We start from the raw sequence: 57,671 nt of genomic DNA, 5'->3' as shown, positions 1-57,671 counted from the left end.
GGGCGGGAATTTTAGTATTCACCGAATTTGTCACAGCTTTTGGATAATCGCTAGCTAATTGAGAAAAATCAGCAACAGTCATAGCAACTAAATATGGTGCTTGAGCAAGCAATAAATCAATTTGGTTTTTATCTAACAAAGCAGTATGATTATCTAAGATATTAGAGCTTAAAATACTGATTTTGATTCTTTGCAATAGATCAGTAAGCTGCTCATTAACATCATAGAAAGTAACTATCGATGTAGGCAAATCATCTTGATCAATTTGCTCAATTCCAAAATGCTCTACGTAATAAGAATCTCGTAAATATTTTCTAAATTTACTTTTAGATAAGTTACAGTTACTATAATCAATAGTAGAAAAAGTCACATCATTAAAATCCTTAGCGGCTAACCTTCCTGTAGGAAAGTTAGCCGTAAACAATTTAATAACAAACGTTAAATCTTCCAGTGTTTGTTTCAACATATCTTGAGAAATATAGTATGTGATAATATGCTTGGTTTGCTCAGGATTAAGTTTAGCACCAACCACTAATTCGTTAGGTTGTTTCCCACCATTACTAAAGAATCCCTGAATTCGGTTGCTTTTTGCAATGATTTGACGATAATAAACGCTAACCAACGCTCCTTCAATCACGTCATTATTAATCCAAAAATCTTGAAGTTGAGTTAAGTCCGTATATAAAGAATTTAACTTATTTAACGTGATAAACGTGCCTGTTGGAATCTTAGGCGCTCCACCACCTGATTTTCGCTTTTTTTGGGTAAAGTGATTCCCCCGTAGTCTTAGCAGATGATTCATAATTCTATCCCCTCAACTCTCGTGCAACACTACTTTTAGAATTTCCTGTTAAAACTCCAATTTCTCGGATCGTAAATCCCAATTTTGATAATTGCGTTACTGTCAAATTTTTACCACTATGCATGTTTTTTAATAAACGCTTAAAATAGTCATTCGGGTCATTCGGGTCACTAAATGCAATTGCCGTCCTAATAATATTTTTTAAATCACCGGGATTGGGAATCTGAGGGCTACTACGAATAATTTTCTTAAATAGTTTTAAGTCATGATTGACATTCTTGAATTGCTTTAAAACCTCATTAAGAAGTACCACTGCAACTTGAACCTTATCTTCGTCAGAGTAACGATTAAAATCGATAGTAGCATCGAAACGCCGTACTAAAGCCTTATCCAATTCAGCGAATAAATTGGTGGTTGCAACTAACATTACCTCTGAATTTAAATTATCCAACTCCTTCAAAAAAGTAGAAGTGACTCGTCCCATTTCTCTAATATCATTACGGTTAATACGGTCTAACGCAATCGCATCGATTTCATCGAACAAAATAATATAATTTTTGACTAACGGTAGAGAATTGATTTCCTTAAATACCTGAGTTAGGTTTTTAGCAGTTTGACCTAATTTACTATCAACTAAACTACTGATATCAACCATTAATAATTGTCGTTGTAATAATTTAGCTAATTGTTTAACACTTGCAGTCTTACCCGTTCCTGGTGCTCCCACAAACAAAAATTTATTAATTCCAATATTATGATTAACTGCATTCATAACTCCTTGAAGATCATTAATAATTGTGGTTGGCAATGGTAATGGTTCTGATGAAATTTCAATAGAAATTAAATTTTCATTTTGCATATTTTGTTGAGGGACAAATTGATCAGCTTGCGACAACAATCCTAAAATATATTGTGCGAGTTGCGCATCTCCATCATGATCAAAATCATGAGCAATAGCAATAGCCTGTTTATGAAACAATAAGTCCTGGTCCTCAACATGATATTTAATTAGATTCAAAATATCTGATTTTTTCATGGTCTCACCTCTTAAATATAATTATACACTATTTGGGACAAAATTAACAATTTTGGGACAAAAATAGACGTAGTCTGACTAACTACGCCCATACTCAAGCATTCAACTGTTAGCTTAAAACTCCCTATCTGTCTCAAACATGGTAATCTTTTTTGCTCGAAATTCTTCCAACGGAATTCCTTCACCAATAGCGCATTTAGCATTATTTAATTCCGTCAATAACTGAATCTCTGACTGAAATTTTTTCCACTCTTTTGAATCAATCAATGTACCAACGTCAGTACCATTCTCAGTAAAGGTAATATGCGTTCCTTCTTTAAGCCTAGCAAAAACACCGGTGTATTGCCGTAAAGCAGGTAACGGTAAATTTTTTCCCATGAATAATTCCCTATTCACGAATACTTCATCTGAATTGAACTATTTACTTATAAATACGTCTAGGAGGTTCAATTTATTCTAACTATGATCACGTCAAAAAACACGTATTAGTCCTAAACTTACCGTAAAATCAAAACAAGCAGTTGCACAACTGAATTTAACAGATATCTATTTTTGATTACTGTGCTTGGTTTGAAATTAGGTATATTTAAAACTAATACGTGCATAGTTACCATTAACCTTTATTGTAAGGAGAAATCACCTCCCTTAGAAAAAATAAATTAATTTCTTTCGTCTATCGACCCATCGGGATAAACTACGATACTTTTAGCAGTTTTAGTCATAGTCTGTGAACTTTTAGAAATTGCTTTAACAAAATAACCGCCACTTTCAGTCATATCCATAAATTCCCAGTCCCAATCACCATTATTATCACCGTAGTGTTGCTTAGCATATGCTACCGCTTGAGCCGGACTATTGATCACGTCTCCATCGGCACTACTTGAGTCGGCCGAAAATAATAATAAAAATTTTTCTTACTTAATCATCCTCATCTGCATCAAGTATTCTAAAATCTCTAGTATTATCAATATCGTTCATATACCACCAAATATTTGATTCAATATCATTACGCCCAGACCCTACTGGATTTTTACCGTCAAGTAATTTTTTATATTTATGCATATTAGTACCAATATATACATAAATTAAACTACTACCTTTATAAACAAGTAGGGCCGGAACATTATCTACATTGTGTTCCTTTAACCAATGTTTACCATAATCAGTGTTTCCATTTTCAAAGTTATTTATATCAATTGTAGTCACTTCAGGCCCCATGCTATTTAACAATTTAGGTAATCCATCTTTAGCCAGACTATTTGCTCTGTCACTATTTGATTTATATAAAAATTCAAAAGACAAGTCATTAGCACCCGAAGCATCACTAATTTCATCCACCTTAGTTGCTTGGTTAATACCAGCAAAACCATTTCTAACTTTTTGAATATGATGATGTACACCATTCACAACTAAAAAACATAAAACTACCACAATTAAAAAATTAAATATTTTTTTCATAATTAATTATCCCCTTAGATTTTTTTGCCTCTCTTTTTAAATCACCGCTTTGCATACTACTTCTCCTTTCCCATTGCACCAAAAATAGACGTAGTTGCACCAACTACGCCTACCTGCAAATATTCAACTATTGAATTAAAAAAACTACCTATCTGTTCTGTTCTGTTCTGTTCTGTTCTGTTCTGTTCTGTTCCATAATAATTGCCCTTCTTACTTTGTCAAGTCCTTTTATACCTTACCTTAAATCACTCATAGTAACATTGTAACCTATTACTTTGTAAATTCATATAGCATGTTTTTGATTGCGCTTTCGTTAGATAAAAATTAAATTTCCGTGGCTTAATATTAGTTTAACATTTATCCCCGCGTTCTTGTGCTAAATTCCCCCACAATAACGAGTTAATTTCCTAATGACTATGTAGTTGATTTCACGACTAATACCTAACTAACTGCCAGTTTAAACCTAGTAAACCGTTAATTTAACAATAACTAGCACATTATATTATTGATTAGCAAATAAATTCAAACTAATAAAACAAGTACCATTAGTACAAAGACCTGCAAGCATCATAGAGCACACTACACAGTAGCCGTGCTAAGCTTACCGTACAAAATATTTTCTTAAGGAGAGATTTTTATGAAAATCAAAGCAGCTGTACTAAACGGTCGCAACCAAGAATTGACAGTCTCAGACGTTGAACTCGACCAACCCAAAAGCAATGAGGTCCTAGTTAAAATGGTGGCCTCTGGCGTGTGCCATACCGACGCAACTGTCATTGATGGCTCAATCGAATTGGAACTACCAGCAGTTTTAGGACACGAAGGCTCCGGAATCGTGGAAGAAGTTGGAGCAGACGTTCAGGGCTTTCAAAAAGGCGACCACGTTGTGATCGGTTTTGCAGCCTGTGGCGAATGCAAGTACTGCAAAGCGGGACACCCGGGTTCTTGCTTACGCTTTAGTGAATTGAACATGGGCGGAGCAATGAAAGATCATACCCACCGTTTGCACACAGAAGATGGCCGTGACGTTTCCGTCTTCTTTGGTCAGTCTTCGCTAGCTACTTACGCCGTAACCGACGCTAATAATTTGGTCAAAGTTCCTGACAGTGCAGACTTGCGTTACCTCGGACCATTGGGCTGTGGTTTCATGACTGGTAGTGGCAGTGTCTTAAACTCATTAGATCCCGAAGCCGGTTCAACTTTGGCAGTTTTTGGTACGGGAGCCGTTGGTTTAGCCGGGATTATGGCCGGTAAGATCGCCAACTGTGCCCACGTTATCGCCGTGGATATCAACGACGAACGTCTCGCATTAGCCAAAACATTAGGGGCAACCGAAACGATCAACAGCATGAAAAATGAAAATGTGATCGAACAGATTCAAGAAATTACTGGTGGCGAAGGCGTCAACTACGCATTTGATACCACTGGTGTTCCGGTAGTCTTGACCAACGCGCTGCGTTCTTTGGCCATTTCCGGTGAATTAGCCACCGTCGCAGTTTCCGTTAAGGACCTAACGATCAACCCAATGAACGACTTAGTAACTCCTTCACGCACCATCAAAGGTGTCATCGAAGGCGATGCCGTTCCGCAAAACTTCATTCCTAAGCTGGTTTCATTCTACGAAAACGGCCAGTTCCCGATCGACAAGTTAACTAAATTTTATTCAATTGACAATATCAACCAAGCTTTCGCAGATTCCAAAAATGGTAAGACCGTTAAACCGATCATCATTTTAGACCCGAGCTACAAAGCTTAAACACCAACCGCATAATACTAAAAACGCGTGGCCTCCCTCACAGGAAGTCACGCGTTTTATGCTTTATTATTTATTATTCCAAAGGCTGGCCATCGACTTGCTGGTCGTCTTTTTTCACTACGAAAAGCGCATAGATTCCCGCAATCACTACGATGCCTGCGATAGCTAAGAAAGTATGGCTGTAACCGATCTTGTCGCGTAGCGCACCCAGTGGCGTGGAAAAGACGATCTGTCCAACTTGCGCCGCGATCTGGAAGCCGACCATGTAGATCGTCGACGAGATCCGGGTGTCAAAATGCAACGTGAAGTAACGAAACATTGCCAAGGTGAAGAAAGCTGTTTCCGGAGCGTGCAATAATTTGACCAGTGAAATGCCAACTGGGTTAGTGACTAACCCACAGCCGCCGATCCGGATGACCATGATGATGATCCCGGCAAACAGGGTATTTCTCACGCCGATCTTCTTCATGACCCACGGCGCACACCCCATCATGATCGATTCCAAGAAGACTTCGATCGAATTTAGGATGCCGTAAGCATGATTACCAGCGGCCGCAGTGGAGAAGAATTGCGTGAAAAACTGCGGGAACATCTGCTGGTCAAACAAGGTGTAAAACGTCCAGCTCAAAACGATGAAAAAGACGATCTTCCACAGATCTGCGATCCCGAAAACGCTGAAGATATCCTTCATCGAAGGCGTTGTTTTCTCCTTGTCTTCTTCGACGCTGTTACCAAATTTAGCGATCTGTTCTTCTTTAGGTTTAACCAATAATAATACCAATAACAAAATTACCCCTAAAGCTGATGCGACCCAAAAGATCAAGTACGGGTTCATCGTAAACAAGTAGCCGGCTAGTAATGCCGCTACCGCGTAGCCAAACGACCCCCACGCGCGGGCTTGCCCGTATTCAAAACTGTAACGCCGACTCATCCGTTCAATAAAAGCTTCGAAGGTCGGAGATGCAGATAGAAACGCAGCCGACAAGTAAATCGAACCCAACAGCGCACCAACGTAAAAATTACTCTTTAACATCGGGGCGTAAACCCACTGGAAGAAAGGCCCTAGTAAAATTTCTAACACTGCGCACAAAACTAATAAGTGCTTTTTGATCCCTAACTTATCTTGCAACGTGCCGTAAACTAACATTAAAATCATCGTCACCGCTGAATCAAACGAATAGATCTTACCGACTTGAACGCCGGAAAATCCCAATTTATTGGTCAGCCAAATTTGGAAAAATGACCACCAAATTCCCCACGCCGTAAAAAACAGCAAGATAACTGCCGAATTTTGCAGGTAAAAGGGATTTTTTAATGAACTTTGTTTTTCTTTAGCCATTATTATCACTTACTCCTCGAGTTAGGACTACCCTAAAGTGTAGCCCACCATTTTAATTTGCACTGCTTGGTCCGCCGTTAATACTAATTCCGGCACCTCTGTCGTATAGTAGCGTTCCGAAAAGACCGTCTCGCCGTCGTTGACGAAAAATTCTACCGAACTGGTATCGATAAAAAGCCGTAATTTTAGCGTAGAACTAGGTGTGACCCGACCAAAACGTTTGGCATCACCTTTGCGATCCGGACGCTCAGCTACCAATTCGCCAGTTTCTTTGGCAAACGACAGCGAAACCAATTTTTGTCCCGCAGCAGTCATACTAAACGTTAGTTCCTTGCCGCTCCAAGCATTAAGGTCAGCCGTTAGCTCCAATTCCAAGTGTTGCGGATCCGGGACTGCGATCTTCTGATTGGTAGTCGTTACCGTTTGGTCGACTACCTTCTCACCTCGCAAACCAGTTAATTCAGCGGCTGGCGTCATGTAGACGTGGTCGTTTTTCAGAGTTAGTTCACGCGGGACTGTCAGTGCACCGGCCCAACCATCTTCTTGTTCCGGCATTTCAGTTTCCCACATGTCTAGCCAACCGAATACCAAACGTCGGCCGTCCGGTGCCAGCAAGGTTTGGGTCGCGTAAAAATCATGACCGTAGTCTAATTCGGTAAAATCACCGTGCGTGAACTGATTGTTGGCGTAGTCCATTTGCCCCACAAAATAACCCGTTTGGTGCAGGTTGAGGTATTTTTTCCCGGCGGGTGCAATTCCTTGCGGCGAGCATAATAAAATATCTTTACCATTTAAGTTAAAGAAATCGGGGCATTCCCACATATAGCCCTCTTTATCCGCTGCCGTAGAATGTGCGATCGGTCCTAAATACTCCCAGTGCAACAGGTCATCTGAACGGTATGTAATGACCCGACCGACCCCTTGCTTGTTTTGGCTTCCCAAGATCACGTAGTACTTACCATCGCGTTCCCAAACCTTAGGGTCACGAAAATGTTGCGTGTTATCTGTGGGCGGCAATTTCAGCACGGGATTTCCTGCGTACTTAGTGAAATTAATGCCGTCATCACTGTAAGCAATATTTTGTGTTTGCCAGAAATGATCAGGATCGTTTTCCCCTTCGTAATAATGGTGTCCCGTGTACATCAAATACAAGCGACCGTCCTTAACGACTGCGCTGCCGGAAAAACACCCGTCCTTATCTTCGTCATCGCCGGGTACTAACGCTACCGGAAGTTGCTCCCAGTGGATCAAATCTCGGCTACGATAGTGACCCCAATGCATCGGTCCCCACTGTGCCGAATACGGGTGATACTGGTAAAAGACATGGAAGTAGCCCTGAAAATAAGAAAAACCGTTAGGATCGTTCATCCAGCCAAAAGGGGTACTAACATGATATTTTAGCCGGTAACGGTCGTTAGTGACTTTAGTCAACCGGCTTTCATCAAGTGCTCTCATTACTATTCTTCTTTCTGCTTTAAAATAATCAAAAACGTTTGCACTAAATAATATAACTTGAATGCGGATACATGTCAACCGGTTGCCATTAATTTAAAGTAAACTCAACGAGAGTTGTTGGCGTGCCATAATTAGTAGGCAAAATAAAAAAACTAGGACAAATTTATCCCAGTTTTTATTTTTTATGGGTGATTAATTACGCTCCAGCTGGCAGCAGTCTGTGCCTAACTACGTCTGGCAACAAGTCTTAACCCGATTTATTACCAGCCTAGATTAGTGCTCACCTGCTAACCACCAGCTTTTGCAGCTTGTTTAATTGCGCTCGGCAAGCCAGCAGTCTAGGTCCTAAGGACACCGAACAACAAATCCAAATGCAGGATTTGCCGTTCAGTGCCACTTAGTCCACGACTGCTGACCGGCTTGCCTCACAACTTGTTTAATAAAACGTATCCCTTACTGCGTTCGTGACCGCGATCTTGACGTGCGCGTACGACAATCCGCCCTGAATGTACAGCGAGTATGGCGGTCGCAGCGGACCATCCGATGATAATTCAACCGTCGAGCCCTCGACAAAACTTCCCGATGCCATGATAATTTCGTCTTCATAGCCGTCTTGATGATACGGGATCGGGTCGACAAACGAATTCAACGGCGAGTAATGCTGAATAGCTGCACAAAACTTCGTCATCGGCTCCGGCTTGCCAAAAGTAACCGTCTGCACGATATCCGTACGCGGGTCATCCCATTTAGGTGCTACTTTCATGCCCATTTTTTCCAGCAATGCCGCCGTAAAGACCGCCCCTTTTTGTGCTTCACCGGTCACGTGGGGAGCCATGAAAAATGCCTGATAAAAATCACGCAGGTAAGCGTAAGTCGCACCCTCGTGTTTTCCCGCACCCGGAACGATCAAGCGCGCGCCAACATTATCGATCAAATCTTGGCGCCCCACAATGTACGCACCGGATTTAGCGATCCCCGCACCCGCATTTTTATACAGCGATCCTGCCATCAAGTCGGCACCAAAAAACGTCGCTTCCTCAGTTTCAGAAAACTCGCCGTAACAGTTATCGATAAAAATAATCGCCTGGGGCGCTAATTTTTTAGCGACTGCGATCATTTTTTTGATCTTCTCGAGGGTAAAACTCGCACGCGTCGCGTAACCAAGCGAACGCTGGATCGCCACGACCTTGATCGTCGGGTCACCAGCTAGGTCACGTTCAACGCCCTCATAGTCGACTTCGCCGTTATCCAACAGCGGGGTCGTTTTAAATTTAATGCCATGTTTGAGCATAGTACCCGGATGATCACCCGCGATCCCGATCACTTCTTGGATCGTGTCGTATGGCTTACCAGTCATGTAATACAACGTGTCTCCGTAATACAACTGAGCAAACAGCGCAGTAGTGATCGCATGAGTGCCAGATACAAGTTGTGGGCGCACGATCGCATCGTCAACGTGAAAATAGTCAGCATAAATTTCTTCTAACTTATCACGCCCCGTGTCGGTGTAGCCGTAGCCAGTCGAGCCGTTGAGGTCCTCTTCGGCTACGTGGTGTTTGGCAAATAAGCGCAGTACTCGTTGTTCGTTATATAACACTTGCTCGTCGATTTCTTTAAGACGCGGTGCGATCTGAGCATCGACTTCTTTGATTTTCGTTTGCAAATCCTGTGGTAATTCTGCTGTCCAATTCATTTGTTAAATTCCTTTTCATTGATTTTCATTTTTATTATATTAGTTTTCAGTTATTCGGGCAAAACAGCCGCGCTAACGTGAAAATGTCCCTGAGGATCTTGCTGGTAATATACCCCTTGGATCTCCGGCACAAATCCCGGAAAACGTTCCATCACCCCGACTAAAACTTGAAAATAACGTTGCGCTTCTTTGGTCCAACGCTCCCCGGGCGAAACGATGAAGACCCCCGGCGGGTACGGCAGCGCGCCTTCCAGCGCCACGCGCCCAACGATGTCATTCAAATCACACAACTCGCTGTGACCGCGTTTGAATTCCTGTTCCGCTGCAAAGGGCATCAACTCGCTAGTCGGTATCGTACTAAATAGCTGCTGTTGCAGACTAAAAGTCCGGTGTTGCCGGTAATAATCGTGCATTTCCTGACAAAGTTGCTTGATCGTATAATTACGGTAACGCTTCTGGTGCTGCGCAAAGATGGTTGGTAAAACCTCAGCCAGTGGTGCATCCGCTCGATAGGCTGCTTCAAAGCCCAGTAAGACTTGCAACAGTTGTTCCAAATCGGCTTCAGTATCCCCCGGCGTCAGTAAAAACAGCAACGAATTCAAGTCATCTTTTCCGCGGATGATATTATGCTCTAATAAATATTCAGCAACGATCGCACCGGGAATTCCCGTTGACGTGTACTCTTGTCGTGCAATATCTATCCCCGGAGTAGTGACAGTTAACTTAAAAGGATCTAGTAACGCCTGACCGCGCGCCATTTTGGTAAAACCATGCCAGTTATCATTGCCGACTAACTGCCAGTATTTAGGCTGCGTCGCCAACTCGGCCGTAGCGATTTCTTGCCAGGGTTTGCCAGCAACTGTAGCTGGCACCAGCGGTTTAAATAATTGCGAACGTTGCAATAACTTTTTACGCCACTCAATGCTTGTCACCAGTAATTCTTGCCACCACTGTTTGACCCCCGAACTTCGGGCTAATGCCGTGTTGGTTACCAACGACGCGTACAGCGGATACGAATAACTAGACGTCACGTATTTTAAGTAGGCGTGGTTAAAATGCTTGTGGTCCACGTAACGATCCTGACCTTTTAAGTGACTGTCTTTTTTCAAGATCTGAGAGGTCTGCCCCATTCCTGCCTGCTGTTTGTGCACCGACTGAGTCACCAAGATCCCCGGATCAGCGGGACCATACTGACCAGCAAGCGGCGACAGGTCGTTTAACAACGGGACAAATTGCTCGTAGCCGCCCCACGCACAGTCAAATAAGATATAATCACACAAATGCCCGATTTTATCCACTAACCAACGTGCATTGTAAAAAACACCATCATAGGTCTCAGACTGTACTACTGCCAATCTAAACGGCCGTTTGGCTTGCACTTTATCCGGTGCAACTTGCGCGATCTGTGCGCGCAACACGTCTTCGTCAAGTGCGTGCGGGTCCATTCCCCCAATCAATCCCAACGCATTCCTATCTGTGGGCACATAGACTGGCAGTGCCCCGTTTAGCAGCAACGCGCTATTATAAAGCGACTTATGATTGTTGCGGTCAAACAATACCAGATCGCCCGCCGTCAGCAACGCACTAGCACAGATCGAATTGGCGCTAGTCGTCCCGTTCGTACAAAAATACACTTTATCGGCATGGTAAACTGCCGCTGCCTGCTGTTGAGCCGTCAACGGTGTTCCTTGGTGTGTCATCGTGTCGCCTAAATACGCTACTGTATCACTGGTATCCGCGTTGAGCAGATTATCACCAAAAAATTGATTAAAAACGTAGCCTGCTGGGTGTTTGGCATAATATTTGCCGTTATGGTGTCCCGGGGTGGTAAAGCTTAAAGGACGGCGCTGCGCAAACTCTATTAAATCCATTAAAAACGGCGGCACTACCCGTTGTTGGTAATCACCAGCAGCCGTTGCGATCTGAGCGCGCAACTGATTTACGTCTCCAGTAGCAGTGCACTCCACTGTGGGAAAATCCAACCCACTGTTTTGCCGTAACTGTTCAACTACCTGTTTTTGCCGTTCATCAGTAGCATCGTAGACAACCGCCGCTAGTTGGGCAGCATCCAGTTTAGCACTTAAAGCCACTTGCGGCCAGCCAGCTGGTAAGTACTTTATCAACTCCGGGGCAACAGCAATTTTTAAATAATTCATCTTTTATTTTCCTTTTTTTCAAATTGACCTGTGCAAATTAACCGATTTGGCTTACAATAATAAATTGGTATCTCAATTATTTATGCTAGTCTCACCTTAAATGATAGTCAACCTCTGCTAGTAAAGATCGTGAGGAACAACATGTCACTTCTATTTTCAACTTTACATAAGCCACCAGAGCATTCCTTGGATAACAAACGCAAAATTTAATATACGAGGAGTGTTATTTGACATGTCGTTAGAACCTGATAAACACTACATGAAATGGCAAGTTATTGCGTTATTGGACTTTGTCACTATCATCAGTTTTGAAAATATCTTTTATCCCTTCCAAAATCAAGGATTATCCGTCGTTATTTCCTGGATATTTTTACTATTTACTTACGTCATTCCTTACGAACTGATCGCCAGCCAGCTGAGTTTGACCTTCGACAATCAAGAAGGCGGGCTGGCTTCGTGGGTCAGACGCTCGAGTAACAACACGTTGGGCTACTGGACTTCTTGGATGTACTGGGTCCAAAGTGTTCCTTACATCGTGGACGTTTCTAATTCGGTGATCGTTTCTTTTAGCTGGATGATCTTAGGCAACAACACCTTAGGAGACAAGATGTCCCCGTTTTGGTTTGGTCTTTTGACTTTCACTTTGATTTTGCTGTTCATCCTATTAGAAAATGTCATTAAAAATTCGCTGGAGTTGCTTTCACTACTCGGCGGCGGTGCGATGTTTATCATGTCGGTCCTGTTTGTTTTACTCGCAGCCGTTTCCGTCATGAGCGGGGCCCATATTGCCACCCAGCCATTTAACTTACACGCATTTTTACCTAATTTTTCGTTGAAATATTTCTCCACCACCGGACTACTGATCTTTGCCATGTCCGGTGCGGAATTAGCCGCCCCTTACGTCGTGCGGATGCGTGATCCTAAGCATGAATTTCCTAAAGCGATGTGGCTATTGGCATTGATGACTGCCTTTTTAACGATTTTTGGCACACTATCGTTAGCTATCTTTTTCAATGCCCACCACATTCCCCACGACTTCAAGATGAACGGCCCTTACTACGCGTTTGCACTGTTAGGACACCAACTCGGCTGTGGTAAATTGTTGATGTACACTTTCGCCGTCGTTCAAGCACTCTTCATGATGGCTCAACTGGCCGTCTTGCTCGACGCCACCAGCCGGGTATTTGCCGGAGATGTTGCCGACCAGTTCATGCCTAAGTGGCTGACCAAGAAAAATAAAAACGGCCGCCCCGTTAATTCGTATCTCTTAACGACCGGTCTCAGTTTATTTTTACTTTTGCTGACGGGTACTTTACCCGACATCAACTCGATCTATAACTGGCTGTTAAATATCAACGGGATCGTTTCCCCGTACAAGACTTGTTGGGTCTTTTTCGCTTTTATCGCCGTGCGCTGGCAGGAAAAGAAATTTTCTTCCGACTACGTCTTTATCAAAAATCAAAAAGGAGCCTTGCTAGTCGGTGGCTGGTGTTTAGCATTTACCTTTGTCTGCGCCACGTTAGGCTTTATTCCCCAAGACGCGGCGGTAGGCACGCACGCGTTTAACCACCAATTGCTGATGAATTTCGTCACGGTCTTTATTTTATTTGGACTAGGATTGTTGATGCCGTGGCTGCGGAAAAGAGAACTGCGCAAGGAAAATTTGAATTAAAATAAGTTGCAAAAAACTGGATCTGGGACAAACAACGTTTTGTCTCAGACCCAGTTTTGTTTTCCGTAAGTAATAGCCTTAATCGCGTTTTTCAAGCCAGCAGTCTAGCTTACAACTTGATTAATCGTGCTCCGTAAGCGAGCTATTCTAATCTAACTACGTTTCAAAATAAAACCCAAGTGCGGGTTTTACTTTGAAACTAGGCTAGTGCTCGACTTAACCTCTTTTTGTCCCAACTCCGTTAGTATAAATTTGAAGAACAAAATGCTATAATTTATGAATGACAAACTGGAAATTCAGCCAGTTTGTATTTTACTTTGACTATAGTTTTTGAGATAGGAGTATCATTAGTGAAATCCATTAAGCCAACAAAAGATGCTAAAAAAGAAAACAAGTCCCGAATTCCGGTGCGGCTTAACATTTTATTTTCCGTTGCTTTTATATTATTTGCGTTGTTGATCGGCCGCCTCGTTCAACTCCAAATCATCAATGGTAAAAAATTTGAGGGTGAGATCAACAGTGGCAATATCAAAACAGAGACCCGTAACGTGCAACGCGGAATGATCTACGACCAGTCCGGTAAGCCGTTGATCGCCAACAACACGGCACGAGCGATCAGTTATTCTAAACCACTAACCGTTTATCCAGCAACGATGTATTCGATCGCTAATGACCTAGTTAAATACATTAATTTTAGTGATGACGAGCTAACCGCAACGATGAAGGCTAATTATTACCTAGCCCTTCCCAGCAACGAAAACAACGTCAAAAAACATATTCCTAACGCCCAAGCAATTACCAGCGAGAAAAGGCTGACCCAACTAGAAGTGGCTTACGTTAAAAAACACCATTTAGTCAGCCACCTAAGTCCTAACCAGCAAAAAGCCGCGCAGGTCTACAATAAGATGAATAACGCCTACTCTTTGTCTACGGTCTATTTAAAAACCAAAGACGTTACCGACTCGGAAATGGCTCGTGTAGGAGAGCACCAGTCCAATTTGCCGGGAATCAAGATCACGACCGACTGGACTCGCAGTTATCCCAACGGTGACTCGATCAAAAGTATCGCCGGTACCGTCACGTCCGAAAAACAGGGGCTGCCTAACGACATGATCAACCAGTTATTGGCCCAGGGTTATTCGCGTGACGATAGCGTTGGCTCGAGTTACATCGAATCCCAATACGAAAACGTGCTGAAGGGGACGAAGGAAGCCATCAACGTCGAAACCCAAAACGGCAAGATCGTTAAGCAGGTCAAACAGTACGGCGGTAAAGCTGGGGATGATGTCCAATTAACGATCAACTCCCAATTTCAAAACGACGTGCAAAACATCATTAAAAGTACGGTCAGTGGTGCCGCTGGTAGTAACCCGCACCTGCGTGGCGGCTACGCGGTCGTTATGAATCCTAATACCGGTGCGATCTATTCGCTCAGCGGCGTTAACCGTTCGGCTGGTGGACATGTTACCGAAAATTCACTAGGGCCACTCAATCAAACCTTAGTCATGGGTTCCGTAGTCAAGGCCGCGCAAGTCATGGGTGGGTTGCGTGCGGGAGTGATCACCCCCGATAACAACACTTTGACCGACCAACCGATCAAGTTAAAAGGGACAGCACCTAAGGCCTCGATTTTTAATAAGACCGGTAATAACAACATGTCCTTGTCGGCTTCGGATGCCCTAGAAGTTTCCTCTAACTCGTACATGATGCAGTTAACCATGAAAGAAGCGGGCTTCACCTATTCACCGGGTTCGGCGTTAGACATGCCGACTTCGATCTTTAGCACCTTGCGTAGTAATTTCAACCAGTACGGCTTAGGCGTCAAGACCGGTATCGATATTCCCGGAGAGTCGCCCGGTTTTACCGGCCCCGCCTCCCAAGCAGATATTGGTAAAGCGCTAGACTTGTCCTTTGGTAACTACGACTCATACACCACGTTGCAGTTGGCTCAATATATCGCCACCGTCGCTACTGACGGTTACCGCGTGCAACCCCACGTGCTACAGGCTATTAGAGCCCCGCGTAAAGACGGCAAAATGGGAGCGGTCCGCACGGAATTTCAACCAAACGTGTTAAATATCGTTCCCGGTACCACCGACCAGTGGGCAGTCGTACACTCCGGGCTATGGAAAGTAGTTCACGGTACCAGTGAATGGCGGACCGGCGCGCGGCTGGAAGACTTAAAGCCTGCGGTAGCGGCGAAAAGTGGGACGGCGCAGACATTTACCGACGGAGCAGAGACTACGACGTTAAGTGCTGTTAGTTACGCGCCGACGACTGACCCGCAAGTAGTAATTGCGGTTGCATTTCCCGGATCGGGCACGAGCGAACAGGGATTTAACATGCAAGCAGTCAAAGAAATATATGAAGCATACTGGAAAGACGTGCAGTCAAGTGATGGATTAGAATAAGCTGTGGAACAGACCGGTTAGTAACCGAGGACTAGCCTAGTCTGGCAATAAGTCGGTCTAGGACTTGTTGTCAGACGTAGCTAGACACAGGTTGCTGGTCTGGGGAGCGCGATTATGAAAGCTGTGGAAGCTGACGCTTAGCCGGTAAGCACTATAATCTAGCTACAGATAAGGGATTGGGGCAAAAATGTGATTTTGTCTCAGCCCCTTTTTTATTTTCCGTAAGTAATAGACTGATCGTGCTCCAAAAAGCAGCAGTCTGCGGCTAACTACGTCGCTGTTAAATTGCCAAGAGCGCAATTTAGCACCGTATAGGCTAATCCTCAACTACTAACCGGCTTTTGTCCCAGCCTCTTCTTTTTTTATGGTATAATTACCCCCAATCAACGCAATGTAGGGTAACTCAGGTTTTAAGAAAGTGGTGAGTTAATGAAAAAAGTTTTAATAGCTAACCGCGGGGAAATCGCCATCCGGATCATCCGTGCGTGTCACGAACTAAATTTGCAAACAGTCGCAATCTATACCAAAGAAGATGAATACGGGGTCCACCGTTTTAAAGCCGACGAGGCCTACCTGATCGGCAAGGGACAAAAACCGATTGCCGCGTACTTAAACGGCGCCGAAATTATTCGCGTCGCCCACATGACCGGCGCCGATGCGATCCACCCCGGTTATGGTTTCCTAGCCGAAAACGCGCAGTTCGCTCAGGATTGTCAGGACGCAGGCATTACTTTTATCGGCCCGACAACTAAGCAACTTGAAATTTTTGGCGACAAGATCACCGCTAAAACCGTTGCTCACGCCGCCGGATTACACACCATTCCCGGCACGAAGCATCCGGTAACTTCACTGACTGAAGTTCAAGAGTTCGGTCACCAGCACGGCTACCCGTTAATGTTAAAGGCAGCGTTGGGCGGCGGCGGGCGTGGTATGCGTATCGTTGAAAAGGAAGCGGACTTACCAGACAATTTTAACCGGGCACAAAGCGAAGCACAGCAATCGTTTGGCAGCAAGGAATTATACGTAGAAAAATACCTAGCTGATCCCAAACACATCGAAGTGCAGATCTTAGGCGACCAGCACGGGCATATCTTGCACCTATTTGAGCGGGACTGTTCGGTCCAACGGCGTCACCAAAAAGTGATCGAATTTGCCCCTAGCTTGACGTTAAGTGCGGCTAAACGCACCGCTATTTGTGATGCGGCGGTCAAATTAATGAGCAGCGTGCACTACCAAAACGCCGGGACCGTTGAATTTTTAGTGACCACCGATGATTTTTACTTTATCGAAGTCAACCCCCGCGTTCAAGTCGAACACACAGTCAGCGAAATGATCACGGACATCGACATCGTGCAGGCTCAATTACAGATTGCGGCCGGTGCCGACCTGTTCACGGACATCCACTTGCCACAACAAGACCAACTACGCCACCACGGTTACGCTATTCAGTGTCGGATCACGACCGAAGACCCGGCGAATAATTTCTCACCCGATACCGGCAAAATAGAAACTTACCGCTCCCCTGGTGGCTTAGGCGTCCGTTTAGACGGCGGCAACACTTACGCCGGTGCGACAGTTACGCCTTTTTTTGACTCGCTGTTAGTTAAAGCCTGCGTTCAAGCCCATACTTTTAATGCTGCCGTGGCCAAAATGATCAGGGTCTTACGGGAATTTCAAATTCGCGGCGTCAAAACGAACATCGCCTTTTTGCTACGTGTTTTGCAGCACCCCGTCTTTAGTTCCGGCAAAGCAACTACTGCTTTTATCGACGAAACCCCAGAACTACTCTCCTTGCCTCCAGAAAACAGCAGTAACTTACTACTCAGATACATCGGTGACGTGACTGTCAACGGTTTTCCCGGCATCAATCACCACACTAAAAATTACTACCCAAAACCACAACTCCAACCCGTTCATCCCGCTACTCACACCCAACCAAACGCCAAACAAATTTTACAAGAACAAGGTGGCCCCGCGCTGTTGGACTGGATCAAGCACCAGCCGCGACTATTATTGACCGACACGACGATGCGTGACGCCCATCAAAGTTTATTTGCGACACGCATGAGGACTAAGGACATGGAGCCCGTGATCAACGTTTACGACCAAGCACTACCCAGCGTTTTTTCCGCCGAAGTCTGGGGAGGTGCGACCTTTGACACTGCCTACCGCTTCTTACACGAAGACCCGTGGCAACGACTCCAATTGATGCACGCCAAAATGCCACACACTTTGTTACAGATGCTTTTTCGCGGTTCTAACGCCGTTGGCTACAAGAATTACCCGGACAATTTATTACGCGAATTTATCAGGGAAAGTGCTGCCCAAGGCGTCGACGTCTTTCGGATCTTCGATAGCTTAAACTGGGTCAAACAAATGGAAAAAAGTATTCAATACGCCAGAGATACCGGCAAAATCGTCGAAGGCACGATGTGTTATACCGGCGACTTGCTCGACCCTAACGAACACCAGTACGATCTAAAATATTTCGTTTCGTTAGCCAAAGACCTCGTATCTGCCGGTGCACAGATCATCGCGATCAAAGATATGGCTGGAGTCTTAAAACCTAACGCCGCTTACGCCCTAGTGTCCGCACTCAAAGACGCCGTGGACGTACCGCTTCATTTGCACACTCACGACACGACCGGCAATGGGATCGCAACGTACTTACAAGCTGCTAAGGCCGGGGTGGACATCGTCGACGTCGCCACCAGTTCGCTAGCCGGGGCAACCAGTCAGCCATCAATGACGGGATTGTATTACGCCATGAGTGCGGATCACAGGCAACCGGATTTAAACGTGCAAAATGCCGAGACTCTCGACCATTACTGGTCCCAGGTCAAACCATTTTACCGCGATTTCATGAAGGGCAATAACAACATCCAAACCGATATTTACCAAACGCAAATGCCCGGGGGACAATATTCCAACCTACAACAGCAGGCTCAAGCCTTGGGGATCAACGATTTCGAACAGGTCAAAGCAATGTATCGCACGGTCAATCACCTGCTCGGCAACATCGTCAAGGTCACCCCGAGTTCTAAAGTCGTCGGGGACCTCGCCTTGTTCATGTTACAAAACAATTTGACCGCTGATAATATCTTAGAACGGGGCAAACAACTCGACTTTCCCCAATCCGTAGTCGACTTTTTCGCCGGTAACTTAGGACAACCCAGCGGCGGTTTTCCCCCGGACCTGCAGTGCGTCGTTTTAAAAGGACAAAAGCCGATCACCGTGCGGCCGGGAAGTTTAGCCCCAGCGGTCGATTTTACCGCAGTTAAAGAAAAATTGGCTCAGCTGATCGAGCGTCAACCAACTACCACAGAAGTTTTAAGCTACATTTTATACCCCGAAGTTTTCGTTAAGTACGACACCGCTGCCAAACAATTCGGTGCGGTCAACTACCTAGATACGGGCACTTACTATCAGGGGATGCGTCCCGGCGAAACCATTACGATCACGTTTAGTCCCGGCAAAAGTATCCTCGTCAGGCTAGAGTCGATCTCCCATGCAAACGAACAGGGCCAGCGCACGTTATTTTTCGCAGTCAACGGTGAAACTTCACGGATCACGATCACCGACCGGGCGCACACCCAAGCTACGACCACAGTACCTAAAGCAGAGCCTACCAACCCCGAGCAGATCGGTGCCACGCTCAGCGGTTCGGTACTCGAAGTCTTAGTACAGCCCGGACAAAAAGTCAGTCAGGGAACAGATCTGCTGGTGACCGAAGCCATGAAAATGGAAACGACGATCAAAGCGCCGTTTGCTGGCACGGTCAAACACATTTACGTGCAAAAAGACGCCGTGGTGACGACCGGTGATCTACTAATAGAACTACAAGCTGGAACGCCAAACGAACAGTAACTATCAGTTTATACAAAAGGAGTTGTGACAAAAAGCGCTTTCGAGCACTAGCCTAGTTTCAAAGTAAAACCCGCACTTGGGTTTTATTTTGAAAAGTAGCTAGGCGCAAACTGCTGTTTTTTGGAGCACGATCAAACAAGTTGTGAGTCAAGCCGGTTAGCGGTCGTGGACTAAGTGGCACTGACAAACAAATCTTGTACTTAGATTTGTTTGTCAGTGTCCTTAGTACCTAGACTGCTGGCTTAAAAAACGCGATTAAGTCTATTACTTACGGAAAACAATCATAACCACCCGTAAAACGGGTGGTTTGCTCTAGGGCTATAAGCCCTATGTACTAGCCAGCGTCTCAAGGCGCTGGCTTTTCCTTTGTCAAAGCCAAAATGCTTTCAATTCTTCGCTGGGGCTGGGACAAAACGTTTCAGTCCAAGAAAAAATAACACGATAATTTTCCATTTTAGGAAAATTATCGTGTTATTTTTTTGTTGTTCTTTTTTATGCAACAGTTGACTGGCTATTGCTTTGCCCATCTTGGTCAAATTCAATGCCATTAATACTAATCCTAGCTCATTAGAAACTGCCTTTTTGCCACGCACATGAACTCGGCGAAACGCAAAATTACCCTTCAAATTACCAAAAACAGATTCGACTTCGATTTTACGTCGGCCATAAATCTCTTGTAATTTTGGATTCGAAAGTTTTTCTCTAGTATAGTTTTTAAAATATTCCCAAGTTGGATTGTAGTAGATCTTCCTTTGCCGTCCCTTTGGGGTTTTAGCTAATTTGTCTAATTCAGCTGTTGGCTGGTGTTTATCTGCTTCATAAATTTTGAACTGACGTTCAAAACCATATTTATCATGACGAGTACTGTAAGACTTGAAACTAAAGTAAATGCCCTGATGGTCGACGTAAAAATCATCCTTTTCATCGTAATCCCAATTAGCTGACTTAGTTAGATCATTTTTAAATTTTCTTTTTTGTTCAGCCAGCATCATCCCATAAGGAATCAACGGCACTTTTTCTAGGTCATCAATAATTGAACTATAATTGCTTTCACTACCATAGCCGGCATCTGCCACAATATATTTAAATTCAGGCAATTTGGTAGTCGAATTTAAAAAGGGCAATAAAGTACGAGTATCTGTTGGATTAGGAAATACTTGGTAGTTTAATACGTACTGATTATTAGTGGCGATCTGTAGGTTATATCCGGGTTTTAACTGCCCGTTTTTCATTGGATCTTCTTTCATCCGCATAAAAGTTGCGTCGTGATCAGTCTTAGAAAAACTATTACGGCCAGCGAAAATCTGGTTATATGCGGTGTATTTAGTTTTACGTGGCAGGTAATCTTTTTCAATGAGATGATGGTATTTTTTTAATAAGCGGCGGCGTCTTTTATTAGGTGAGCCCCCAGGCTGCGGCTGCGTTTCAGCGGCAATCTTTTGTGTAGCTTCTTCAATTTCAGTAGTTAATTGAGAATCAACTTCCTGCAATTGTGCAACCGTTAAACCTTCGTCGGCTTGAATACTCAAATCAACCTTTTGTTGAATCAATTCGTCATACAATTGACTAGTCTTCTGATCTAACTTAGCCTCATTTTTAATAATCGCCTTACGCCAAACAAAAGAGTACTTATTGGCATCAGCACAAATTTTAGTGCCATCAATAAACAAGGCATCATCTGTCAGTAAATGTTGTTGCTTTAGTTGTTGATTAAACGTTAGGTACATTTCTTTGATCAGTTCTTGTGTCATTGGAGCCACACGAAAGCGATTGATCGTGCGATAACTAACCATTGTATTTTGAGTCAGCCATTTCATTGGTAGATTTTCTTCGTTCATTTCCTGAATTTTACGTCCTGAAAACTTACCTTGTGAATATGCATAAAGAGTCATTTTTAGCAACATAGCCGGATTGAACGCTTTGCGTCCAGTAGTTGCCTGATGATTAGTAAATTTTTCAAATGGAATATTATCGACAAATTCGCTAATTAAGCGAGCTAAATGATTTTTACGTAATTTAAAAGTATAAGGAATTTCTATTTCCAGAGTTTGTTGATTCATGTTATAATTTTGGTACACAAGTGCCACGCTCCTTTCCAAGGGTGTCGTTACTTAAAGAATAGCAGAGTTTGGCACTCTGTGCTACATAAAACTAAAAAAGCAACCAAGACCATTGTTCGGTTTTGGCTGCTTTTTTAGTTAGGAGGCTGAGTTTTGTCCCAGCCCCATTCGTATTATCTGCTACCCTTAAAAGGGTCCTGGTATTCTACTTTTGTTAATTTATCTTTTACCATATCATGCTTTTCTTGGTCTCTAATGTATTTTTGAATGGTTGCTTCGTTCAGTCCAACCGTACTCACATAATAACCCTCTGCCCCAAAATGACGATTGCCAAATTTATATTTTAAATTTGCGTGACGCTCAAACATCATTAATGCACTTTTTCCTTTTAAATATCCCATAAATGCCGACACACTTTGCTTGGGCGGAATACTTAACAATAAATGCACATGGTCTGGCATCATATGACCTTCTATTATTTCAACAACCTTATATTTGCATAGTAATTTGATATATTCTTGCAAATCTTTTCGGTATTGATTATAGATTATTTTTCTTCTATACTTTGGTGTAAATACGATATGATACTTACATAACCATTTGGTATGAGCTAAACTATTTAGTTTTTGTGCCATTTTGTTTCCTCTCTCTGTTAGCATATGACCTTGACAATCATATTCTAAAATGAAAGAGGTTTTTTGTGGTAACTTTTTTACTATCCACCCGCATAGCAGGTGGTTTATTGTTTCGCACGCTACGCGAGCTCAACTAGGTCTAAAGACGTAAAAAAAGCTGGGACAAAACCAAGTTTTGTCCCAGCCCCCTTTTTGTATCCTACTTATCTTTCTGTAACTTCAATGCTCTTGCTATCGTCTGATCCACTAACACCGACTGCGCGTCTGTCACCACGTATTTTTCATACGGTTCGCGCTGTTGTGCTAGCGAAAGTTCCGTGCACCCTAACACGACAGTATCGCAGTGGCGGTCCTCAAACATCTGGCGTAAGATCTCGTGATAAAGCCGCCGGTCGACATAATTTTGCTGCTTAATGTCATCGTAGATCAACTGCATCGTTTGTTTTTGCACGTGCTCATCGGGCAATACCAGCTGGTAGCCAGCGTTGGCGATCTCCGTGTCGTAAATGTGATCCGCAACCGTGCCCTGCGTGGCGATAAAGCCAACCCGCTTAGCCTGTGGTAACTTACGCCCGATCCAGGCCACCGCTTCTTTTGGCATGTGCAGGATCGGGATATCCGTGACTGCAGTCAGTTGTTCGTAAAAATAATGCGCGGTATTACACGGCAGCGTAAAAAAGTCAGGATGTAATGCGGCTTGTTGGGCGAAATCTTGGCGTAACGCCACCGCTGGGTCGGGCTGAGTATGATCTAAAATGTAAGCCGTGCGGTCGGGGATCGTCGCGTGATTGACCAAAATGTAATTCAAGTATTCCTGGTCACTTTTAGCCGGCGTCCGCAAGTTTAGTTGGTGAATGTAACTTTCAGTCGCCATCGTGCCCATGCCACCGATGATCGTAAAAAAGTGTTCCATTGCTATCACCCCTTATTTTCTGCAAAAAAGCGCGCGAAATTTTTCGTATAGTTATGATTCATCCACTTGATCAACGCCCAGCGTTTCGGGTTCATATCCTGCGCGTACTCGTAAGTCGTCGCCACCCGTTTTCGTTTGATCAAATCTAACGCCTGTTGCTTTTGGTGGTTGGTCCGGGCGTATTTCTTAAAGACTTTGACCGGCACCCCTAACCATAAGCAGTGTTTGTTGGTATCGGAATTACCGTAAACGCACGGCTGCCCTGCTAATTCGTGTGTCACATAGTCTTTTACAACGTACGAAGCCAAATTATAGCCGTTCAGCGTCACAAAAAAGCTACTGCGTCCTTGACGTAAGTTGATTTCGAACAATTTATAAGTCGAATCACGCTCATCAAATTTCATATCAAAATTAGCGTAGCCGGTAAACTTGATCTCTTCCAAAAAACGCTTGATCGTGTCGTACAATTTTTTATTGTATTCGGGTAAAATCGCCACGTAATTGCCGATCGCGCTGGGAGCCGGGTCCTCTAACAACGGGTGACCCAAACACATCATTTTGACTTGGTGGTGAGAATCGACGTAGGCATTCAATACCCGCATATGGCTGTCATCGCCGGGAATAAAATCTTGTAAAATAAAATCATACTCGTAACCATTTTGGTAGGATAATTTTAACACGCGGTCCAATTCGGCCTGGTCTTTGATCCGAAAGGCCTTCTTGCGCCCCTCGAAATGAACGTCAAGCCACGCCACGCTATTAGCTGCCTTGAGCGCTACCGGATAAGCAAACGGCTGCTCGACTTTTCCTTGCTGCCACTGCTCCTTAGTGATGATCTGCGTTTTAGGATAAGGGAGGTCATATTTCTCACAGATCTGATAGAAACTTTCCTTATTATTTAACTGCTTCAACAAGTCGTAATCAATATATGGGCAGATAAAGGTGTCTTCTAACTGGTCTTTGTGCTTGGCGATCAGCTCGGCGTACCCGTCGCCACACCCAATTAGGATCACGGGCTCTTGGTGATCACGGTACTCCTCTTTTAATTTTAGCATCGTGTTGATCCAGACCGGGTCCTTGTCAAATCCCGCCACTAGTTGTAAGTCAACGATCTTAGTAAAACGGGTTGGTGCTAGTTGGATAGCGGCCAGCGCTTTGACCGGTTGGTGATATAGTTGATAAAATGAGCGCGCCATCCCGTAAACGTTAAAATCACTTCCCAGTAAAATGGGAGTAAATTGCACCTCTGTATTAGTCATCGCTCGTCGCTCTCCTTTAATATTCTCTGTGTGGCCCGAACGTCATCTTCGTAAGGAACGTCTTTACCCGCGATCTTTTGCGTGGCATCACGTCCCTTGCCCGCTAACACGATAATTTCGTCGGAGCGTCCCATGTTGATGGCAGCTTTAATGGCCTGTGTCCTGTCTAAAATCAGCTGGACGTGCACGGTAGCATCCAAGTGGCTCTGGATCTCACGAGCAATTGCTTGCGGGTCTTCGAACCCCGGATCATCACTAGTCAAGATCACTTCACTGACCCCTTCTTCGTTGATTGCCTGGGCCAACCCCTTACGCCGCGAGATCCCCTTATCGCCGGCACTACCGGTCACGACGATCAACCGCTGGTCTTGCGTCTGTTGCCGCAAAAAATGCAATAACGATTTTAAACTAGCGTAATTATGGGCGTAATCAATGTAAATCGTACCGTGTTTTTTAGTAGGGATAACTTCCATGCGTCCCGGAATCTGCACCTGTCGTAACGGCTCGTACATCGTATCACGCTTCGCTCCTACCATCTTAGTTGCCAAAATAGCGGCCACGGCATTTCCCTGGTTGTAATCTCCGGGAATTTGGATCTGATAAGAGCCTGCTGCTCCCAATTTTTCAGCCTTCGCAGAAGTTGGCGTTAATTCAAACGTACTTTGTGTTAGGTCCTGAGAAACCGCCTGATATTCAAAATCGAGTTGCGTTTCAAACTTAATATCCGCGTCTTTTCTGGCGTATAAGTAAATTTGTTCGTCTAACACCGCACCTAAAGCAGCACCATAAATTTCTTTAAAATTGCTACTTTGGGCGTTGATGATCAACTTTTTAGAGTGACGCAACAACTGTTCTTTACAAAATAAGTAGTCGGCAAAAGTCGGATGCTCGTTTCTACCGATATGATCGGGCGAAATATTTAAAAAGACCCCCACGTCGTAGGTGAGACCGTAGACCCGATTTTTCTTGAAGGCCTGCGAGGAAACTTCCATGATCAGGTATTTCATCCCGTTTGTTACGGCCTGCGCCATTTCTGCAAATAAATCTAGTGATTCCGGCGTAGTCAGATCAGATTTGAAGCGTTGGTCGGGGTGCGGGCCTAAGATCCGGTCGATCGTGGAAAATAACGCCGTTTTTTGCTGCGTATATTCTTGTAAAATGCTGTGAGCAAAATAAGCGGTCGTCGTCTTGCCTTTCGTTCCCGTGATCCCGATGATCGTCAGTTTATTTTGCGGATAATCATAAAATGCCGCACTCAGTAACGCCAGCGCTTTTTGAACGTCGCTGACGATGATGCCACATAACCGATCATCTAAAACCTCTTGTGCAACGTAAGTAATCGCCCCGTTTTTTTGAGCGGCGGTTAAGTATGCTGGTAAAAAATTGCCCTTACAAAAAAATAAGGTCTGCTCTTGGACCTTGCGTGAATCGTAGGCGATCTGAGCAAATTCTGTAGTTAGTGATAAAGCATTGTCAATTTTAATTAATAAATGATGTTCAGCTAGTAAAGTTTTGATCTGCAGCATTGATAACGCCATGTATTTTCTCTCCTTTTAAGTGGAACACCCATATTGTACCATTGCAGAAATTGCTTGTCAGCTGCGAGTCAAACGGCATTTAGTGAAACAAAAACGGAGCCGAGACAAAATAATTTTGTCCCAACTCCGTTTTTACTTTTCGTAAGTAATAGACTTAATCGCGTTTTTCAAGTTAACAGTCTAACTTACAACTTGATTAATCGTGCTCCAAAAAGCAGCAGTTTGTGCCTAGCTACGTTTCAAAATAAAACCCAAGTTCAGGTTTTACTTTGAAACTAGGCTAGTGCTCGAAACGCTTTTTGTCACAACTCCATTTAAAACTACCAACTCTTTAAACGTTATATTTCTTGGTACCACTGATTATGGAAAGTTCCTGCTTGGTCTACTCGTTGATAAGTGTGGGCGCCAAAATAATCTCGCTGTGCTTGGATCATGTTAGCTGGTAAATCTTTGCTAGCCAAAGAATCAACAAAACTCAACGTATCCAACATCACCGGTAACGGCAAATGAGCTTTGACTGCGGTAATAACTACATCCCTCAAAGAAGTAATACATTGAGCAACGACATTCTTAAAATCAGGTGCAGTCAGCAGGTTCTCTAATTGGGGCTGTTTTTGGTAGGCTTCTTTGATAGGACGCAAAACCCGCGCTTGAATGATACAACCAGCTTCAAAAATCTGCGCGATCTGCGCTAACTCCAAGTTCCAGTCATACGCATCACTAGCTTTTTTCAACTGCTCGAACCCCTGCGCGTAACTGACTACTTCCGCTAAATACAAACTTTTTTCGATTTTTACCAGTAGTTTATCGTCAGTCTGAACGCCACTAGCCGCCGGTAGTTCTACAGTATCTTTTTTAGCTGAAATGAAACGGGCAAAAACTGCGGCTGTTGTTAATGAGATCGGCGCACCGACGGCCATCGCTTCTGCCACCATCCAATTGCCAGTCCCTTTATAACTCGCCTGGTTTAAAATAATATCGATCATATCTTTACCAGTTTGGGCATCTTTAGCAACTAAAATCTCGCTAGTGATCTCAATTAAATAACTCTTCAGCCTCCCTTGGTTCCAACGAGCAAACGTAGCACTCATTTCTTGATTACTCATCTGCAACACGTTTTTCATCAGGTAATACGCCTCTGAAATTGCCTGCATAATGCCATATTCGATCCCATTATGGATCATTTTGACGTAATGACCCGCACCCGCAGGGCCAATATAAGTTACACACGGCTGCCCATCGTCAGTTTTAGCCGCAATTTTTTGTAAAATAGGCGCTACTTGTTGATAGGCCTTTTTATCACCACCTGGCATCAGCGAAGGACCATTCAAGGCACCCAGTTCACCGCCAGAAACCCCCATACCAATGTAATTAATTCCTAAAGAAGCTAAATACTGATGACGGCGTTTGGTATCATGGAAATTAGAATTACCACCATCAATTAAAATATCGCCTTGTTCCAAATAGCCTTTGAGTTGTTCTATTACTTGATCGACTGGCTCTCCCGCCTTGATCATCATAATGATCCTTCGCGGCTTTGCTATGGCAGCCACAAAGTCACTTAAATTATAAGTACCAAGGATCTGGTCGCTACTAAATTGCGCAACTAAATCGTCAGTTTCTTCTCTCGTAATGTTATACACTGCCACCGTATAACCATTTCTATTAATATTAACGGCCAAATTTCTGCCCATCACGGCCATCCCGATCACGCCAACATTTTGCATCATAGATCCTCCCTCAAATTAAAACAGTTTTACAACATACCAGCAAAAGTGCAAGCTCTTCCCATCATCAGGATTGCTTACACTTTTACCTTATTATCAATTACATAAAGAAATTCAGTACCAATACTTCTACCGCACCGATCGCCCAACAAGCGGTAGTTGGAACCGACCAGTTCCAGATCTGTTCTTTGGTAGTTTTAGCGCCGATCGCATCGTTGATCGCCCAGAAATAGCTATCATTAAAATAAGAAAAGACCATCGAACCCACACAAGCAGCAATATTAGCTAGTACCGGACTGATTCCTAAAGTAGCAACCATCGGCGCGGTGATCGATGCCGTAGTAAAGATAGAAACTGCACCCGATCCCTGAATGACTCGTAATAAACTAGCGATGATCAGTGGTACCAAAATTGCAGGCAAACCTGTATGTGCAATTCCTTTAGCGATCACTTCACCAGCGCCACTTTCGTTAACAACATTTCCTAAAGCACCACCGGCGGCGATCAGGACTAACGTTTTACCGCCACCCACGATCCCATCATCTAATGCAGCAGAAACTTTCTTCCTGTCCACTCCGCGCAACAAAGTTAGAACTCCCAGTAATAAACCTAAGCCCAAGGCAACTACCGGCGCACCGATAAATTGGATCGTCGCACTCAATAGTTTACCCATTGCAACGTTTTTCAGGGCGCCGGCCAGTAAAATCAATACCACTGGTAATAAAATTGGCATTACGGATAAGATAAAGGAAGGTTCCTTTTCGTCGCTTTCTTGGGTAAGTGCCCCTTCCTCTTCTTCACGAGCAACTTTATGGTATTTTTTACCCAGCCACTTAGCGTAAAAATTCAAGAAGATCGCCATCGGTATCCCTACGACAAATCCTAAAACCATATTGGCAGCAATGTTGGCGTTGAATAACGCAGCTCCCCCTAACGGCCCGGAAGCTGGCGGCACTAAAGTATGACTCCACAACAAGCCACCGGCTAACGCCACACCAAGAGCGGAAATACTAGTACCCGTTCTTTTAGAAATGTCTTTAGCTAAGGGAAAAAGCATCAGGAACGCTGGCACGCAAAAGATCGCTAACGACGTGACAAACCCCGTAATGATCATCGCTAAAATTTCGTGTCCCTTTCCTAAAACTGCGACAAATTTTTTGCCCATCGCGGCAGTCGCACCAGAAACTTCTAAGACTTTGCCGATCATCACCCCAAAAGCAATTAAGATCCCGAGGTTACCCATCGTGTTACCAAAACCATTTTTTAACGCGTCGACCGTTTTTAACGGACTCATACCGCCTAAGATCCCGGCTAGTAGTCCACCGATAATCAGTGACGTAAAAGCATTCAACTTTGATTTACCAGTAATAGTACTAAAACAACGATGGAAATTACCAGTGCTATTACCATTTGGGTAGTATTGCTCATACTGGTTCCTCCTCAAAAAAAGAATTTGAGATCTTAGTCGACAGGTAATTAGCACACGTTACTAGCGTTGTTTTATCACCGATCAATCCGCCTTTAGTGACGATCGGCATTTCATTTAACGCTCCTCCGATCACCCGCCCGTAAACGGCTAACGGCACGATCTCATCTTTGATCTCGATGCCCTGCGCATTATTTTCCTGCAAAAATGCCTTAGTAATGTCACCGCCGGAAGTATATACGCCACCGATTTGCTTTTCACTTTGCTGAATGATCCTAAAGCCAATCTCTGCCATAGAATTGCAAATTTCCTGTGAAGCCGCAGCAACCGTCAAATTGGCTTTTTGTGCTTCCAACTTCAGGTCCATTTTGTCTTTCATTTCTACCATCGTGGTCACCAAAAAGCGGGAATTTTCGTCCAGATTTTCCACTACAGTAGTGACCGTTTTTTGGATCTCTGCTTCTTGGCGGTCGGGATACAAAAAATTGCGCGCATTAGCTTTAGCGATAAAAGGATTTAGTTCCGCCCGAAACTGTGCGATCTGATCTTCAACTATTCCACTAACACTGCCAATCACATAAAGTGATTTTTTCTTGCTCTTATAGTCATTTTTAGGTGCCAGTTCTTGCAGCAGTGAACTCGTCAACGGCCCGGGATCGACCGCAATAAATTTCTGTCGTGACTGAATGATTGCCTTAGCGATGCTTTCAATATCATGATCAGTACACGAATCGAACATGATGATCCGCGCACCGTTTGCTACTAAATCAGTGATAGTTGTTGCGATCGCGTCAACTCCTTCGAGAATGCTTTCCATTGAAATCACTCCAATGGCTTTATCGGTTTGTTCTTGAATAATAGCGGCTATCCTAGAACTAGTCACTGGGCTCGTCGGATCATTACGCACGTCTGTGTCCTCCAACATTACCCCATTGACCAACATATAATTACCGATCACGATCTTACCCGAGCTGGGAAATGCTGGGACGACCATAGCGGTTATGTCTTCTCCGAGTGCATCTAGCATGCCATCGATCTCGGCTCCGATATTCCCCCTCAAGGTAGAGTCGATTCTCTTGCTATAAAAATCAACCTGATCATTTTTTAAACTTTTTGTATACTTATAAACCTGTTCGTACGCTTCTTCAGGCTGATCTCCCCGGCTATCCGTATGAAAGCCTAATGCGTCATACTTACCAAAATTAGCTAACCCTTCGAGATTATCAATAGTTCCTACCTTCAAACCATTTTTAGCCAACAGTGAATTAGAAACATTCGAGCCTGTTAAATCATCAGCAATTATGATCGATTTCATTAAATTTCCTCCTAATATGAGCTTGTGATTATTTATGCAAACGATTTCATTGGTCGCTAAATAATTAGACATCAAACCCTAGATTGATGTCCAACTATTATTTTCAGTTGATTTCCGACTCAGTTATGCGCACTTTCCCGTGCTTTTCTAAAGTTTCCGGCATAAACTGTCGCTAATCTCAACGCTTCATCTAAACTCTTTTCCCGTGCGATTCCTTTGCCCGCAATATCAAAAGCCGTTCCGTGATCAACAGACGTCCGCAAATAAGGTAAGTTGTGAGTAAATGAAACCGTTAGATCCGGATCTAAAGTCTTCGTCGCAATGTGTCCTTGATCGTGATACAACGAAAGGACAGCATCGTATTTGCCCCGGTTAGCTTGGTAAAAGACAGAATCGGCACCGATCGGACCGGCAACATTAACGCCTTTTTCCTGTAATTCTTGAATAGCTGGAATAATTGAATCGGCTTCTTCGGTACCAAACAACCCGCCATCACTGCAATGAGGATTTAAGCCAGCAACGGCGACGTGCGGATCCTTGATTCCCATCGTTGCTAAAGCATTGATCATCAAATGAACGTATTTAATGATCCCCTCTTTAGTGATCAAGTCACACGCCTTTTTTAACGGCACGTGTTTGGAATAGAAAAATACCCGTAAATTTTGAACTTGGAACATAGTTAATGGATCCGTAATTCCCGTTAACTTGGCTAAAATATCCGTGTGTCCCAGGGTCGTGATCCCAGCTTCTTGTAAAGCTTCTTTATTCAAAGTAGTCGTCACCATTGCGGATACGCCAGCATTCATACACAAATCATTAGCTTTTTCGATGTAATCATAAGCCGCTTGCCCACACTGAGCCTGAACTTTGCCATACTCAAACGTGTTCATATCAACATTATCCAGATCGATCAAGTTGATTATCCCGTCTTGATAATCTCCATCAGCCAATTTTTGAATGGGATTGATCTTCACATCAGACTTAACGATCTTTTTAATATCCGCGAGAACTTTACCATCCCCAACTACTATGATCTTAGCTTTTTCATTTATTCCCGGTTTACTCAGGGTCTTAACTACCTCTTCGGGCCCAATTCCCGCGGGATCTCCCATAGTAATAACTACATACTCTCTACTCATTACGATTTCCCCAATCCTATTTTGCTAATAAAAATTTATTCAGCGTGTTTTGAGGTACCTCACCGGTATAACGAGCAAAATTACTATCAGTTACTACGTAATCAACATCTGCTAACGAAGCAAATTTGAGAAAACTAGTCTTTTTGAACTTAGAACTATCGGTCAGTAACAAACTGAGTGACGCGTTTTTCAGCGCATTTTTTTTGATTTGTGCCTTTTCTTCCGAAGCCGTTTGAAATCCTGCCGCGGAGAAAGCATCGCAACCAATAAACGATAAGTCAAAATTAAATTTGCTAATTTCCATCACAGTATCAACACTACTAGTCGAATACGTCTTGGGTGACAGTTTTCCTCCCACAAAATAGACATTACCAACTCCGATATCTAATAGTTGAACGGCGATGTTTAAATCAACGGTTACTACGAATAACCTTTCGATTGGTTTCAAATAAGGCACTAAACCACTAACGGTAGTACCAGCGTCTAAAAATACGGTCATGTCTGCCGCTAAAAACTGTGCTGCGCGCTGGGAGATCTTTTCCTTTTGCGCGGTTGATTCGCTTTTTTTAACGCTGTATGGCTTATCATTGATGGAGAGAGCCAAGTCGATCGCCCCACCGAAAGTCCTCTTCAATAGACCCTTGTCTTCCATTTCGGAAAGGTCCTTTCTAATAGTAACTTCCGACACATTAAACCTCTGTGCTAAGTCTAAAACTTTGACCTTCTTTTCCTTTTTTATCAGTTCGTTGATCAGGTGTCTGCGTTCTTCACTGTACATAATTTTGCTCACTTTCATCCATGGACGAGTTTAATATAGCATAAGTTTCGAATAGTTTCAATATATTTTTTTTACTTTCGATTAAAACTTAGCATTGACTTCTATCTAATATTGCTTAATTTGCTTATTCCATTCAATTGTAACATTAAAATAAACTACAGCAGCTGGCTCTCAATTAATGATCAAACTTCTTTTCTAAGAAGACAAAAAAGAGGAGTTGGGACAAAAAGCGTTTAGCGGTCGTGGACTAAGTGGCACTGACAAGCAAATCCTGTACTTAGATTTGCTTGTCAGTGTCCTTAGGACCTAGACTGCTGGTTTGACAAACGCGATTAAGTCTATTATTTACGGAAACCAAAAAAGAGACTGGAACAAAACAGAGTTTTGTCCCAGCCTCTTCCTTTTTGTATTTTTAACTCACAATTTATTGACTTACAGCCTTTTTGAGCATTTGTTGTTGAAATTCTTGTCCGTACTGCTTAGTTAATGCAGCTTGTTTAGCCTGATCAGTAGCCAAACTAGGATCTTTTTGCAGCGCAGTCATCATCTTTTGGCGCACAAAATCTTGTGCTTGCGTCTTTAGTTGAGCCTGTGCAGCCGGTGTCTTTAGCGCCGCCATTTTCTTTTGCAGCGTTTTGACTTGTGTCATTGAAAGGTGCAACCAATTTTGCGGCAGGTAAAATGTATTAGCCCGTTTCACTAATTTATTTTGCATACCAGATACTCCAAACCACACTTTGGCCGCATTTGACTTAAAGCGCCAGCGTGTTGTCGTCGTCTTCAACTGTGCCGTCTTATTTGCGGTGCGCTTGATCTTGTTGTGCGCAACCGTCTTATCGTCAACTTGTGTGTGACTAGACTTTTTTTGGTTCGCCGTCTTCTTGTAAATTTGGACCGTTTCACTACCATCAGTACCAATATTTTTATATAACATCAGGTTCATGCCATTGACCGATTTAACCGGAGAAATCTGCATAGTCTTGGTAGTAGCTACTTGCTTCATACCATAATGATGGTAGTCATTTAACACTAAGAAAACTAGCGAAGCGATAAAAATCACCAGCGCAATCGCTGTCGTCCCAAAGCGCACTACGGGCCGGCGTAAATAAACAAAACCGATAAACGTTCCTAACGCCCCGATCACTAATGTTGCTAAGATCACTGCGCATCACCACCCTTTAAGTGTTTAACGTCATTGTCATCACGCATTTTTTCTTTTAAGAAGAACGCCAAAATAATTCCCAGTACCGAAAAGACTAGTGAAAAAATAAAGGATGCATGGTAACCAGAAAGTGTTGCATTTAAAAAGTCATGCTTATAACTAAACGGTGCTGCGTGCAACAGGTGTTTAGCCGGTTGATGATTAGTCGTAATATTGGTCAACAAAGTCATCATGATCGCAGAACCGATCGAAGAAGCGATCTGACGCGCCGTATTATTAGCCGCCGTCCCGTTAGCAATCATATCGTCAGGCAAGGCATTCATTCCCGAAGTCGTTACCGGCATTAATACCATTGAAATTCCTAACGTCCGTACCGCCTGCAAGAAAACAATATAAATCGTTGGGGTATCAACGGTCAGCCATAGGAACGGTGCGGTTGCCAAAGTTAAAATCGTCAAGCCGATCACTGCTAATCTTTTACCACCAAAGGCATCGAATGTCCGTCCAGTCACAGGACTCATCGCCGCCATAATCAAGGCTGCTGGTAACAAGACCAAGCCCGATTTAAGAGCACTCATACCGTGAACGATCTGTAAATACAGCGGTAAAACGGTCGAAACTCCCATCATCGCGATCATTACGATCGAAGATAAGAACGCAGCTAACGTAAAATCGCGGGTCTTAAATACCCGTAATTCCAAAAATGGCTTAGGGATCACGAGTTGCCGCCAAACAAAGAGCGCTACGCCGATCACACCGATGATCAAAGTACTAATAACATTGGTAGAAGTCCAACCGTCGTTACCGGCAGCGGAAAAACCGTATAGTAAAGAACCGAAGCCAACAGTTGATAGTACTAGGGATAACCAATCCAATTTTTGTTTCGTAGTTTTCAAAACTGGTTTCATGAAAATCAGTGCTAAGATAACCACCACAATCATGATAGGGATCATCATGCCAAATAAATCACGCCACGAAAAATTATCGATGATCCAACCGGATAGAGTCGGCCCGATCGCCGGTGCAAAGCCAACCACGATCCCGACCAATCCCAACGCTGTTCCCCGTGATTCAACGGGAAAAAGTGATAGCATGATAGTTTGTAATAGCGGCATCGAAATTCCCACTCCGGCGGCTTGAATCAAGCGGGCTGCCAGTAAAACACCGAAACTAGGAGCAACAAAAGCCAAAACCGTTCCTGCTAAAAAGACGATCATAGCCGAAACATACAGCCATTTAGTATTAATCGTTGTTGCTAAATAAGCGGAAAAGGGAATCATAATTCCATTTACCATTAAAAATCCCGTCGTTAGCCACTGAACCGTAGCCGTTGAAACGTCAAAAGTCGACATTAACTTCGGGAGAGCCGTTGCCAGCAAAGTTTGGTTTAAAACCGTACAAAACGTGCCAACTAGCAAAACGATCACTAACATCATTTTGCCAAAAGAACCATTGTCTTTAACACTCTTTGACAAAGTAAATTCCTTCTTTCATTCATTTTGTCAATTTTTTCAATTGATTTTCATTAAAATTGACAATAATGAATATAAAACATTTCAAACTAAATGTCAATTAATTGACATTGATGTCTAAAAACAAATAAGTTTGCAATTTATTTTTAAAAAAGTATACTATAAATAATAGTTCTTAAACTTAGTCAACACTCAATTAAGCAGGTGAAACACTATGCCAGAAACTCGTAGCTATGCCTCATGGCTGCATAATATTCTGAAAACAGATAATCTCTGTCTCAGTATTCGCGACACCGCCCGTGCGTGTGAATTAACTCCCACCCAGATTCGCTACTGGATCAAAAACGGCTACTTAAAAACCGCACAGGCAGAAAATGGCGCGGTCAAATTACCCTATACCCAAATCACGAAGGCCCGCATGATCAAAACTTTCTTAGACGACGGCTATACCCTGCATACTGCAGTCCAAAAATCTCAGGCTAATTTCGATTTTGCTAGTTCCTTACACCACCTCCTTGATGGCATTCAAAACATTAAAATTCATGAAAATCAAACCGTGTTTGACTTCGGAACATTAACCGAAGATCCCCACGAGCACGTTTACTGCATTGAAGACAAAGACGGACTACAGTTTACGTTAAAGGATCCATGCAAAAATCAAGCTGCAAAGCCAAGCGATTGACAGTCGTGGACTAAGGAGCACCGAACGGCAAAGCCAAGCGACTAGCAGCGCCCAAACCATACCATTTACACAAACACAAATAGGACCGAAACGAATTTAGTGCTCGTTTCGGTCCTATTAAAATATTCATAAACTTAGACTTGTGTGTCACAAAAATAGCAATCTAAATTTAATTCCAATTGGAATTAAAACCAAATTCAGGTAAACCTGTATAAAACTATTAATTGACTACAACTTTATCTTTATTAGTCGTTTAATTACAGTTCTGGTGAGATCATGACTTTCATTTGTGATTTATCCGTCGCTAATGATTTAATGCCATCCTCAGCCTCAGCCAATGGGATCCGTTTTGTCACCAATTTCTGGAAAACGTCCCGGTGTTCGTTAACGATCCCGATCGTTTGTGGGAAGCCGTTAGCGTAGCCCATTACCGTGTGCATGTCAGCACCCTTATTTTGCAGAGTAGTCAAATCTACCGTGTGTTTACCGTTGAACAAAGCAACGATTTCTACCACACCAGCGGGTGCTACTAATTGAACGGCTTGATTAAGTGTCGGCTGGGCGCCAGCACATTCAAAGACTACGTCTACTCCTTGGGGAAAGTCTTTATGCACATATTCGATAAAGTCCACTTCACCGGAATTAACAACGTCTTTTAAGCCAAGTTCTTTAGCCTTGTCCAAACGATTTTGGGCTAGATCAGCAACGTAAACTTTTACGGCTCCAGCATATTTAGCCATTAAAGCCGTCATCAAACCGATCGGGCCGGCACCAAATACTACAACGGACTGACCGGCGATCAAACCGCTATCCCGCACTGCTTGGTACGTTACAGTAGCTGGTTCTACCAAAGCACCGACTTCGTAGTTCATTCCTTCCGGCAATTTAAAAGTATAAATGTCTTTAACGTTGACGTAATCAGCCATCGCACCGTCAGCAGAAAAGCCTAAGAATTGTAGACTGCCATCGGGACCAACGCCTTTAGTACAATAATTGTAGAGTCCCTTGCGGCAAAATTCACACCGACCACAGGAAAGGACCGGTTCAACGCAGACCGGATCACCGACAGCAACATTGGTAACATCCTTACCCACTTTGACAACTTGACCAGAAAATTCGTGACCTTCGGTGATCGGCACGGTTTTGCCAGTCAACGGATGCTTCTTGTAAGGGATCCCCGTTCCTTCTTGGTACATATGAATATCGCTGCCGCAAATTCCGATATCCTTAACTTTGATTTGTACCTCATCATCTTTAGGATCTGGAAGTTCAACGTCTTCGATCCGTAGATCCTGTTTGCCATAAATTCTTGCTGCTTTCATCATAAAAATCCCCTTTAAATTAATATAGTATTACTTAATCGGTCAAAATCACTCAGATAAATAATGTTACGCTCATCTAATAACTAGCAAAAAATATTTGCATTTCAGTATGAAGCGTTTTTATTATTCGGTATGACAAGACCTCTCCATCTATTTTTGATTATAAACCTTGTTAAAATATTTCGAAAGTAATTTTTAGTGTATTTTATCACGAATTAGTTAATTTTAACTACGGTATAATTATTTTATCATTTTTCCAATATGCTAGTATTTGCTGTTGACAGCTTTTCCAACTCGGAATATACTAACGATAAATTCAAACGGAAAGGATGAAAAGTATGTGCCAATCAATGAACATTAACTTGAACACCACTTGGCAAAGCCAGCACAGTTGATCGTACCCACATGACACACTAGCGGATACGATTGGGCAAAGTATCCGTGCTGACTACTTTTCATCTGCCAAAGTCTGCATGGTCACAACAGCAGGCTTTGGTTTAAGGGCAAACCGGAGTATGCTGGTTTGCCCTTTTTGTTATCCTAATTTTTAACGAGGTGAATCAATATGAAAAGAATGATTGCTTTTATCAGTGCCATTATTGTTTTTTTAGGTTTTGCTTTCTTCATGTCACCGTCTGCTAACCAACAACAGGCTAAAAAAGAAAAGGTCGTCCACGTCGGCATCTTGCAAATGATCACCCACCCGGCACTCGATCAGATCCATTACGGGATCGTCGACGGGCTAAAGGAAAAAGGTTATCTCGCCGGTAAAAACGTTAAGATCGATTACTTAAACGCGCAAGGTGATCAGAGTAACTTAAAAACGATGGCCCAACAATTAGCCAACAAAGACGATATTTTATTTGGGATCGCTACTCCGGCAGCACAAGCTCTCGCTAACAGCGCTAAGGGCAAAACGCCGGTGATCTTAGCCGGGATTTCTAGTCCCGCTACCAGCGGCTTAGTTAATTCCGAAAAACGCCCGGGCAAAAACGTCACCGGTTCTTCCGGGATCAATCCGGTCAAGCAACAGTTCAAACTGATCCACGAAGTCATGCCTCAAGCTAAAAACATCGGGATCATCTATACTTCTTCGGATCACGGCGGTCAAACTAACGCCCGGGCTTTCGAACAAGTCGTCAAAAAAGCGGGACTGACTCCTAAGATGTACACGATCGCCAATACCAATGACTTACAACAAGTCGCAAATACCATGGCTAGTCAGGTCGACGTAGTTTATGCCCCTCAAGATAACGGGATCGCTTCGGCCATGAAAACTCTGGTCAACGTCACCAATAACGCAGGAATTCCCGTCTTTCCTTGTGCCGAAACGATGGTGCCAGACGGTGGCGTCGCCTCCTATGCCATCAAACAACGCGACATGGGTAAGTTAGCCGGGCAAATGGCAGCCAAGGTCTTACGTGGTAAAGATCCAGCTACTTATCCCGTCCAAGCCGTTACCAAAGGACGTTACATCATCAACCAAAAAGAAGTTGCTAAACTGCATATCAAGATCCCAGCACATATCATGCAGCAGGCACAAAAAACCGGGGAGGTCATCAAATGAGTTTAATCACATCTAGTATCGGCCAAGGATTATTATGGGCTATCTTAGGAGTTGCTTTATTTTTAACGTTTCGGATCCTCAATTTTCCTGATATGACGGTCGAAGGAACTTTTCCACTAGGAGCCGCCGTCACAGTAGCCGCGATCACTAAAGGGGCATCTCCTCTAGGGGCCACGTGTCTCGGGTTTCTCGCGGGTGCAGCTGGCGGGCTTGTCACTGGTTTACTTTACACTAAAGGTAAAATTCCGATCCTGTTAGCCGGGATCTTGGTAATGACCGGCTGTTTGTCAGTCAACTTACACGTTATGGGCGGTTCTAACATTTCGCTGTTGGGCCAGAAGACCTTTTTTTCCGCTCACTTCTTGCAAACCCTCCCGCGTTACTTTGACAGCGTACTGATCGGTGGCGTGACTATCATCTTTATCACGATCTTAGTGGTCTTATTTTTAGCGACTGACCTCGGACAAGCCTTCATCGTGACCGGTGACAATCCGATCATGGCCCGTTCTTTAGGGATCAGCACGGACAACATGACGATCTTAGGCCTGACGATCTCAAACGGACTCGTTGGCCTAGGTGGCGCGCTGATCGCCCAAAACAACGGTTACGCCGACGCTAACATGGGCATCGGCATCATCGTCATCGCGCTAGCTTCGATCATCATCGGCGAAGTCGTCTTCGGTGAGCTGACCTTAAACCAACGCTTAGTCGCCGTGACTTTGGGGAGTATCATTTACCGTTTCATCTTGTTGATCGTGTTACAACTCGGTTTTTCGACCAACGACTTGAACCTGATCTCAGCCATCGTCTTAGCACTGTGTTTGATGTTGCCCAACCTGCGCCATTTGCTAAAACTCGATCGTATTGTTAGTAAAGGAGTGACTAGCCATGAATAATCCCGTCTTAGAATTATCTAATATCACTACCCTCGTCAACGCCCACACGCCAAACGAGACCCAGATCTTAAGTAAGCTAAACTTAACTATTAACGCCGGTGATTTTATCACCGTCATTGGAACCAACGGTGCGGGCAAATCGACGCTTTTTAACACGATCGCGGGCACGATTCGCCCGAATAGTGGTCAGATCTTACACCACGGTAAAGACATTACCAATACCTCTATCGCTAAACGAACGCGCTTTTTAAGCCGGGTATTTCAGGACCCTAAAAGCGGTACCTCCCCGCGAATGACGGTAGCTGAAAACATTTTACTAGCACAAAAAAGAGGACAGCAACGGGGCTTGCGTTTTCGCCACCTCAAGGCTGCTAAAAAAGACCTCGCGCAACTGGCGCAAAAGGTCGGTAATCACCTAGCGGAAAAACTCGACACCCCGACAGAACACTTGTCAGGTGGACAGCGCCAAACCCTCAGTTTTTTAATGGCAACACTCAACCAACCGGAAATTTTGCTATTAGACGAACACACAGCCGCGCTCGATCCCAAAAGTAGTGTATCGCTGATGGAGCTCACCAATCAGATCGTCACGGCCCAACAATTGACCTGCTTGATGATCACGCACCATATCCAAGATGCGCTCAAATACGGCAACCGTTTGTTAGTATTACAAGACGGCCAGGTCAAAGCGGACCTAGATACCCAACAAAAACAGCAATTAACGGAAGAAGAACTAACGAAACTATACCTGACAACGGAAGTCACAGAATAAAAATTCTAATATCAAAAAACAAAGGAGTTGGGACAAAAAACGATTAGCAGTCGAGCACTAGCCTAGTTTCAAAGTAAAACCCGCACTTGGGTTTTATTTTGAAACGTAGCTAGGCGCAAACTGCTGCTTTTTGGAGCACGATCAAACAAGCTGTGAGTCAAGCAGGTTAAGTCGCGGACTAAGTGGAACTGACTGCTGGCTTGAAAAACGCGATTAAGTCTATTGCTTACGGAAAATAAAAATAGGGCACTGGGACAAAACAATGAGTTTTGCCTCAGCGCCTTATTTGAATATCCATGAGTGATAGTTTGATCGTGCCCCAAAAAGCAGCTTATTTTGCTTACAGCTCACCTAATAATAACGCACAAAAAATCGTTAAGATCAGCAAGTCGGCACAGCCCCCTAAACTCAAATTGCGCTCCAGCAATTCTTCGTTAAGTTGCCCCAGTAATTTTTGCCCAGCCGCAGTCTTGCTGCCACCTAGCTGCAAATATTTTCGTGCCTGTGCTTGCATCCAGTCAACCGCCGTCATATCACCCGCGCGTTTTAACAAATTACTGTCGGTCGTGCACGCGGCGATCTTCATCAGCGTGTCTAACAAGCGCTGGTTGATCGTTCCCGTCGTTCGGCGTAAAAACGGCAGTGCTTGTTTGAAAACCACCGGGTAGCCCGCCTGTGCCTGTCCGCGGATCCCCGTCTCACCGTATTTTAAATACTGCTGCTCGCCCGCCGTCAGCTTAGTTTTTTGTCGCACTCCCGCAAAATCTCGTTTTACCAAACCAACTAACATCTTCTTCACCAGTTGGGGCAATCGTTCCACGTGTAACTCCTGTTTGCTAGTTTGCACTCCCACAGCGGCCACCAAAATCCCCAACGAAAAAATCGCGCCCTTATGAGTATTGACTCCACCGGTTGCTTGTAACATCGCCCGTTCGGCCTGAATTCCCGCCGGACGCAAACTCGCAAATAGTGCGACAAGCTCTTCATGTTCAACTTCCCAGCCGCTGGTAAAACACGTTTGCAGGTATGGTCGTAAACTCAGTGAGCTGCGCACAAAAGTAAAAACATCCATATCGGTATGTGGGCCCGAACTAACAGGGTCGACTAAGCCGGGTTTAGGATTAACACTTACTTCGTATAATAAAGCCGTGAGCGCCGTATCGACGACTCGCTGGCACCACTGTTGTTCGTTCATATCACGTCACCATTTACTTATATGTAACAAAGGAGACCAAGACAAGTGATCCATCCTGATCCCCAGTGTAGAGTTAGTTATTTATTCCGTCTTTCATTGTTGCTACAACTTGAATTTGTTCTTGTAACTGTGCCACTGAATGTCTCCGTGAACGCGCGCATTCCTTAGCCGGACGCTCACATAACAAGCATTTTCTGACGGGCAGACCCAAGCTAGTCCGTGTCACCGGCTTAAAATTGGTCGCAGTGCTCAACACGTCGGCATCAAACAACCGCCCCACGGCAAACTGGTCTTCAAACGCGACCGTTAACTTTTTAACGTCCAGCGGAAAAGCGGCATAAACGCCAAACCATTCGCTGCCCGTGTCCGCATTATAGGCGACTTGTTTTTGTACCAGCACACCGGTTTTTTCCAGTTGTGCAGCCAATTTTCTTTGCCCTTGCCAAAATAATTCTTGCAACGCCGCGTTATTTTTGATGGGGCCCGGAACGTTGAGCTTCAACGCAATGACCGTGTCCCCACGAAATTGCGAGCACAGATCACGCTGCAATAAAGCTCGGTGTTCCTTATTTTGCAATACCGCATCGATTCCTTGAGGGATCCCCGTCGCAAACAGTGCTAAACTCATTCAACTGCTTTAATGGTATCGATCAAAGTACCATCACGATACTCGATCAACGCCACGGTCTTGTCCGTAAATTCGATTGGATCCGGCACACCAACGATCTTTTGTGCCATTTGCTGCAACTCTGCAATCGAATAGACCGGAACACCCGGTAAGTTCTTAAATGCTGCTTGTAAGTCCTTGCGGGCCGGATTAATAGCGATCCCTACTTCGGTGACCAACACGTCGATCGATTCGCCCGGAGTAACGACCGTCGTTACGTCCGGCACTACGGTAGCTAAGCGACCACGAGTCAGCGGCGCACTGATGATCGTTAATTTAGCCTTAGCTGCGTCTTGGTGACCACCGATTGCACCCCGGATCACGCCATCGGACCCAGACATGACGTTGACGTTAAACTTGGTATCGATCTCTAAGGCACTTAAGATTGCAACGTCTAATTGATCGACCATCGCACCCTTATTGTCGGGATCGGCGTACCAAGAAGCATCGATCTCTTGTTGCAGCTGATTTTCGTGCATCGAATTAGCAGCGTTTTTATCGAAATCTTGGACGTCCATGATCTTATTAACTAAGCCTTCGTTCAATAAATCGACCGTCGGCTTGGTGATCCCACCCAACGCAAACGAAGCCTTGATCTGATTATCAAGCATCGCCTGGCGTAAGTAACGAGTCACGGCTAAAGCAGCGCCACCCGAACCAGTTTGGAAGGAAAAGCCATCTTTAAAGTACGGAGAATTAACGATCACTTGGTTGACCATTTGGGCGATCTTCAATTCCTTAGGGTCCTTGGTGAAACGAGTTGCCCCGGAACCGATCTTGTCGGGATCGCCCACTTGAGGTACCTTGACCACGTAGTCGACTTGCGTTTGTTTGATCGAAGCCGGCGTGTTCGGGTAATCTACCACGTTATCGGTCAGCAAGACGACTTGTTTGGCGTACTGAGCGTCCATCAAAGCGTATCCCAGCGAACCAAAGACCGCCTTGCCGTTCATACCGTTAGCGTTACCGAGTTTATCGGCATTCGGCACTCCCAAAAAGGCCACGTCAATCTTGATCTTGCCTTCCTCGATCGCACGTGCCCGGTCGCCGTGAGACCTGAAGATCACCGGATTTTTTAAGTTGCCGTGAGAAACAAATTCGCCCAACGAACCACGCATCCCGGAGCTGGTAATATTAGTAACCGTTCCTTTTTGAATGGCTTCGATAATGATATCGTTCATCGCACCGGTCAAAGAAGAAGGTGCTAAAGTCAGGTCCTTGACACCATTATCGATCAAAATACGCATGACTTGGCTAACGACGAAGTCCCCGTTTCTGAAATGATGGTGAAACGAGATCGTCATTCCGTCTGTGACCGTCTTTTTGACCACGTCTGTCAACGATTCACTGTACTTATCGTCACCCGTTGAAACGTGAACTGCTGGCGCCGTCCGTTGTACGACTGGCGAACCGATCTCGCTTGTTTCGTAAGGCTGGTAATCATATTTTTGCATTAAATCCTGTGGTAATTCGCGCTCAACCTTATTTTTCAATGTATTCACCCTCCTCGTTGACCAAATGTGCTGCCTGTGCTAATTTCATTACTCGTTGGGCCCGCATTACGACCGGCCGATCGACCATCTGACCGTCCATCGAAATGACACCCGAACCCTTCTTTTTAGCCTCAGCGATCGCATGGATCACGTTCAACGCGTTTTCGATCTCCGCTTTAGTCGGTTCGTAAACCTTATTGACCATTTCGATCTGGCGCGGGTTGACTAACGATTTGCCGTCAAAGCCCAGCTGGTGAATGTAACGAGTTTCACGGTAAAATCCTTCGGTATCGTCCATGTTACTAAAGACCGTATCAAACGCAGCGATCCCGGCAGCACGTGCAGCATGTAAGACCATGTTACGGGCAAACTGCAATTCTGCGCCATCAGGGTAGCGGTGCGTCTTCATGTCCGTCGTATAATCTTCGGCGGATAATGCGATCCCGATCATCCGGTCGGAAGCAGCGGCGATCTGCGGTGCGTTTAACACACCCTTGGCACTTTCGATCGCACCCATCAGACGAATAGAGCCGGCTGGCACGTTAAATTCTTTTTCGGCAGCAGCCACTTTTTGCTCCAGGTCCTTGATCATGTCTGCCGATTCGGTCTTAGGCAAACGGATCACGTCGACTTGGGCTTTGACCATCGCCTTAACGTCGTTTTCGTAATACGGCGTGTCGATCCCATTGACCCGGACAACTAATTCGGCATCACCATAATCAACGGTCTTTAACGCCTGGTAAACTAAGGCCCGAGCGGCATCCTTTTCGTTCATCGAAACGGCATCTTCTAAGTCAAACATGATCGAGTCGGCACCGTAGATCCCGGCGTCTTTGACCATTGCGGGGTTATTGCCCGGCACAAACATCATCGTCCGGCGTAAACGTTCTGTTGTTTCTTCACTCACTTTAATACACCTCCCAAGCTGGTTTGTCTGCAGTTCCTAATGCGCGCTGTGCTGCGGCGATCGTGCGGGCCTTGATGACACAATCTAAGGCACCCTGATCGACTGCTTTGACCTTCACGTTATCTAAGTCAAATTGTTTTAATGTTGCGGTAATCACTTTTTTGATCTGCTTGCCAAATTTAGCTGCCACTTCCGACTCCAATTCGATCTCAATGCCGTGGTCACCCTGGCTTAACATGATCTGAATATCGGAAGATTCAAGTGTTCCTGCTAAAGCCGTTTGTTTAATCTCCACTATTTTTCATTCCTTTCTGTTGTCAAACTAAATAAGTACATCTCATTTTTACTGTTTAATTAGCGCAAACGTCGTTTCTGGTACCAAATCACGCACCTGCTGCCACTGTTTTTTCGCCAGTTTTTGCCGTACCACAGACGCACTCAGTGGCTGACCAGCCACCTCTTTACGCTTAACGATCACCGGCTCAACTACGGGCGGTAATTCTCGTTGCAGCGTTTCGTTATAGATCCGCGTCTTAGTAGAAAATGGCTCGGTACCCAAATATCGTTTAGTGATGAACAACGGCGGTGCGATCCGAGTGCGAAAAAGGCGGGCGTCTAAAGTCGTTTGGTAGCGGGTGATCTCTTCTTTGGTCGGAATAAAGTACGCCGGAAAAGTGGCGTAACTCACTAAATAATCACCGCCAGAAACGACCACCACGTTTGCCCACTGGCGCGTACCGGCTTTGACCATTTCCAGACGTTGCGCGGTACTGAACCGTGCCCGCTCATCTGCCACCACAAAAACGTACACCAAATCATTTTCACTAGCCGCACGCTGGACTAAAAACTGGTGGCCCTTGGTAAAAGGATTGGCGTGCATCACGATCGCCGCCACTTTTTGGTGTGCCTGCGTAGGACTTTGCACGAGTGCTCGGGTATAATCCGCCACCGTTTGGTCGCCTTTTTCCAACAGAGCACCCCAATGACTGGCTGCCAACAGCGAAAAGCCAACGTGAGTAAAACTCTCAACGTACTGTGGTTTAGTAAAAACCAACCAGTGAAAGAGCCCTTGTTGAGCCAACACGTCAGTCAGCTGCGTGACCACTTGATTGAACAAAGCACCACCTGAATCGGGTTGGACCGCAATGTACTTGAGCACTTTTCCCGCCACAGAGCCAGTCGCGATCATTTGCTGGTGTTCGTCAAATGCCGCAAGCGTGGTGTCTAACTGGTCAACTTCACCGGCCGTAAAATTGGTAATGCCCCGCGACCGTAAAAAGTCCTGCCAAGTGGTCAAAACGGACTGGCGGTTTAAGTCGAGCGCTGTAAATTTAATCATTTATTTCGTACTTTGACCGTAGTCAATGACGGCGGCAGCTACTTTTTCGACGACTCCTTGATCAAAGACGCTCGGAATAATTTTGGCGGCCGTCGGTTCCGTGACCATCGCAGCCAGTGCTTTAGCCACCTTAGCCTGTAAGTCATAACCGACATGGTTAATTTTAGCCTGCAACAAGCCCCTAAATAATCCCGGAAAGACCAAGATATTATTGACCTGGTTTTCAAATTCGCTAGACCCGGTAGCGATCACGGCAGCGCCCGCTTCCTTAGCAGCCGCCGGGGCAATTTCGGGATTCGGGTTAGCCAGTGCTAAGATCAAGGGGTGGTCGTTCATCTGTGAAACGTCCTCCTTAGTCAAAACGTCTCCTTGCGATAAGCCAACAAATGCGTCTTGCCCGGCGATCACGGCGGATAACGGTTGTTCTTTCAAACTTGCCGGCGTGCCCACTTCCTGAGCCAACTGCCGCTGATAAGAATTGTAGCGTCGGTTATCGGCAGTCACTACTCCGTACTGATCAACTAATGTCAAGTTTTTAACACCTGCTTTTAACAGTAACCGAGCCGTAGCGTAACCAGCAGCACCAACACCGTTGATCACAACTTTCAGTGATCCTAACTGCTTGCCCACGACCTTACTACCGTTGATCAGCGCGGCTAAAACTACGATCGCAGTTCCTTCCTGGTCGTCGTGATAGACCGGGATGTCCAAGTCAGCGGCTAACTTTTCTTCGATCTCAAAGCACCGCGGAGCTGCAATGTCTTCTAAATGGATTCCCGCAAATGAAGGCGCAATGTTTTCGACCGTTTTGACAAATTCAGCCACATCGACTTGGTTGATCGCCAACGGTAACACGTTATTGCCTGCCAGATCTTTGTGCAATAACGCCTTACCTTCGACTACCGGTAACCCGGCTGCCGGACCGATATTTCCCAGCCCCAAAACAGCCGAACCGTCGGTGATCAACGCCACTAACTTACCGCTCATCGTGTAGCGCTTTTTCAGCTCAGGGTTTTTAGCAATCATTTTAGATAAGATCGCCACTCCCGGCGTATAAGCCTTAGCCAAACTCTGACGGTTAGTCACGTCTAGGTCGGATTTAATATCCAACACTCCGGTGTGCAGTGCGTGTAATCTTAAAATGTCATCTTGATCAATCATTGTGATCAGCTCCTTAGTTTTTCGTTACCCCTAGTGTACTGTTATTTTTTAATTTTATCAAATTAAATAATATTTTTTTATTTTTTAAAAAACATTGGCGGTGAAATTAGCATTTTGACAAATATTTAAGCATTTATCAATTCGTATGCTATAATTAACTATTACCGTTAGGAGGGCTTTCATGAAGCTGGAAAAACAAGAATTATTAACCAATTTGGCGCGGGACTATTACCTTTCCCAGATGACCATCTCTGATCTATCCGTTAAGTATAATTTAAGCCGCTACCTGATCACCAAATCACTGACAGAAGCCCGGGAAACCGGACTGGTCAAAATCAACATCGCCGCACCACTGACACGTAACTTAGAATTAGAAACTACCTTTAAGAAAAAGTTCAACATTAAGGACGCTTTTATCATCAAAGATTCCGACACCCCTAACGAAGATAACGAAAATATCGTTCGTTATGCCGCCGAGATCATTCAGTCACTGATCCGTTCCAGCCGTTATGTCGGCATGACTTGGGGCGATACCGTTTTGAGCGTGATCGCTCATTTTCAAACCGACCTGCAAGACGACTTGACGTTCACTCAATTTTTAGGCAATAACTTAAAATACAATTCACTTTCCGGCGCAACCCCGATCGTCAACAAGGCCGCCACTAAATTTGGCGCTTCTTACGTCACTTTACCGGGACCGTTGTACATCCTAGACGATGATGCCCGCGAAAAATTGAAACGAGAGCCAGCTATTTTCCCGGCACTTAATACCGCCGCTAAAATGGACCTCTTGTTTACTGGCGTCGGCACGCTTTCTTCGATCGACACCATTCCGATTTGGAAACAGCACCGCACGGAAATTTTTGCCGGCGTCGATTTAAATCAAGTCGCAGGCATGATCTACGGTCGCCCTTACGACGTCTTTGGTCACATCCTGAACAGTAGCAGCGATAAGACGTTCGGAATTTCTTTAGATACTATCCTGACTACGCCCCACCGGATCGGGATCGTCAAGAGTAAATTCAAGGCTCGCTCACTGCTAGGCGCTTTACGTGGTAATTTATTAACGGAATTCATTACTAACGAAGCCGTCGCTAACCGCGTTTTACTGGAAATGACTAATTCGCCGCAAACAAGTGAGAAGTAGTAATGATGGTTTAGTTTTAATTGCGCTCCAAGCAGCAACAGTCTGTGTCTAGCTACGGTCAACAATAAGTCCTGAATCGACTTATTGCTAACCTAGGCTAGTCCTCGACTGATAAGCGCTGCTTTCCGCAGCTTGTTTTAATTGCGCTCCAGTTGGCAGCCCCCTTACGTTTAACTACGCTAGAAAGCAAAGCCTAAATTCAGACTTTTCTTTCTAGCTAGGTTAATCCTCAGTGGCTAATCGCCAACTTCCGCAGCTTACCAAATTCCAATTACCTTCATCCACAACAGGCCAATGCCTACCCAGACTACTAAGTAAAATAGTCCTAATACTACGTTCATCTTCCACCAGTCCGATTGCTTCACGTAACCCGAACCAAAAAGGACTGACGCCGGACCGTTGGCATAGTGTGTCGTTGAACCAAAGATCGCACTGACAAAGCCTAAGATGATCGCTGCTAATTTGGCAGGCGCACCTGCAGCAATAGCAACACCTAGCAAAGCCGCATACATTGCGGAAACGTGCGCGGTCCCACTAGCAAACAAATAATGCGAATAGAAATAAACTAACGATAAGACTAGCAAAACTAACATCCAGCTAACTCCGTGTAAGGCACCGGCAACTGTCTTAGAGAACCACGAAATCACGCCTAACTTGTTCAGTTCGTTAGCCATGAAGATCAAAATTGAAAACCAAAGTAATGTATTCCAAGCGCCCTTTTCCTTCAAAACGTCGTCGATCGTCAAAACGCCCGATAACAACAATAATGAAACCGACAGGAAAGCAACCGTAGTAGCGTCCAGTCCGATAAAGCTAGATAACATCCACAAAACTAGCGAAAGGATAAAGACGATACACATGATCGTTTCAGGCTTAGAAATTTTACCCATCTTGGATAATTCTTCGTCGGCCCATTCCTTGGCGTTAGGGGTTTCCTTAATTTCCGGCGGGTACATTTTATAAATCAGCCACGGAACGACTAACAAGGAAATCACGCCGGGAACTACCGCTGCCAAAAACCAGGTGAACCACGGGATCGTGACGTTCAAACTCTTAGCTAACGAAGCCGTTAACAAGTTAGGCGCCATCGCGGTCAAAAACATCCCACTGGTGATAATATCGCCGTGATATTCAGCAAAAACTAAAAACGACCCGATTTTTCTGCTGGACTTATCGTTGGGCTTCGAATTATACGTCTGTGCCAAAGAGTCGATGATCGGATAAACGATCCCACCGGCACGAGCCGTATTACTTGGCGTTGCTGGCGAAGTTACCAGGTCGACGCCAATCAACGAGTAAGCTAACCCCAGTGTTTTTTTACCGAACAAACGAATGAACATCATCGCTACCCTGCGGCCAAAACCGGTCTTAATGAACCCACGCGATAAGAAATAAGCCATCGCGATCATCCAGACCGTTTTATTACCAAAACCAACGGCTGCGTCATCGATCGACACCACTCCCAGCAAAATACTGATCGTGACCCCAATGATCGCCACGGCACCGATCGGTAGCGGCTGCGTGATACAGCCAATGATCGTACCGACAAAGATCGCTAAAATATGCCACCCAGCCAGTGGGATCCCCGCTGGTTTAAGCGGCGAGCAAAACCAAATCATCGCCGCTACTACCACGGGCCAAAAGAATTTTTTATAATTGACCTTACTGAGCTCCATTTGATTATCTCCTTTAGAAAAGGGAACAAAACTAAGTACAAGCCGACTAGCCTAGTACTCAAGATCGTATTGTTCCAAACTCTACTATCTAGTTATTTTTAATGTATTTGAACGCTTGTTTCCCTGCTTGACGCCCAAAGATCACGGTTTCGGCGATCGAATTACCGCCGATCCGGTTATTGCCGTGTAGCCCGCCGACGATCTCGCCGCCAGCAAATAAACCCTTGATAAAGTGATCATTTTGATCTAAAACCTGCGTTTGCGTGTTGATCTTAATACCGCCCATCGTGTAGTGAACGGCCGGAGCAATATGGATCGCTTCGTACGGTTCGGCGGCTAAAGCGCGTTCCATCCCGGACGAACGGCCAAATTTAGCGTCCTTCCCACTGGCAACTGCCTGATTCCACTCCGCAATCGTGTCCTTGAGGTTGGCCTCATCGACGTGCATGTTAGCGGCCAATTCACTGACCGTCCCGCCATGGATCACTAAGCCGACGTGATCGTAAAAATCAATGGCCTTAAAATTCTGGCGCACGTTAGCGTCAATGATCAAATACGCACTCTTTTCGGGTAACGCGTCGATCGCAGCCGTCACGTTTTTACGGGTATCTAACTCGTTGACGAACCGTTGTCCTTGAGCATTGACCAAAATCGCGCCTTCGCCCCGGGTTCCTTCACCGATCAAATAAACGTGTGGGGTATCCTGTTGCACCGTCGGGTGGACTTGGATCTGGTCCATATCGACCAGTACGGCACCTGCTTCTTGGGCCAATTTGATCCCATCGCCGGTCGCACCGGGTTGGTTAGTCGTCTTATAACCAGCTAGGTCCGGCCGGTACTTTGCGATGATCTCTTGACTAGCGCCAAAACCACCGGTGGCCAAAATTACGGCCTTACCCTTGATGTGGCGTTTGGTCTGGTCGGGCAACTGGACCGTGACACCGACGACCGTTTCGCCTTGCTTATCCAACTGCGTTACTTTGATGTTATTAAACAGCGGAATGTTTTGTTTTTCGACTCTTTTAAGCAGTTCGGTAACTAGAAATTGCCCGATCGCAGCCTTACTAGCCGGCCGGTGGGTCCGTTTGGTATGCATCCCGCCGGTGATCGTGATGTCTGACAGTTCAATGCCTTGATCTGCCAGCCAGTCGATTGCTAGTGCACTGTGCGACACAAAATAATTCAGTAATTCCTTGTCGTTTTGCTTGCCGCCGCCTACGTAAGTATCGTCATAAAAATCTTCATAGCTATCGACGATCTGGTGATCCAACTGAAAATTAGTTTCCGCAGCGTTCATGCCCGAAGAAGCACGGTTCGTGTTTCCTCCCAAACTCTTCATTTTTTCTAAAATCACGGGCTTTAACCCCAGCTGATGTGCTTGCAGTGCAGCCACCATCCCGGTAGCGCCCGAACCAACGATCACTAAATCATAAGCATCCTGTAATTCATTTAAATTATTAGGCTTAAAAACGTATTTTTGTGCCATTTAAACTCACCTTTCGTTAGCAAGAACTACTTATCAATATTGGTCATCTTTAACGGATCGACCCACTCGTCAAACTCGGCTTCAGTAACTTTACCCGAGGCAAGTGCAGCTTCTTTCAAAGTTGTGCCGTTCTTATCGGCAGTCTGGGCGATCTTAGCACTATCATGATAACCAATATGTGGTGATAACGCAGTCACGGTCATCAAAGAATTATCGACTAATTCCTTCATCCGGGTACTATTGACCGTTAAACCGTGGATCATCTTATCGGCAAATCCTTGAATCGTTCCCCGCAATAATTCAGCAGATTCCAAGAAGGCTTCGATCAAAACTGGTTTATAGACGTTCATTTCAAAATTACCCTGAGAAGCTGCTAGATCGACTACCACGTCGTTACCCATGACCCGAACTGCAGCCATCGTAATAGCTTCTGCTTGTGTTGGGTTGACCTTGCCGGGCATGATCGAAGAGCCGGGTTCGTTAGCCGGAATATTTAATTCTGCATAGCCGGCACGCGGACCGCTAGCCAAGAAACGAACATCGTTTGCGATCTTCATCAGATCCGCAGCCAGCGTCTTCATTGCACCGTGAACAACGTTTAGTCCCGAATGAGCGGCCAAGCCATCGAATTTATTGGTGTCGGCATCGAATTGTAAGTGATATTCGGTACTGATCTTGCTGGCGATCTCTTCGGCAAAATGAGGTGCTGCGTTCAAGCCGGTCCCCACGGCAGTTCCGCCCATTGGAAATTCTAAGATCGTTTTGCTCAATTCTTGTAAGTAAGATAGGTCGTGACGTAACATGCTGACCCAGCCACTGACTTCTTGGCCAAATGTCAAAGGAGTAGCATCTTGCAAATGAGTCCGGCCAACTTTAACTGTCCGCCAGTACTTGTCTTGTTTGACTTCTAACTCGGAGATCAAATGTTTAACGGCATCCATCAATTTTTTAACGGCTACACTAGCGGTAATGTTCATCGCCGTCGGGAAAATGTCGTTAGAACTTTGGCCGTGGTTAACGTCATCGTTAGGTAAAACTTCCACGCCGTTACCCAACTGAGTTGCTAAACGTGCAACTACTTCGTTGACGTTCATGTTAGTTTGAGTCCCCGAGCCAGTTTGATAAACTCGCAGCGGAAAGTCTGCCCGTAATTTTTCGTCGCTCAAATCCAATAACTGGTCGATTGCTTTGACGATCAAGTCGGCCTTTTCACTCGTCACTACTCCGGCATCATTATTAGCTTGAGCAGCAGCCTTTTTGATCTGCAGTAACGCCCTGATAATTTCTAGTGGCATGTAGCTGCCGGTAGGAAAATTATTACGGCTGCGTTCCGTTTGTGGACCCCATAAGGCGTCTGCGGGAATCTTAACTGGACCTAATGTATCTTCTTCTGTTCTATATTCTGTCATGCTGATTGTCCTTTCTGTTTAAAACTAATTGTCATACTTATTATTACTTAGCAACTAAAGTGTGATTTGGTCCAATACTGATTGCATCTTGTGCGCCGAATCTTGCAGTGCCGCTAATTCGGTAGCCGTCAGTGATTTTTCAACTACCTGACTGATGCCGCTCGCATTGATCACTGCTGGCGTTCCCAGATACAAACCGGAAACCCCGTATTGCCCAGTCAACGGTGCACTGACCGGAACTGTCAGGTCCTCGTTGTTTAAAATCGCCTTAGTCAAACGCATCAAACTAACGGCCACGCCATAAAAAGTGGCTCCCTTGCCCTCGATGATCCGTTTGCCTTTACTATGGACCGCAGCGACGATCTCGTCTAGGTCATGGTCCGTGAGTTGCTTTTGTTTAGCAACCTGTTTAAGCGGCTGCCCGGCGATCTGCGCTTCGTCATACGGTGCAAACGAACTATCGCCGTGCTCGCCTAAGATCATGGCGTCAACTTGCTGGGTGCTGACCGCTAAACGTTGGGCCAATGCCACCTGCAAGCGAGCAGAATCCAACATCGTGCCGGTCCCGATCACTTTTTGCTGCGGGTAATCAGCGATTTTTTGGGTCAAAGTAGTCAAAATGTCAACCGGATTGCTGGAAACCAAAAAGACTCCCTTGAACCCGCTTTCAATAATTGGCCCTACGATCCCTTTTAAAATTTGCACATTCTTACCCACCAGGTCCAAACGCGATTCGCCCCCTTTTCGCGGTACGCCCGCGGTGATCACGACGACGTCTGCATCGTGGGCATCTTGATACGAACCCGCATGCAAGTTTATCGGACTGGTCAGCGGCAATAAGTCTTCCAGATCCAAAACATCGCCATTTGTATGCTGCTCTTTAGCCGGGATATCGACGAGCACCAACTCATCTGCAACTCGATTTTGTACCAACGAAAACGCGTAGGAAGAACCAACTGCTCCATCTCCGACTAAAACGACCTTCTTATGCCTCCTATTCACCAACACAACACCCCTTTCGTTTTCCCACAGTCTAAACAGATTGTGAATTCATGCTCATTGTATAACATTAATGTCAAAAATTCAAATTTATTCTTAATATTTGATTAATTTAAAAAATATCATCTTAATTTTACTGCTAACAGAACTTTATTTTTCAAATATTAAAAAATATTAATTCGAATCAACTGTAAATCATGCTAAGTATTTAAAAATCATGGTCTTTATCGCCGCCAAATTACATTTATCACAACTTGCTATTTTACCCGAATCCTCCTATATTTTAGAAAGCAGGAAAAATTAGGAGGAATAACTATGATACCATGGGATTTGCGCCGGGTCCTAGCCGAAATCAAAGACGACCCAGCTAACTATCACGAAACCGACGTCGCAGTCGACCCCGCCGCACAATTAGCAGGTGCCTACCGCTACATCGGTGCGGGTGGGACTGTTAAACGACCGACACAAAAAGGACCGGCAATGATGTTCAACAACGTTACCGGCTTTCCTGACACCCGGGTACTGATCGGGTTGATGGCCAGCCGCGAGCGGGTCGGTAAGATGTTACACCACGATCCCCACACGTTAGGTCAATTTTTTAACGAAGCCGTCGCCCAACCGCTAGCACCAGTCACGGTTGCAGAAGATCAGGCCCCGGTCCACGAAGTGATCCATCAAGATAGCGACCCGGATTTTGACATTCGCAAATTAGTAGCCGCGCCCACCAACACCCCTAACGATGCCGGACCTTATATCACAGTCGGTGTCGTTTTAGGTTCTAATTTAGCGCACACTAAAAGCGACGTCACGATCCACCGCATGGTCATAGAAGACAAAAACACCTTAGGAATTTACATTATGCCCGGCGGCCGCCACATCGGCGCGTTTGCCGCAGAATACGAAAAAGAAAACAAGCCGATGCCCGTGACCATCAGCATCGGTTTAGATCCGGCGATCACGATCGGCACCACGTTTGAACCGCCTACCACTCCGCTAGGCTATAACGAATTAGGCGTTGCCGGCAGCATTCGCCAACAACCGGTCGAATTAGTACAAGCGGCCACCGTCGACGAAAAAGCGATCGCTCGCGCCGAATACACGCTAGAAGGCTACATCATGCCTAACCAGCGGATCCAAGAAGACATCAACACTCACACCGGCAAAGCAATGCCCGAATTTCCCGGTTACGACGGCGACGCTAACCCGGCGGTCCAAGTTATTAAAGTCACTGCTGTCACCCACCGCAGGCAACGTCCCATCATGCAAAGCGTGATCGGTCCCAGCGAAGAACACGTCAGCATGGCGGGCATCCCGACGGAAGCTAGCATTTTACAACTGACGCAAAAAGCACTGCCGGGCAAGGTATTAAACGTTTATAATCCCCCGGCTGGTGGCGGCAAACTGATGACTATCATGCAGATCCATAAGGAAAACGAGGCAGACGAAGGGATCCAACGTCAAGCCGCTTTACTAGCATTTGCTTCCTTTAAAGAACTCAAAACCGTGATTTTAGTCGACGAAGACGTTGATATTTTTGACATGAACGACGTCATCTGGACGATCAACACCCGTTTTCAAGCGGACCAAGACATCATCGTTTTGCCGGGAATGCGCAATCACCCCCTCGATCCTTCGGAACGCCCGCAATACGACCCGCGTTCGATCAGATTTCAGGGAATGAGTTCCAAGCTGATTTTAGATGGCACCGTTCCGTTTGACATGAAAAAACAGTTTCGGCGCGCTCAGTTCATGGAAGTGCCGGACTGGCAAAAATACCTGCAATGACTGAGGAGAAATTAAGATGAAAAAAGTGATCGTTGCTGTTAGCGGCGCTTCAGGTACGATCTACGCCGTCGACCTATTACAGCAGTTAGCCAAGCTACCGGTAGAAACCCACCTGGTATTATCACAGTGGGCCAAACAAAATTTAGCACTAGAAACCGACTACTCGTTGGCACAAGTTAAGCAACTAGCTACTTACACTTACGATAACCGTGATCTCGGGGCTCGGATCGCCAGCGGCTCATTTCAAACCGATAGCATGGTCGTCGTTCCCGCTAGTATGAAAACCATCGCGGGGATCACTTACGGTTTCGCGGAAAACTTGATCGGTAGAGCGGCTGACGTCAGCATCAAAGAACACCGCCAACTGATAGTCGTACCGCGCGAAACACCCTTAAGCGTGATCCACCTCGAAAATTTAACCAAACTGGCTAAAATGGGGGTGCAGATCATCCCGCCGATCCCGGCCTTTTATAATCATCCCCAAACGATCGCCGACCTGATCACGCACCAAACGATGAAAACGTTGGATGCCTTGGGAATAAAAAACGAGATTGGCAAAAGATGGCAAGCTGAGGATTAACCTAGCTAGAAAATAAAGCCTGAACTTGAGGCTTTGCTTTCTAGCGTAGTTAAACGTAAGCTGCTGCCAGCTGGAGCGCAATTATGGCAAGCTGCGGAGCAAAGCGATTAACAGGCGAGGACTAGCCTAGACTGGCAAAAAGTCGAGTTAAGACTTGTTGTTAGTCGTAGCTAGACACAGACTGTTGCTTTGCGCAGCGCAATTATGGCAAGCTGAGGAAGCTGACGATTAGGCCTATTGCCTTACGAAAACCAAAAAGAGGAGCTGGAACAAAACACAAAATTTTGTTCCAGCTCCTCTATTGTGCACCCGCAAATGATAGTCTAAGCGTGCTATTCAATTATTCAGGTCGTTCATCCTTGCTGTAATACACGGGCTGGCTGGTCTGAAGGTCCGCCGTTGCTAGCCACGCAACTAATTTGGCCGTCACTTGCGCGGTTAACGGTCCGGTTTGTGCCAGTTGCTTTTTAGTGATGTGATCGACGTGCACCCCGGAGGTGATCACCGTCGTTCCTGCAACTACTGGCAATAACGCCTGCGCCACCTGCTGTCCTAAAACTCCGTCTTTATGTAAACGACCATCGTGGCTAGGAAAAGCAACGGTCTGCACTTGACCGTGACTCACAGTCGTGACCGCCCCGATATGAGGATGATCGCCACCGCACAAAGTCACCAGCAAGTCGTTGCCAATAACCTCAGCCGTTAATTCTAAAGTCACACCCAGTTGTGTCACTTGTGTACTAAATTTCTGTCCCATTATTCCTCACAGCACCCATTAACGTTGTATTTCATCTAGTAAATGTTCTTCGATATATAATTTGACCGCACGGGCTTTTTTAGGTGCACTATTCTGATACAACTTGACCTGCGCCAGTAACTGCGTCATTTCTTGGTCGCTAAACGAAAAGGGCAAGTCAAATTCAGTCCAATCATTGGCGATTCCTTCATTAAAGCGTTGAATGACTTGATTGTGCTCGTTGGCATACAAATCATAATCTGAAAATTCGGCTAACAGGTGATACCCCTGTAGATCGTCATAATCTTGTTTCATTGGTTGGTTTTCCTTCCTGCACCTCTTAAAATCACTACCAGTTTACCAGATTACTCCTCATAATACATCTTTATTTTACCACAAACACTGCTCGTTAATTGCAACTCGGTGACTTGCGAGAGTCGCGGTAAACTCTTAGCGGTTACTGTCCCCCATTTCAGCGCAGTCTGTCCCGGTACCAGTTCGGTCACACTCAACCACAACAGCGACTGAACTATCGTTGCCACGAAAGCCTCGACCTGCGAGCCAACCTGCTGATCAGAAACGTGGTACTCAGCGATCACGTAACGGTAAATCGCGGGATACACGTGATAGTTGCAGATCAAATCACCTTCGCTAGGAGTTAATACCAAGTCATCCACGTGCAATAGCTGCTGGTATAAGGCCATCAGTTCCAACTCAAATGTTTTTTGCGCTAACTTATCAGTCGCCAGTTTTCTCAAACGTAACAATTGCCGTTTGGTTAGT

At 45.0% G+C, this 57,671-nt stretch carries 47 protein-coding genes (2 of these 47 running past the window's edge); 11 read left to right on the top strand and 36 right to left on the bottom strand.

Translation table 11 applies throughout. The annotated features are described in order from the left end of the window. The 5 genes from ACSYSK_RS01385 to ACSYSK_RS01365 all read right to left on the bottom strand — a co-directional run. Window positions 1-802 carry the 5' end (the start) of a S8 family peptidase gene (locus ACSYSK_RS01385; protein WP_491715183.1) on the bottom strand. 1,442 nt of this gene lie to the left of the window's left edge, so 802 of the gene's 2,244 nt are visible here — the first part of the coding sequence; the start codon lies at window positions 800-802; its stop codon lies beyond the left edge, outside the window. 4 nt (window positions 803-806) lie between these two features. Then, entirely contained in the window at window positions 807-1,838 is a 1,032-nt protein-coding gene (locus ACSYSK_RS01380; RefSeq protein WP_491715182.1) for an ATP-binding protein, read from the bottom strand. A 114-nt stretch (window positions 1,839-1,952) separates the two neighbouring features. Then, window positions 1,953-2,216, bottom strand: a complete 264-nt coding sequence (locus ACSYSK_RS01375; RefSeq protein WP_491715181.1) for a type II toxin-antitoxin system Phd/YefM family antitoxin — start codon at window positions 2,214-2,216, stop codon at window positions 1,953-1,955. Window positions 2,217-2,497: 281 nt separating this feature from the next. Next, window positions 2,498-2,701, bottom strand: a complete 204-nt coding sequence (locus ACSYSK_RS01370; protein WP_491715180.1) for a hypothetical protein — start codon at window positions 2,699-2,701, stop codon at window positions 2,498-2,500. A gap of 55 nt (window positions 2,702-2,756) precedes the next feature. Further along, window positions 2,757-3,296: a hypothetical protein gene (locus tag ACSYSK_RS01365; protein WP_491715179.1), complete on the bottom strand. Its 540-nt coding sequence runs from the start codon at window positions 3,294-3,296 to the stop codon at window positions 2,757-2,759. A gap of 637 nt (window positions 3,297-3,933) precedes the next feature. Here ACSYSK_RS01365 and ACSYSK_RS01360 point away from each other — a divergent pair. Next, window positions 3,934-5,052: an NAD(P)-dependent alcohol dehydrogenase gene (locus ACSYSK_RS01360; protein WP_491715178.1), complete on the top strand. Its 1,119-nt coding sequence runs from the start codon at window positions 3,934-3,936 to the stop codon at window positions 5,050-5,052. A 73-nt stretch (window positions 5,053-5,125) separates the two neighbouring features. On the opposite strand, the gene ACSYSK_RS01355 is transcribed toward ACSYSK_RS01360, so the two are convergent. The 4 genes from ACSYSK_RS01355 to ACSYSK_RS01340 all read right to left on the bottom strand — a co-directional run bounded on the left by ACSYSK_RS01355 (window position 5,126) and on the right by ACSYSK_RS01340 (window position 11,695). Further along, window positions 5,126-6,391 carry an MFS transporter gene (locus tag ACSYSK_RS01355; protein ID WP_491715177.1) on the bottom strand — a complete coding sequence of 422 codons (1,266 nt, stop codon included), beginning with the start codon at window positions 6,389-6,391 and terminating at the stop codon, window positions 5,126-5,128. Window positions 6,392-6,418: 27 nt separating this feature from the next. Beyond that, on the bottom strand, window positions 6,419-7,846 hold the full coding sequence (locus tag ACSYSK_RS01350; protein WP_491715176.1) for a glycoside hydrolase family 32 protein: 1,428 nt from the start codon (window positions 7,844-7,846) through the stop codon (window positions 6,419-6,421). Window positions 7,847-8,282: 436 nt separating this feature from the next. Further along, on the bottom strand, window positions 8,283-9,539 hold the full coding sequence (locus tag ACSYSK_RS01345; protein ID WP_491715175.1) for a methionine gamma-lyase family protein: 1,257 nt from the start codon (window positions 9,537-9,539) through the stop codon (window positions 8,283-8,285). 50 nt (window positions 9,540-9,589) lie between these two features. Further along, a complete protein-coding gene (locus ACSYSK_RS01340; RefSeq protein WP_491715174.1) occupies window positions 9,590-11,695 on the bottom strand; it encodes a putative ornithine decarboxylase in 2,106 nt (701 codons plus the stop codon). Between the two features lie 232 nt (window positions 11,696-11,927). On the opposite strand from ACSYSK_RS01340, the gene ACSYSK_RS01335 reads away from it, so the two are divergent. The 3 genes from ACSYSK_RS01335 to ACSYSK_RS01325 all read left to right on the top strand — a co-directional run bounded on the left by ACSYSK_RS01335 (window position 11,928) and on the right by ACSYSK_RS01325 (window position 19,645). Beyond that, window positions 11,928-13,367 (top strand): APC family permease, encoded by a 1,440-nt coding sequence (locus tag ACSYSK_RS01335; RefSeq protein ID WP_491715173.1) that lies wholly within the window; start codon window positions 11,928-11,930, stop codon window positions 13,365-13,367. 350 nt (window positions 13,368-13,717) lie between these two features. After that, window positions 13,718-15,778 (top strand): peptidoglycan D,D-transpeptidase FtsI family protein, encoded by a 2,061-nt coding sequence (locus ACSYSK_RS01330; protein WP_491715172.1) that lies wholly within the window; start codon window positions 13,718-13,720, stop codon window positions 15,776-15,778. Window positions 15,779-16,207: 429 nt separating this feature from the next. Continuing rightward, window positions 16,208-19,645, top strand: a complete 3,438-nt coding sequence (locus ACSYSK_RS01325; protein ID WP_491715171.1) for a pyruvate carboxylase — start codon at window positions 16,208-16,210, stop codon at window positions 19,643-19,645. A 386-nt stretch (window positions 19,646-20,031) separates the two neighbouring features. Here ACSYSK_RS01325 and ACSYSK_RS01320 read toward each other — a convergent pair whose 3' ends face one another. The 12 genes from ACSYSK_RS01320 to ACSYSK_RS01265 all read right to left on the bottom strand — a co-directional run bounded on the left by ACSYSK_RS01320 (window position 20,032) and on the right by ACSYSK_RS01265 (window position 35,072). Beyond that, window positions 20,032-21,723, bottom strand: coding sequence for an IS1182 family transposase (locus ACSYSK_RS01320; RefSeq protein ID WP_491715170.1), 1,692 nt, complete (start codon window positions 21,721-21,723; stop codon window positions 20,032-20,034). A gap of 155 nt (window positions 21,724-21,878) precedes the next feature. Then, the gene (gene tnpA, locus ACSYSK_RS01315; RefSeq protein WP_491715169.1) at window positions 21,879-22,340 is read right to left on the bottom strand and encodes an IS200/IS605 family transposase; all 462 of its coding nucleotides are present in this window, start codon (window positions 22,338-22,340) and stop codon (window positions 21,879-21,881) included. Window positions 22,341-22,539: 199 nt separating this feature from the next. Beyond that, window positions 22,540-23,253, bottom strand: a complete 714-nt coding sequence (locus ACSYSK_RS01310) for an aspartate/glutamate racemase family protein (RefSeq protein ID WP_491715168.1) — start codon at window positions 23,251-23,253, stop codon at window positions 22,540-22,542. A 5-nt stretch (window positions 23,254-23,258) separates the two neighbouring features. Next, entirely contained in the window at window positions 23,259-24,512 is a 1,254-nt protein-coding gene (locus tag ACSYSK_RS01305) for a carboxylate--amine ligase (protein ID WP_491715167.1), read from the bottom strand. Then, entirely contained in the window at window positions 24,509-26,050 is a 1,542-nt protein-coding gene (locus ACSYSK_RS01300) for a UDP-N-acetylmuramoyl-L-alanyl-D-glutamate--2,6-diaminopimelate ligase (protein WP_491715166.1), read from the bottom strand. Before ACSYSK_RS01300 ends, ACSYSK_RS01305 begins: the two co-directional genes overlap by 4 nt. 338 nt (window positions 26,051-26,388) lie before the next feature. Continuing rightward, window positions 26,389-27,780 (bottom strand): NADP-dependent phosphogluconate dehydrogenase, encoded by a 1,392-nt coding sequence (gene gnd / locus ACSYSK_RS01295; RefSeq protein WP_491715165.1) that lies wholly within the window; start codon window positions 27,778-27,780, stop codon window positions 26,389-26,391. A 97-nt stretch (window positions 27,781-27,877) separates the two neighbouring features. Beyond that, the gene (locus ACSYSK_RS01290) at window positions 27,878-29,128 is read right to left on the bottom strand and encodes a GntP family permease (RefSeq protein ID WP_491715164.1); all 1,251 of its coding nucleotides are present in this window, start codon (window positions 29,126-29,128) and stop codon (window positions 27,878-27,880) included. A gap of 73 nt (window positions 29,129-29,201) precedes the next feature. Next, window positions 29,202-30,518: a four-carbon acid sugar kinase family protein gene (locus tag ACSYSK_RS01285; RefSeq protein WP_491715163.1), complete on the bottom strand. Its 1,317-nt coding sequence runs from the start codon at window positions 30,516-30,518 to the stop codon at window positions 29,202-29,204. 119 nt (window positions 30,519-30,637) lie between these two features. Then, window positions 30,638-31,657, bottom strand: coding sequence for a 4-hydroxythreonine-4-phosphate dehydrogenase PdxA (gene pdxA, locus ACSYSK_RS01280; protein WP_491715162.1), 1,020 nt, complete (start codon window positions 31,655-31,657; stop codon window positions 30,638-30,640). Between the two features lie 16 nt (window positions 31,658-31,673). After that, a complete protein-coding gene (locus tag ACSYSK_RS01275) occupies window positions 31,674-32,435 on the bottom strand; it encodes a DeoR/GlpR family DNA-binding transcription regulator (protein ID WP_491715161.1) in 762 nt (253 codons plus the stop codon). A gap of 424 nt (window positions 32,436-32,859) precedes the next feature. Then, on the bottom strand, window positions 32,860-33,597 hold the full coding sequence (locus tag ACSYSK_RS01270; protein WP_491715160.1) for a DUF4811 domain-containing protein: 738 nt from the start codon (window positions 33,595-33,597) through the stop codon (window positions 32,860-32,862). Beyond that, window positions 33,594-35,072, bottom strand: coding sequence for a DHA2 family efflux MFS transporter permease subunit (locus ACSYSK_RS01265; RefSeq protein ID WP_491715159.1), 1,479 nt, complete (start codon window positions 35,070-35,072; stop codon window positions 33,594-33,596). Before ACSYSK_RS01265 ends, ACSYSK_RS01270 begins: the two co-directional genes overlap by 4 nt. Window positions 35,073-35,283: 211 nt before the next feature. Here ACSYSK_RS01265 and ACSYSK_RS01260 point away from each other — a divergent pair, with 211 nt between their 5' ends. Next, complete coding sequence (locus ACSYSK_RS01260) at window positions 35,284-35,751, top strand: MerR family transcriptional regulator (RefSeq protein WP_491715158.1); 468 nt, start codon at window positions 35,284-35,286, stop codon at window positions 35,749-35,751. 257 nt (window positions 35,752-36,008) lie between these two features. On the opposite strand, the gene ACSYSK_RS01255 is transcribed toward ACSYSK_RS01260, so the two are convergent. Beyond that, window positions 36,009-37,076: an alcohol dehydrogenase catalytic domain-containing protein gene (locus ACSYSK_RS01255; protein WP_491715157.1), complete on the bottom strand. Its 1,068-nt coding sequence runs from the start codon at window positions 37,074-37,076 to the stop codon at window positions 36,009-36,011. 562 nt (window positions 37,077-37,638) lie between these two features. Between ACSYSK_RS01255 and trpX the strand changes: the two genes are divergently transcribed. The 3 genes from trpX to ACSYSK_RS01240 are packed head-to-tail and all read left to right on the top strand — an operon-like array spanning window position 37,639 to window position 40,308. Next, a complete protein-coding gene (gene trpX / locus ACSYSK_RS01250; protein WP_491715156.1) occupies window positions 37,639-38,640 on the top strand; it encodes a tryptophan ABC transporter substrate-binding protein in 1,002 nt (333 codons plus the stop codon). Continuing rightward, window positions 38,637-39,536 carry an ABC transporter permease gene (locus ACSYSK_RS01245; protein ID WP_491715155.1) on the top strand — a complete coding sequence of 300 codons (900 nt, stop codon included), beginning with the start codon at window positions 38,637-38,639 and terminating at the stop codon, window positions 39,534-39,536. Before trpX ends, ACSYSK_RS01245 begins: the two co-directional genes overlap by 4 nt. Then, window positions 39,529-40,308: an ABC transporter ATP-binding protein gene (locus ACSYSK_RS01240; protein ID WP_491715154.1), complete on the top strand. Its 780-nt coding sequence runs from the start codon at window positions 39,529-39,531 to the stop codon at window positions 40,306-40,308. Before ACSYSK_RS01245 ends, ACSYSK_RS01240 begins: the two co-directional genes overlap by 8 nt. 340 nt (window positions 40,309-40,648) lie before the next feature. Here the strand turns inward: ACSYSK_RS01240 and citG are convergent, their stop codons facing one another. The 7 genes from citG to ACSYSK_RS01205 all read right to left on the bottom strand — a co-directional run bounded on the left by citG (window position 40,649) and on the right by ACSYSK_RS01205 (window position 47,070). Further along, window positions 40,649-41,503, bottom strand: coding sequence for a triphosphoribosyl-dephospho-CoA synthase CitG (citG, locus tag ACSYSK_RS01235; protein WP_491715153.1), 855 nt, complete (start codon window positions 41,501-41,503; stop codon window positions 40,649-40,651). 73 nt (window positions 41,504-41,576) lie between these two features. Then, window positions 41,577-42,131: a citrate lyase holo-[acyl-carrier protein] synthase gene (gene citX / locus ACSYSK_RS01230; protein WP_491715152.1), complete on the bottom strand. Its 555-nt coding sequence runs from the start codon at window positions 42,129-42,131 to the stop codon at window positions 41,577-41,579. Continuing rightward, window positions 42,128-43,663 carry a citrate lyase subunit alpha gene (citF, locus tag ACSYSK_RS01225; RefSeq protein ID WP_491715151.1) on the bottom strand — a complete coding sequence of 512 codons (1,536 nt, stop codon included), beginning with the start codon at window positions 43,661-43,663 and terminating at the stop codon, window positions 42,128-42,130. The genes citX and citF overlap by 4 nt, the downstream gene beginning before the upstream one ends. After that, window positions 43,653-44,534 (bottom strand): citrate (pro-3S)-lyase subunit beta, encoded by an 882-nt coding sequence (citE, locus tag ACSYSK_RS01220; RefSeq protein ID WP_491715831.1) that lies wholly within the window; start codon window positions 44,532-44,534, stop codon window positions 43,653-43,655. Before citE ends, citF begins: the two co-directional genes overlap by 11 nt. 37 nt (window positions 44,535-44,571) lie before the next feature. Beyond that, window positions 44,572-44,865, bottom strand: coding sequence for a citrate lyase acyl carrier protein (gene citD, locus ACSYSK_RS01215; protein WP_491715150.1), 294 nt, complete (start codon window positions 44,863-44,865; stop codon window positions 44,572-44,574). Window positions 44,866-44,913: 48 nt separating this feature from the next. Continuing rightward, a complete protein-coding gene (gene citC / locus ACSYSK_RS01210; protein ID WP_491715149.1) occupies window positions 44,914-45,909 on the bottom strand; it encodes a [citrate (pro-3S)-lyase] ligase in 996 nt (331 codons plus the stop codon). Then, window positions 45,910-47,070, bottom strand: a complete 1,161-nt coding sequence (locus ACSYSK_RS01205) for an NAD(P)-dependent malic enzyme (protein WP_491715148.1) — start codon at window positions 47,068-47,070, stop codon at window positions 45,910-45,912. Window positions 47,071-47,251: 181 nt separating this feature from the next. Here ACSYSK_RS01205 and ACSYSK_RS01200 point away from each other — a divergent pair, with 181 nt between their 5' ends. Continuing rightward, a complete protein-coding gene (locus ACSYSK_RS01200) occupies window positions 47,252-48,217 on the top strand; it encodes a sugar-binding transcriptional regulator (protein WP_491715147.1) in 966 nt (321 codons plus the stop codon). A 257-nt stretch (window positions 48,218-48,474) separates the two neighbouring features. On the opposite strand, the gene ACSYSK_RS01195 is transcribed toward ACSYSK_RS01200, so the two are convergent. The 4 genes from ACSYSK_RS01195 to ACSYSK_RS01180 all read right to left on the bottom strand — a co-directional run bounded on the left by ACSYSK_RS01195 (window position 48,475) and on the right by ACSYSK_RS01180 (window position 53,793). Then, window positions 48,475-49,893, bottom strand: coding sequence for an anion permease (locus tag ACSYSK_RS01195; RefSeq protein ID WP_491715146.1), 1,419 nt, complete (start codon window positions 49,891-49,893; stop codon window positions 48,475-48,477). 88 nt (window positions 49,894-49,981) lie between these two features. Beyond that, window positions 49,982-51,379 carry a flavocytochrome c gene (locus tag ACSYSK_RS01190; protein WP_491715145.1) on the bottom strand — a complete coding sequence of 466 codons (1,398 nt, stop codon included), beginning with the start codon at window positions 51,377-51,379 and terminating at the stop codon, window positions 49,982-49,984. A gap of 26 nt (window positions 51,380-51,405) precedes the next feature. Further along, entirely contained in the window at window positions 51,406-52,788 is a 1,383-nt protein-coding gene (locus tag ACSYSK_RS01185; RefSeq protein ID WP_491715144.1) for a class II fumarate hydratase, read from the bottom strand. A gap of 54 nt (window positions 52,789-52,842) precedes the next feature. Beyond that, window positions 52,843-53,793 carry an L-lactate dehydrogenase gene (locus ACSYSK_RS01180; protein WP_491715143.1) on the bottom strand — a complete coding sequence of 317 codons (951 nt, stop codon included), beginning with the start codon at window positions 53,791-53,793 and terminating at the stop codon, window positions 52,843-52,845. Window positions 53,794-54,096: 303 nt separating this feature from the next. On the opposite strand from ACSYSK_RS01180, the gene ACSYSK_RS01175 reads away from it, so the two are divergent. After that, the gene (locus ACSYSK_RS01175; RefSeq protein WP_491715830.1) at window positions 54,097-55,572 is read left to right on the top strand and encodes a UbiD family decarboxylase; all 1,476 of its coding nucleotides are present in this window, start codon (window positions 54,097-54,099) and stop codon (window positions 55,570-55,572) included. Window positions 55,573-55,588: 16 nt separating this feature from the next. Then, entirely contained in the window at window positions 55,589-56,152 is a 564-nt protein-coding gene (locus tag ACSYSK_RS01170) for a UbiX family flavin prenyltransferase (protein ID WP_491715142.1), read from the top strand. Window positions 56,153-56,492: 340 nt separating this feature from the next. On the opposite strand, the gene lpdD is transcribed toward ACSYSK_RS01170, so the two are convergent. The 3 genes in view from lpdD to ACSYSK_RS01155 are tightly spaced (at most 50 nt apart) and all read right to left on the bottom strand, a layout consistent with a single transcriptional unit that may run on beyond the window. Continuing rightward, window positions 56,493-56,909 (bottom strand): prenylated flavin chaperone LpdD, encoded by a 417-nt coding sequence (lpdD, locus tag ACSYSK_RS01165; RefSeq protein ID WP_491715141.1) that lies wholly within the window; start codon window positions 56,907-56,909, stop codon window positions 56,493-56,495. 18 nt (window positions 56,910-56,927) lie between these two features. Continuing rightward, window positions 56,928-57,203 carry a hypothetical protein gene (locus ACSYSK_RS01160; protein WP_491715140.1) on the bottom strand — a complete coding sequence of 92 codons (276 nt, stop codon included), beginning with the start codon at window positions 57,201-57,203 and terminating at the stop codon, window positions 56,928-56,930. Between the two features lie 50 nt (window positions 57,204-57,253). After that, window positions 57,254-57,671, bottom strand: the 3' portion of a protein-coding gene (locus ACSYSK_RS01155; protein ID WP_491715139.1) for a hypothetical protein. 296 nt of this gene lie beyond the right edge of the window; the window shows 418 of its 714 coding nt (coding positions 297-714); the start codon falls outside the window, past its right edge; the stop codon is at window positions 57,254-57,256.

The organism is Ligilactobacillus sp. ESL1201 (genome assembly GCF_058503265.1).
Note: the sequence above shows the minus strand (reverse complement) of the source record. Positions and strands in the feature narration are given on the sequence as shown.

Excerpts from the sequence above, each read along its gene's own strand:
- ACSYSK_RS01380 (WP_491715182.1), bottom strand. The coding sequence starts at position 1,838 with ATGAAAAAATCAGATATTTTGAATCTAATTAAATATCATGTTGAGGAC.
- ACSYSK_RS01375 (WP_491715181.1), bottom strand. The coding sequence starts at position 2,216 with ATGGGAAAAAATTTACCGTTACCTGCTTTACGGCAATACACCGGTGTT.
- ACSYSK_RS01365 (WP_491715179.1), bottom strand. The coding sequence starts at position 3,296 with ATGAAAAAAATATTTAATTTTTTAATTGTGGTAGTTTTATGTTTTTTA.
- ACSYSK_RS01360 (WP_491715178.1), top strand. The coding sequence starts at position 3,934 with ATGAAAATCAAAGCAGCTGTACTAAACGGTCGCAACCAAGAATTGACA.
- ACSYSK_RS01355 (WP_491715177.1), bottom strand. The coding sequence starts at position 6,391 with ATGGCTAAAGAAAAACAAAGTTCATTAAAAAATCCCTTTTACCTGCAA.
- ACSYSK_RS01350 (WP_491715176.1), bottom strand. The coding sequence starts at position 7,846 with ATGAGAGCACTTGATGAAAGCCGGTTGACTAAAGTCACTAACGACCGT.
- ACSYSK_RS01345 (WP_491715175.1), bottom strand. The coding sequence starts at position 9,539 with ATGAATTGGACAGCAGAATTACCACAGGATTTGCAAACGAAAATCAAA.
- ACSYSK_RS01340 (WP_491715174.1), bottom strand. The coding sequence starts at position 11,695 with ATGAATTATTTAAAAATTGCTGTTGCCCCGGAGTTGATAAAGTACTTA.
- ACSYSK_RS01335 (WP_491715173.1), top strand. The coding sequence starts at position 11,928 with ATGTCGTTAGAACCTGATAAACACTACATGAAATGGCAAGTTATTGCG.
- ACSYSK_RS01325 (WP_491715171.1), top strand. The coding sequence starts at position 16,208 with ATGAAAAAAGTTTTAATAGCTAACCGCGGGGAAATCGCCATCCGGATC.
- tnpA (WP_491715169.1), bottom strand. The coding sequence starts at position 22,340 with ATGGCACAAAAACTAAATAGTTTAGCTCATACCAAATGGTTATGTAAG.
- ACSYSK_RS01310 (WP_491715168.1), bottom strand. The coding sequence starts at position 23,253 with ATGGAACACTTTTTTACGATCATCGGTGGCATGGGCACGATGGCGACT.
- ACSYSK_RS01305 (WP_491715167.1), bottom strand. The coding sequence starts at position 24,512 with ATGACTAATACAGAGGTGCAATTTACTCCCATTTTACTGGGAAGTGAT.
- ACSYSK_RS01300 (WP_491715166.1), bottom strand. The coding sequence starts at position 26,050 with ATGGCGTTATCAATGCTGCAGATCAAAACTTTACTAGCTGAACATCAT.
- gnd (WP_491715165.1), bottom strand. The coding sequence starts at position 27,780 with ATGATGCAAAATGTTGGCGTGATCGGGATGGCCGTGATGGGCAGAAAT.
- ACSYSK_RS01285 (WP_491715163.1), bottom strand. The coding sequence starts at position 30,518 with ATGAAATCGATCATAATTGCTGATGATTTAACAGGCTCGAATGTTTCT.
- pdxA (WP_491715162.1), bottom strand. The coding sequence starts at position 31,657 with ATGAGTAGAGAGTATGTAGTTATTACTATGGGAGATCCCGCGGGAATT.
- ACSYSK_RS01275 (WP_491715161.1), bottom strand. The coding sequence starts at position 32,435 with ATGTACAGTGAAGAACGCAGACACCTGATCAACGAACTGATAAAAAAG.
- ACSYSK_RS01260 (WP_491715158.1), top strand. The coding sequence starts at position 35,284 with ATGCCAGAAACTCGTAGCTATGCCTCATGGCTGCATAATATTCTGAAA.
- ACSYSK_RS01255 (WP_491715157.1), bottom strand. The coding sequence starts at position 37,076 with ATGATGAAAGCAGCAAGAATTTATGGCAAACAGGATCTACGGATCGAA.
- trpX (WP_491715156.1), top strand. The coding sequence starts at position 37,639 with ATGAAAAGAATGATTGCTTTTATCAGTGCCATTATTGTTTTTTTAGGT.
- ACSYSK_RS01245 (WP_491715155.1), top strand. The coding sequence starts at position 38,637 with ATGAGTTTAATCACATCTAGTATCGGCCAAGGATTATTATGGGCTATC.
- ACSYSK_RS01240 (WP_491715154.1), top strand. The coding sequence starts at position 39,529 with ATGAATAATCCCGTCTTAGAATTATCTAATATCACTACCCTCGTCAAC.
- citG (WP_491715153.1), bottom strand. The coding sequence starts at position 41,503 with ATGAACGAACAACAGTGGTGCCAGCGAGTCGTCGATACGGCGCTCACG.
- citX (WP_491715152.1), bottom strand. The coding sequence starts at position 42,131 with ATGAGTTTAGCACTGTTTGCGACGGGGATCCCTCAAGGAATCGATGCG.
- citE (WP_491715831.1), bottom strand. The coding sequence starts at position 44,534 with ATGATGTTTGTGCCGGGCAATAACCCCGCAATGGTCAAAGACGCCGGG.
- citC (WP_491715149.1), bottom strand. The coding sequence starts at position 45,909 with ATGATTAAATTTACAGCGCTCGACTTAAACCGCCAGTCCGTTTTGACC.
- ACSYSK_RS01205 (WP_491715148.1), bottom strand. The coding sequence starts at position 47,070 with ATGATTGATCAAGATGACATTTTAAGATTACACGCACTGCACACCGGA.
- ACSYSK_RS01200 (WP_491715147.1), top strand. The coding sequence starts at position 47,252 with ATGAAGCTGGAAAAACAAGAATTATTAACCAATTTGGCGCGGGACTAT.
- ACSYSK_RS01195 (WP_491715146.1), bottom strand. The coding sequence starts at position 49,893 with ATGGAGCTCAGTAAGGTCAATTATAAAAAATTCTTTTGGCCCGTGGTA.
- ACSYSK_RS01190 (WP_491715145.1), bottom strand. The coding sequence starts at position 51,379 with ATGGCACAAAAATACGTTTTTAAGCCTAATAATTTAAATGAATTACAG.
- ACSYSK_RS01185 (WP_491715144.1), bottom strand. The coding sequence starts at position 52,788 with ATGACAGAATATAGAACAGAAGAAGATACATTAGGTCCAGTTAAGATT.
- ACSYSK_RS01170 (WP_491715142.1), top strand. The coding sequence starts at position 55,589 with ATGAAAAAAGTGATCGTTGCTGTTAGCGGCGCTTCAGGTACGATCTAC.
- lpdD (WP_491715141.1), bottom strand. The coding sequence starts at position 56,909 with ATGGGACAGAAATTTAGTACACAAGTGACACAACTGGGTGTGACTTTA.
- ACSYSK_RS01160 (WP_491715140.1), bottom strand. The coding sequence starts at position 57,203 with ATGAAACAAGATTATGACGATCTACAGGGGTATCACCTGTTAGCCGAA.